Raw genomic sequence first — 57,671 nt, 5'->3', positions numbered from 1 at the left:
GCAGACATTGTAGAAACCAACACTTTTTCAGGAACCACAATCGGTATGGCCGATTATTTCCTGGAAGATTTGGTTTACGAATTAAACTACGAATCGGCAAAATTGGCAAGAGAAGTAGCTGATGAATTTACAGCCAAAAATCCAGACAAACCACGTTTTGTAGCCGGTTCAATCGGACCGACAAACAGAACCGCAAGTATGTCGCCAGATGTAAATGATCCAGGTTACAGAGCTGTAACGTTCGATGATTTAAGAATCGCCTACAAACAACAAGTCGAAGCTTTAATGGATGGTGGCTGCGATTTACTTTTGGTAGAAACCATATTCGATACATTAAACGCAAAAGCAGCACTTTTCGCCATCGAAGAAGTAAAAGACGACCGTAATATCGATATTCCGATTATGGTTTCAGGAACGATTACAGATGCGTCTGGAAGAACACTTTCCGGGCAGACTGTTGAAGCTTTCTTGATTTCAGTATCACATATTCCGTTATTGAGTGTAGGATTCAATTGCGCTTTGGGAGCCGATTTGTTGAAACCATATTTAAAAACATTAGCACAACATACACAATTTAACGTTTCAGCACACCCGAACGCAGGATTGCCAAACGCATTCGGACAATACGATGAAACGCCAGAACAGACTCAGGCTCTGATTAAAGAATATTTAGACGATAATTTAATCAACATAATTGGCGGTTGTTGTGGTACAACTCCGGATCATATTCGATTGATTGCTGAAGTAGCGAAGGATTATAAACCACGTGTGGCGCCGATATTTGCGTAAAAAAAATGAAAGGAACTAACATTAATACAAATTTGGTAGGACCAATTCTTCTTATTGTTATAATATTTTTGTTGTTTTTTCTTGCAAGTAAAGATGCCAATGAATATAATGAGTATAAGAAAACATTTAAAGGCGAAACTATTGGGTTTGTAACTAGAATCGACGATAGAAGAAAAAAGAGAGATTACTTAAAATATTATTTCTATTCAGGCAAAAAAATTTTATCAGAGATTTCTACAAGGGAACATAATGGTTACGACTTAATTAATAAGTTTTATAAAGTTAAATACAACATAAATAATCCTGAAGAAAACTATATAATCTTAGAAGAAAAATTAGAACCTGATTCAATTTCATTAGTTAAAGCAGGATTTACTAAAACTAAATATTACATATATGATGCAGGCGTAAGTTGCAAATATATAGAGAAGTCAAAATGGAAATAATTTCGGAAACATAAATCATCTTATGAAACCGAGTCTGCGTGAGGGATAGAAGCGGTTAGCCCACAGCCTGACGAAGGAAGTGCGAGGACTAATAGCGGATAGCCCGGCCCTTGGGACACGCCCACAAAAGATTATAAAATATTAGTATCAGATTGCTTCTTTCCTCGCAAAGACAAGCAGGACGTTGAAATAATAGTTCCAGAGGAACGAAATATATTGTAGCAACGGAATTTATTTCGTTGAAAATTAAAAAGAAATGGCAGAAAAAAGAAGAGACCTTGTATTAGCAGGATTAGAACCGTTGATTATTACGCCCGAAAGTGTTTTTGTAAACGTTGGGGAACGTACGAATGTAACCGGTTCGCGAAAATTCCTTCGCTTAATCAAGGAAGAGAAATATGACGAGGCGCTTGATATTGCAAGACAACAAGTAGAAGGTGGGGCACAGATCATCGATATTAATATGGATGAAGGAATGCTTGATGGTGTTCAGGCAATGACTAAATTTTTGAATTTAATTGCATCTGAACCCGATATTTCGAGAGTGCCGATTATGATCGACAGTTCGAAATGGGAAATCATTGAAGCGGGTCTGAAAGTAGTACAAGGAAAAAGCGTTGTCAACTCGATTTCGTTGAAAGAAGGTGAAGAAGCTTTTATTCATCACGCCAAATTAATCAAACGTTACGGAGCTGCGGCAATTATTATGGCTTTTGACGAAGTAGGTCAGGCCGATAATTTTGACCGAAGAGTTGAAATTTGCCAGCGTTCGTATGATATTTTGGTTAATAAAGTTGGTTTTCCGCCTCAGGATATTATTTTCGATTTGAATATTTTTCCCGTTGCCACCGGAATGGAAGAACATCGTTTAAATGCTTTGGACTTTTTTAGAGGTACAAAATGGGTTCGGGATAATTTACCGCACGCACACATAAGCGGTGGTGTGAGTAATGTTTCGTTTTCTTTTAGAGGAAATGATACCGTTCGTGAAGCGATGCACTCGGTATTTTTATATCACGCGATCAAGAACGGAATGACAATGGGAATCGTGAATCCGGAAATGTTGTCGATTTACGATGATATCCCGAAAGATTTATTGGAACACGTTGAAGACGTAATCCTGAACAGACGCGACGATGCTACGGAAAGACTTTTGGATTTTGCAGAGAATGTAAAAGGCGAAGTAAAAAGTGATGAAAAAGCGATTCAGGAATGGCGTTTAGGAACGGTTCAGGAAAGAATTACGCATTCATTGGTAAAAGGAGTAGATGCTTTTATTGAAGAAGATGTTGAAGAAGCTCGTTTGGCTGCAACAAAACCTATTGAAGTTATCGAAATCAATTTGATGACGGGAATGAATGTGGTTGGAGATTTATTTGGAAGCGGAAAAATGTTCCTGCCTCAGGTGGTTAAATCGGCACGTGTTATGAAAAAAGCCGTGGCGTATTTATTGCCTTATATCGAAGCCAGCAAACAAGCCGGAGACAAACAAGGAAACGGAAAAATTTTGATGGCAACCGTAAAAGGTGACGTTCACGATATTGGTAAAAACATCGTTTCTGTGGTTTTGGCTTGTAACAATTACGAGATTGTAGATCTTGGTGTTATGGTGCCTCCGGAAAAAATTATAGCGGCCGCGATTGAACATAATGTTGATATTATTGGCTTAAGCGGACTGATTACGCCTTCGCTTGACGAAATGGTGTATCTGGCGAAAGAATTAGACAAACAAGGAATCAAAATCCCGATTATGATTGGTGGAGCCACAACTTCGCGCGCGCATACGGCCGTGAAAATCGCTCCACAATATAGAGAAACTGTAATTCACGTAAACGATGCTTCACGCGCTGTTACTGTTGCAGGAAACCTTTTAGATCATAACCGTAAAATATATGCAAGCGACATTCGTGCTGAATATGATGCGTTTAGAGAAACATTTTTAAATCGTTCGAGAGATAAAAACTTCCTGACGATTGAGCAGGCGCGTAAAAACAAATTACAATTGGATTGGGATGAGTATACTCCAACAAAACCAAAAGTAATTGGCAAACAAATAGTTGAAGTAGAATTAGATGTTTTGGTTCCGTATATTGACTGGACACCGTTTTTTAGAACTTGGGAATTGTTCGGGAAATATCCGGCAATTTTAACGGATGAGGTTGTTGGTAAAGAAGCAACTTCTGTTTTTGCAGATGCTCAGGCAATGTTAAAAGTAATTTTGGCAGAAAAAAAATTATCTGCAAAAGGAATTTACGGAATTTTCCCAGCGAATCAAATTGACGACGACGATATTGAATTGCGTGATGAAAACGGAAAAGTTTTGGAGAAATTCTTAACGCTTCGTCAGCAGTCACAAAAAACGAAAGGTGCTCCAAATATTGCTTTGTCTGATTTTATTCTACCAAAAGACAGCGGGATTACAGATTATATGGGCGCTTTTTGTGTAACAACCGGTTTTGGTGTTGACGAATGGGCAGCTGAATTTGAAAAAGATCTTGACGATTATAATTCGATTATGGTTAAAGCATTAGCCGATCGTTTTGCTGAGGCTTTCGCCGAATATCTGCACGAGAAAGTACGTCAGGAATTCTGGGGTTATGATCCTGAAGAATCACTTTCGACAGAAGATTTAATTGAAGAAAATTACAAAGGAATTCGTCCTGCTCCAGGATATCCGGCTTGTCCGGATCACTTAGAGAAACCAACAATCTGGAAGCTCTTAAATGTGGCAGAAGAAATTGGAGTAACCTTAACGGAAAGTATGGCGATGTGGCCAGCATCATCCGTTTCCGGATATTACTTCGGAAATCCGAAAAGTAAATATTTCGGACTCGGAAAAATAAAAGAAGATCAGGTGGTAGATTACGCCAAAAGACGTAATGTCTCCACTGAATATGCAAGCAAATGGTTAAACCCTAATATAGCAGATTAAAACATAGTCATAAAGTCAAAAGTCATAAAGTCTCAAAGGGCATGACTTTCGACTTTCGACATTCAAACTTTAAGACTTAAAATGAAAGTAACAGAACATATAGAAAACGCCAAAGGAAATACATTATTCTCATTTGAAATTATTCCGCCTCAGAAGGGGAAAAGCATCCAGGAATTGTACGATAATATCGATCCGTTGATGGAGTTTAAACCTCCGTTTATTGATGTCACAACTTCTCGCGAAGAGTATATTTATATCGATAAAGGCAACGGTCTTTTGGATAAAAAACTGACTCGTATGCGTCCGGGAACGCTTGGAATTTGCGCTTCTATAAAACATAAATATAATGTAGATACGGTTCCGCACGTACTTTGCGGTGGATTTACAAAGGAAGAAACAGAATATCTTTTGGTAGATTGTAACTATCTTGGAATCGACAATGTGATGGCTTTGCGTGGTGATGCCATGAAAGACGAACAATATTTCATGCCAAAAGCCGGAGGAAATGATTATGCTGTTGATTTGGTGAAACAAATTAGTTTATTAAATCAGGGTAAATACCTGCATGAAGTTATGGATGCTGATAACAGAGCTGATTTTTGTATTGGTGTTGCAGGTTATCCGGAGAAACATTTAGAGTCTCCATCGTTACAATCAGATCTAAAAAGACTGAAAGAAAAAGTAGATGCCGGAGCTGATTATGTGGTTACACAAATGTTTTTCGACAATGCAAAATATTTTAATTTTGTAGAAAAAGCGAGAGAAATGGGAATCACAATTCCTATTATTCCGGGAATAAAACCAATTGCTGTTCAAAGACATTTACAGGTTTTGCCACAAATTTTCCGTATCGATTTACCCGAAGATTTAATTCATGCTGTAGATTCCTGCAAGAATAATGCAGAAATCAGACAAGTGGGAATTGAATGGGCAATTCAACAATCTTTAGAGTTAAAAGCTGCAGGTGTTCCGGTTTTGCATTATTATTCTATGGGAAAATCAGAGAATATCCGTCAGATAGCGAGTCATCTTTTTTAGAGTTAAAGTTCAAAGTTTGTCATTTCGACGGAGGAGAAATCACACTCGGGATTCGACAAAGAATGACGATTTTCTGTGTGGAGTTTCTAGTGTGATTTCTCCTCCGTCGAAATGACAAAAAAGCTTGGAATTTGGAATTTTAAATATTGGAATTTAAAACATTATGAAAAAAGAAGAATTACAAGCAATAGCATCTCAATTAAAAAATCCCACGGGAGAAAAGGGAATTGAAATGGCAAATATGATGCACGAAACAAACATCAATATGACACGCCATTCTGTTCAAAATCTAAATATTGCTGACGGAAATAAAATTTTAGAAATCGGTCACGGAAATGCCGGACATTTAGAATATGTTTTGCAGCAAGCTTCAGATTTACAGTATTATGGACTTGAATTGTCTGAACTAATGTTTAAGGAAGCACAGCAAATTAATCAAAAATTTGTTACTCAAAAACAGGCTCACTTTTCCTTATATGATGGAAATATAATTCCATTTCAGGATGTTTCTTTCGATAAAATATTCACAGTAAATACCATTTATTTTTGGGAGGATCCTGAAAAAATGCTTTCAGAAATATATAGAATTTTATTACAAAAAGGAATTTTTTGCGTTACATTTGCCGAAGAAAGTTTCATGAAACAGCTACCGTTTACTCAATATGAATTTGAACTCTACGATACCAAAAAAGCAGAGAAATTAGTTGAGAAAACACTTTTTAAGATAGTAAATAAAGAAACTTTAATAGAAAAAGTAAAAACCAAAACCGGAGAATTAGTCGACAGAGCTTTTACTACTTTAGTTCTTGTAAAGTAACAAAAAGTAACAACAAAAATTTTAGAACTCTTTTTTTGATTAATTTAATTGATTTTTATCTGAAGTTGTAATTGTAAGTCTAAATCCTATATAATCTATTTAATTATGGAAGTTAAAAAAATCAATTTTTTAAAAAATTACAGCAGCATACTTTTACTGCTTGGTGGTATTATAGTAGGAAGCATTTTTGGATTAGTATTTGGAGAAAAAGTTTTGGTAATAAAACCAATTGGCGATATATTTCTGAACTTACTTTTTACGGCCATAATTCCGCTTATCTTTTTTACAATCGGTTCTTCAATTGCCAATCTGGAAAGAACAGAAAAATTAGGAAAACTTTTTGTTGTAATGGTATTGGTTTTTCTAACAACAATTCTTATTTCGGCAATTGTAATGATTTTTGCCGTTTATCTTTTTCCCATTCATCAGGATATAGCGATTACGAAAGTTCCGTTTGAAAACATTAAATCAGGATCGGTTGGAGATCAAATTGCTAAGCTGGTTACAGTAAATGATTTCTTCGAATTATTATCACGAAAAAGTATGCTGGCACTTATAATATTTTCTTTTTTAATCGGATTTGCTACACTTCAATCTGGAGAAAAAGGAAATGCTTTTAAGAGTTTTCTGGATTCCGGAAACGAAGTCATGAAACAACTTTTAAACCTCATAATGAAATTAGCACCGATTGGTTTAGGAGCTTATTTTGCTTATCAGGTTGGTGTTTTCGGACCGCAATTGTTTGGAGTTTACGCGAAACCTATGGCAGTTTATTATGCTGCCTGTATCTTCTATTTCTTTGTGTTTTTCAGTTTATACGCACTAGTTGCTGGCGGAAAAAGAGCTTTTAAAGTTTTTTGGAGCAATAATATTACGCCGTCTTTAACAGCAGTCGGAACCTGCAGCAGTATTGCCACAATTCCGGCAAATTTAGCTGCGGCTGAAAAAATGGGCATTCCAAAACACGTTCGCAATCTGGTTATTCCACTTGGTGGACCTTTGCATAAAGACGGTTCCAGTATGTCATCCATCTTAAAAATCACTTTTCTTTTTGCTATGTTCGGAAAAGATTTTACTCACCCATCAACGATACTTTTAGCATTGGGAATTACCGTAATTGTTTCAATTGTAGAAGGCGGAATTCCAAATGGAGGTTATATTGGAGAAATTTTAGCCATTACCGTTTATGGTTTACCAATGGAACAAGCTTTGCCGGTAGCCATGATTTTAGGAACTTTAGTCGACCCAATTGCAACTCTGTTAAATGCAAATGGCGATGTAATCTCTTCGATGATGGTTGCCCGGTTTTCTGAAAAAACGAAATGGTAGCATAAATTTTCTTCATATAATTAAAATAAATCTGCTCTATCAGCAGAATCTGCGTGAAACCCAATTAAATATATTATGAATTCAATACTTCAACAAGATTTAAACGATTTCGAAAATATCTTAGAAAAAGCAAAACAACAGGGAATTGGTTTTTTGAATAATTTAGAAAACATTCCAACTTCAAATAAAAATACAATTGATCCCAATCGTGATTTAAACGAATTAGGTCTAGGTTCATTAGAAGCTTTAAAAGAATTTAATGAGCGATTGGCTCCACTATTAGTTTCATCTCCGGGCCCAAGATATTGGGGATTTGTTACCGGAGGTTCAACTCCTGCATCAATTGTGGGTGATTGGCTGGCTTCTGTTTACGATCAAAATGCCCAGGCTATAAAGGCGCAAGGAGGAGTTTCGGCATTAATAGAATTTGAGACAATCCATTTATTATTGCAATTATTAGAGTTACCAACTTCATTTTTAGGCGGATTCGTAACGGGCGCAACCATGTCCAATTTTACGTGTTTAGGCGTTGCCAGACAATGGTTCGGAAACCAATTAGGGAAAGATTTCGCGAAAAACGGAATTTCAGAAAAGATCAATATATTGACGGCAACTCCACATTCTTCATCAATTAAGACATTGGCAATGTTGGGAATTGGAAGTCAGAATTATACAACAATTAAAACTATCGAAGGCAATCGTGAAGCTATTGATATTGCCGATTTAGAGCAAAATATTCAAACCTTAAACGGGAAACCTTTTATTTTAATTTCAAGTGCAGGAACGGTTAATACGGCAGATTTTGATGATTTTACTGCAATCTCAAAACTAAAAGAAAAATACAAATTCTGGTGGCATATTGATGCGGCTTTTGGTGGCTTTGCAGCTGTTTCAGATAAATTTAAACATCTTACAGAAGGCTGGGAAGGAGCGGACAGTATCACGATAGATTGTCATAAATGGCTGAATGTGCCTTATGAAAGTGCTTTTTATTTGATTAAAAAAGAGCATACAAATTTACAGGTAGAAACTTTTCAAAACTCAAATGCGCCGTATTTAGGAAATCCGTTAGAAAATTTCAATTACTTAAATGTACTGCCTGAAAATTCAAGACGTTTGAGAGCTTTGCCGGTTTGGTTTTCTTTATTGGCGTATGGTAAAAAAGGTTTTCAGGATATTATAGAAACGAGTGTTTCATTGGCGCAGCTTTTTGGAAACGAACTTCTAAAAGACGGTAATTTTGAACTTCTGGCTCCAATTCGCTTAAATAATGTCTGTTTCACTTTAAAAGGCGATCATAATCAGGAGAAAGTTTCTCAATTTTTGACCGCTTTAAATGATACGGGAAAAGTTTTTATGACACCAACGGTTTATCAAAATCGTAAAGGAATCAGAGCTTCATTTGTAAACTGGCGAACAAATGAAAATGATATTAAAACAGTAATCGACGAGATGAAGGTCATTTTATCACAATTAAATTAATTCGTCACCTTATCAATAAGAGATTAAAGTATATTATTTACATTTGATTCTAACCAAGATAATTAACAGATGAATTCTCCGGTTATTATAGAACTTACTGCGGGTGCTACATTTTTGCTGGGCTTTCTACTTATTGTGCAGCCCCGAAAAGTAAATGTAATTGCAAATCGATATCTCGGTTTATTTGTATTGACGATTGGCGTTGCCATGATTGAAATTCCGCTGTATTATCAGGATTTTCATCTACGACATCCAAATTTATTTGAACTAATTGGCCTGATACGATTTTTAACAGCTCCATTGTTGTATATCAGTATTTTATATTTTACCTCATTTGAGAAAGGTTTTAAAAGAAACATTTTATGGCATTTTTTGCCTTTTTTAATTTTCTGTGCCTTTAGAGTTCCATTTTTTATAACAGGTCAAAATCTTGAGTTTAGTGCTGAAACACGACCAATTTTATTTTTTATTCTTCGCACTGCTTTACCTTTTCAAACATTCATTTATTGGATATTATCATGGATGATATTGCGTAATCATATAAAAAACATCCGCAGATTTTCGTCAGTCACAGAAAAAATTGATCTTTATTGGTTACGGTCTTTTTTAGTAATCATATTGTTTCTTTTGTTGGCCTGGCTTAATCTGGTGTTTTTTAATTTAAAATATTTAATTCCCTACACACCAATATTATACCTCATAAGTGTTTTTTTTCTTGCTTACTTTTCGTTGCAGCAAAAAGAAATTTTTGATTTTGCAAAAGAAGATTTAGAAGACTTGTCAAGCATTAAAGAACAAAAAAACGAAAGTCCAAAAAGAGTGGCGGAAGCCCGCTTAATGGAGCTGGATACTCAATTAAAATTGATTATGAATGCTGAAAAGTTGTATTTGGATAATGAATTGAATCTGCCAAAATTAGCAAAGAAACTGAATGCAAGCTGCAACGAGACCTCTTTTGTTATTAACCAGTTACATGGTGATAATTTCTATAATTTTATAAATAAATACCGCGTAGAAGAGGCGAAAAAAATGCTATTGTCTGAGAAATACAATCAATTAAATATCTTGGGTATTGCGTATGAATCAGGATTTAATTCTAAAACGACTTTCAATACAACTTTCAAAAAACATACAGGTCTTTCTCCCCGGGATTTTGTAAAATCAAATACAATTATTACCTGAAAATAATTCGAAAATACGTTCGGGTACATACGTCAGAACATTCAGTTTCTTAATAATATTCAAATTTGCTGAATATTAATTTAAAAAAGAAACAAAATGTCAGAACAACCAATTTCGCCAATTTCAAATTCAATTGTAAAAAAGATCAGTGCTTGTTTATTATTTGGACTCGAATTTTCAGCCTTATTTTTATTGTTAGGTAACGGAGGGAATATTCCCTGGCTGCCTCCTGTTTTCGTTTTTCCTGTAATTGGAATTGCTTTACTGGCTTCAGTATTATTTCCTTTTATATGGCATTCGCTGGAGCGAAAACAAAAAATCAATTCAATAAAAATTTATGGATTTTTGTATGGCGCAATACGGTATTGCATCGCATTTAATATCATGGCTTTTGGCTGGAAAAAGTTTTATGGACTTCAATTTATTGTACCTTCAGAAATCGCACAAATGCCAATGAATCAACAGACAGGTGAGTGGCTTACATGGTTTTACTTTGGTTACTCGCATACTTTCGGGATTATAATTGCAACGATCCAGATTATCGGAGGTTTCATGTTATTGTTTCGCCAAACAGTACTTGCAGGAGCGATAATTTTGTTTTCTCTACTTTTAAATCTGACTTTAATTAATGTATTTTACGATATGAATGCCGGCGCTCTCATGCAGTCAGTTTTACTCACGATCGGAGTCTTGTTTTTATTATTGTTAGATTATAAAAAATTAGTCGACTTCTTTTTTAAAACCAAGTCGGATTTGCCTTCATTGAATATCAATAATAAATTGCTAAAAAATGTACTTCGATTTTCTGCACTAGTTTTATCATTATTGTTTACCATATATTTAAGGGCAATAATGAAGTAAAAAATTAAAGCTCATTTGACGAATCAAATGAGCTTTAAATATTTGTAACCTAAGCTTATTTAGTAATTTCTCTAAAAACAGCTTCAAGATTTTTATTTTTCTGATTCAGTTGTAGTGTTTTTAATCCGTTTGCAGTAGCAAAATCAAAAATGGCCGGGCGCATGTCTTTTTCAGTAACAAAAGTTAGTTCCCAAGTCATGTCGTGGGTGTTTTTGTATGAAGCAATGTTTTCCAGTTTTGCCAAAAGTTGTTCTTCAACCTGATAATCGAATTCAACCTCAATCACTTGTTCAGAACCTGCAGCTACTAAATTGTCTAATTTTTTGTCAGCCACAATTTCTCCTTTGTCAATAATAATGACACGATCGCAAATCGCTTCAACTTCCTGCATAATATGCGTTGAAAGAAAAACCGTTTTATCTTTCCCAACATTCTTAATTACATTTCGAATTTCCATTAACTGATTCGGATCCAGACCAGTAGTTGGTTCGTCTAAAATTAAAACATCAGGATTGTGCAATAAAGCGTTGGCAAGTCCCACACGCTGGCGGTATCCTTTAGACAATTGACTTATTTTTTTATGGCTTTCCGGTGTCAGTCCTGTCAGTTGAATGACTTCTTCAATTCTTGATTTGGCAACTTGATAAACATCGGCATTAAAAGCCAAATACTCACGAACATACAAATCCAAATATAACGGATTGTGTTCTGGTAAATAACCTATGGAACGTTGAACTGCTTTTGCGTTTGTCATGACATCGTGACCATTTACAAGGGCTGAGCCATCATCTGCCAATAAATAAGTAGTCAAAATTTTCATTAAGGTAGATTTTCCGGCTCCGTTAGGTCCTATAAATCCTACGATTTCTCCTTTCTGAATAGAGAACGAAATTGAGTTCAAAGCTTTTTGAGATCCGTAACTTTTTGATATGTTGTTTACTTCTATCGACATGACTATTTATTTGCTACAAAAGTAAACAGAAATACTCTTGATTGCTACATTTTTGCCTTCTAAAGAAATCATAAAAAAATATTAACGGTCAAGTCACACGGCATCGTTATTGTTAAAGGGATATTAAATTTAAATTATTTACAATGAAAAAAATGTTAGTTATTCTTGCATTAGCTATGGTTAGCTTTGCGAGTGCACAAAAAGGAACAATCTTAGTTGGTGGAAGTATTGGTTATTCTTCAGAAACTAGAACTCTTGGTAATAATGAAGTTAAAAACAATGAATTTGACTTTTCTCCTAAAGTAGGATATCAATTTCACGATAACTGGACTGTTGGAGGTGAGGCTTCTTTTGGTTCTTCTAAAACAAAACAAGGAACAAACGAAGACAGATTTAATACGACTAAATTAGGTGCATTTTTACGTTACACTATTCCATTGAACCCTACTTTTTCATTCTTTGCTGAATTAGGAGCTGGTTTTCAAAGTGAAAAAGACAGAACGTATGCAGGACCAATTACTACAACTGCTAAAGGTGATGGTATGTATGTTGGAATAACACCGGCACTTTTCATCGATATGAAAAAAGGTTTTGGTTTAAACTTTAATATTGGTGGTTTAAATTACGGTACAATAAACTATGACAACAACGGACCAGAATACAAAAACTTCGATTTTAATTTTGGTAAAACATTTAACATTGGGGTTTCTAAAAACTTCTAATCTTAAATTCTATATTCAATTTCAGAAAAGCATCCGCCGCGGCGGATGCTTTTTTGTTTTTTGCCTGAAGTATTTTGAAAATAAAAAGTTATTGTTTAGCCCCGATAGAAGCGGTATCCTTTTTCTGGCTTCTTTAGCCAGGAAAAGATATAGCGGATAGCGGGACTGAAGGTATTTTGAAAACGAAACATTCTGCTTCAAAAAAAAACAATGCCAGCAAAAGTAAAACCGAAATGAAATCATAACTAATTTCAGGTTCACTTTGCTGGCAATAAAAAACAAAAATATATTTAAATAAAAACTATTAAGTAACAGGATTTTCAACCGCAGCTCTCATTTCCTGAGCAGCAGCTACCATCTCGATTAAAGCTTTTTTAGTTTCATCCCAATGGCGGGTTTTTAAACCACAATCCGGATTTACCCATAATTGATCTACCGGAATAACTGCCGAAGCTTTTTCTAATAAACCAACCATTTCAGCACTCGAAGGCACGCGTGGCGAATGAATATCATAAACGCCTGGTCCAATTTCGTTTGGATATTTAAAGTTGGCAAAAGCATCTAGAAGTTCCATTTGCGAGCGCGAACATTCAATTGTAATAACATCGGCATCCATGTCAGCAATATTCTGAATGATATCGTTGAACTCGCTATAACACATGTGCGTGTGAATTTGTGTATCGTCATTTACGTCACTTGCAGAAATACGAAACGCTTTTACAGCCCAGTCTAAATAATTTGCCCATTCTTCTTTTCTCAAAGGCAGACCTTCGCGAATCGCTGGCTCATCAATTTGAATAATTTTAATTCCTGCTTTTTCGAGATCTACAACTTCATCGCGAATTGCCAGAGCAATTTGCGTACAAGTTTCAGAACGTGGCTGATCGTTACGTACAAACGACCATTGTAGAATAGTTACAGGACCGGTAAGCATTCCTTTTACCCATTTTGGAGTCAAAGACTGCGCAAATTTCGACCATTTTACCGTCATTGGGTTAGGTCTGGAAACATCGCCGTAAATAACCGGAGGTTTCACGCAACGGCTTCCGTAGCTTTGAACCCAACCGTTTTTGGTGAAGGTAAATCCTGATAATTGCTCACCAAAATATTCGACCATATCATTACGTTCAAATTCTCCGTGAACCAAAACATCGATTCCGGTTTCTTCCTGAAAACGAATTGTAGCCTCGGTTTCTTTTTCGATTAAATCGTTGTATTGTTCAGTGGTTAATTCTCCTTTTTTGAACTTTGCTCTCAAGCTTCTCACTTCGGCAGTTTGAGGAAAAGATCCAATGGTTGTGGTTGGAAATAAAGGAAGATTTAACGCTTCAATCTGACTTTTTCTTCTGGTTGCAAATGCGCTTTTACGCTTATCATCAGAAGCGGTGATTGCGGCAACACGCGCTTTAACTTCATTATTATGAATTAATGTTGAGGTTTTTCGATTGTTATTTGCAATAGTATTTTTGTCAAAAGCAACAGAGTTTTTCTCGATTGTTTCGTTCGAAGCTAATTGTTTTAATACAACAATTTCGTTGATTTTTTGTTTAGCAAAAGCCAGCCATTGTTTGATTTCCGGAGTAAGTGTTTCATCATTTGTTTCTAAATCTAAATCGCACGGACTGTGAATTAAAGAACAAGACGGCGCAACCAAAACTCTGTTTTCTCCTAAAGCATCAGTTGCTTTTTTGATTAATTCTAAAGATTTTTTATAATCATTTTTCCAGATATTTCTTCCGTCAACAACTCCCAGAGAAAGATTTGCAGTTTGATTTAATTGTGCCGATTCTAAAATATCATCTAATTGAGACGGACAACGTACCAAATCTAAATGGAAAGTATCAACCGGTAAAGCCAAAGCCGTTTCTAGATTTTCTCCAAAACAATCAAAATAATTCGCTAAAATGATTTTAATTTTTGGATACCGAATGTTGATTTCGTTATATACTTCTGTGAAAGTATTTCTTTCTTTATCCGTTAAATTTAAAGCTAAAAACGGTTCGTCTAACTGAATGTATTCTACCTTTTCGTCTAAAAGTTTTTCGAAAATTTCAAAATAAACCGGGAGTAATTTATCAATAAGATCAATTCGGTGAAAACCTTCTTCCTTTTCTTTTCCTAAAAGTAAATACGAAATAGGGCCAATTAAAACCGGTTTTGTGGCAATTCCTAAAGCATTGGCTTCTTTAAATTCAGAAATTATTTTTTCAGAAAACAATTCAAATTTTTGGTTTTTCGTAAATTCAGGAACAATATAATGGTAATTGGTGTCAAACCATTTTGTCATTTCCATCGCAACAACATCCTGACCGTCTTTTTGTGCGCCTCTTGCCATCGCAAAATACAAATCGATCGAAGAATTTGTTTTGGCAAATTCGTGATAACGTGCCGGAATTGCCCCTAAAGTCAAAGTCAAATCAAGAACCTGATCGTAAAAAGAAAAATCATTAGACGGAATCAAATCTACTCCGGCTTCTGCTTGTAATTTCCAGTTTTTACGGCGAATATCTTTGCCGGTTTGAATAAGTTCATCAACGGAAAGTTGACCTGCCCAGTACAGTTCGCTGGCTTTTTTTAATTCTCTGTTGCTGCCAATTCTTGGATAACCTAAATTATTTGTTTTCATTTCTGTTTCAGTATTTTTTACTGAACAAATTTATTGTATTAGATTTTATAACTTATATTTGAGGTTTATTTCAGTAAAATGTATTTTAAAATATAGATTTAAAAGATTTAATTACTGTGAATATCTTTTTAATGAACCTTTAGCCGTAAAAAATACTATGGAAAATTTGGATAAAACTGATTTATTGATCCTGAAACACCTTCAGGAAAATTCAAATATCAATACAAAAGACCTTGCAAGCAAATTATTCCTAACCGTTACGCCCGTTTATGAACGTATAAAAAGACTGGAACGTGACGGCTACATCACAAAATATGTTGCGTTATTAGACAAGAAAAAAATGAATCGAGGTATGACGGTTTTTTGTAATGTTAGGCTAAAAGAACATGCAAAAAATGTCGGAAGTAATTTCGTGAAAGATATTGTAGCGCTTCCTGAAATCATAGAATGTTATAATATTGCCGGCGATTATGATTTTATGCTTAAAATTCTGGTTCAGGATATGTCTAGTTATCAGGATTTTGTAATGAATAAATTATCGACAATTGAAAACATCGGGAATACGAACAGTATTTTTGTAATGGGGGAAATTAAACATAGCACAGCTTTGGAATTTTAATCATTATAAAATCATAAAATAAAATGTATTTTTGACATTTAGATGATCAATCTAAAATCTAAAATCACAAATCTAAAATTAAAAATGAACTGGGAACAACTTTTATCTTTAAAACGCCAAGGCGATACAAGCAAAAGATTACGTGTAGAACAAGATGATACGAGATTAGGTTTTGAGGTAGATTATGACCGAATCATATTTTCGGCAGCTTTTAGGTCTTTGCAGGATAAAACACAGGTTATTCCGCTTTCTAAAACAGATTTTGTACATACACGACTTACGCATAGTTTAGAAGTTTCGGTTGTTGGACGTTCTTTAGGGCGTTTGGTTGGGAAGAAAATCATCGAAAAATATCCGCATTTAAAACAAGTTCACGGTTACCACATGAACGATTTTGGTGCAATTGTGGCAGCAGCTTCTTTGGCGCATGATATTGGAAATCCTCCTTTTGGACATTCTGGTGAAAAGGCTATTGGAGAATATTTTTCTATCGGAAACGGATTAAAATATAAAGATCAGTTGAAGGCCAAACAATGGCAGGATTTAATTGATTTTGAAGGAAACGCCAACGGATTTTCGGTTTTAACGGCAAGTCGTCCTGGAATTGAAGGCGGACTCCGAATTTCATATGCTACTTTAGGCGCTTTTATGAAATATCCAAAAGAAAGTCTTCCTAAAAAACCAACAAACAATATTGCCGATAAAAAATACGGATTCTTTCAAACGGATAAGGCATTTTTTGAAGAAGTAGCAAAAGATATGGGAATGATCGCCAATAAAGAAGGCGACGATATTGGTTTTGAAAGGCATCCTTTGGCCTATTTGGTTGAAGCTGCAGATGACATTTGCTACACGATTATTGACTTCGAAGACGGAATAAACCTCGGATTAGTTTCTGAAGATTATGCTCTTGAATATCTAATTAAACTGGTAAAAGATAATATTGGCGTTGCAAAATATAAATTATTAGAAACTAAAGAAGACCGAATCAGTTATTTGCGTGCTTTGGCAATTGGAGCTTTAATTAATGATGCAGTTGATGTTTTTGTTGAAAACGAAGAAGCCATTTTAGCTGGAAATTTCCCTTTTGCTTTAACAGATAAAAGCAAATACAAAGCTCAAATGAATGATATTATTCAATTAAGTATTGAAAAAATTTATCAGAGCCGCGAGGTAATCGAGAAAGAAATTGTAGGGTATCAGATTATTCAAACTTTGCTGGATAAATTTATAACTGCTTTCAATAATAAATACGAAGGAAAAGCGTCGAATTATGATCATTTAATTTTGAAAATGCTGCCGGAAAAACACCATTTAGACAAAGCTAATTTATACGAACGTTTGCTGCATATTTGTCATTATGTTTCACTTTTAACAGACGGAAATGCGTTAGAATTATTTGAAATGATTCAGGGTCGCAAAAAGAATTAATTGCTGGTTATGCTAAAAAAAACACGCCGTAAAATATATGTTTTACGGCGTATTTTTTTATGTAAAGAGAAGAAAGATTTTTAACTATTGAAAAGCATATACAAGACCTACACCTAAAACCTGCCTAAGTTGCGCTCTTGGGCCGTCGTTAACCTGAGATGTTGTTCCGGTAATTGGATCAACAACATCTTTTTTAGTTTTAATGTCATCATCATATACTAAATGAATACCAATATTTGCTTTTACATAAGCATTTACAACCAGATCCAGACGCGTATCATAATCAACATCTACGTTTCCAAATCGGTTTAAATAATCTGTATATAAACTTAACCTGTTTTCGTAGAAAATATTTTTATAGATTTCACTTTTCATATATGCGGTTAGTAAAATACCGAATTCCGCTTTTACTTTTTGTCCTTCCTGAACTAAAATTTGATTTGCAGGATCATTAGGATCAGTAACATATACCGCTTTTTTAACACCAAAAGCTCCCTGATTCGCCAAATATTGATCTAAAACCAAAGTTGTTTTTAACGTAACTGGAGAGAAATAGAAAGTTCTGTTTTTCTGCTTATTCGAGTTCTCAGCTCCAGCTCCTAAAAAGATATATGCCGGTGCAAATGGTTTAGAGATCGCAATATCTTTATTTGGATAATTATAACCGTTTGTGAATTGTGTATTAAAGTTAAACTTAGCCGAATAATACCAATTTGAGGTCGTATCTTTTCTGAATCCGTAAGTAGAGTTCAGCGCAATCGCATCATCTGTCTTTCTAAGTTCAGTACCGTCTTGTTTATTTAAACCATATTTTATAATAAGTTCATTTGCCCATTTATGATTTCCTTTTATATAAGTTCTTCCAAATTCTCCTTTAAACAAACCTGAAATAGAACTTGTTCCCCCGGCGCTCCAGTTCACAAAAGCAATTTCTGAAATGTCAAAGCCAAGTTGGTTTTTCTTACTCCAGTTTGAAGGCGGTGGAGGTAATTGCCCGGGATCTAAAGTAGTCCGGATAATACTTTGAGCCGATGTCGAAATTGAAAAAATAAAGAGGAAAAATAAGAAAGGGAATCGAAATAATTTCATTAGGTTAACTTTTGATTTTTTTTTGACTGCGCAAAATAATTATTTTCAATGGTTAGAAAAAAGATTTACTAAACTTTTAACGTCAATTTTACACAATTGTTGTAATTCTAAGACAGTTCCGTGCTCAATAAACACGTCTGGAACACCTAGAATTATTACCTTATTAGTGAAATTATTAGCAGCTGCAAATTCTAAAATTGAACTTCCAAAACCGCCATTTACAACACCATCTTCGATGGTGATAATGGTTTTAAAAGTTGTAAAAATATAGTGTAATAAATTGTTATCTAGTGGTTTAATAAATGGAAAATCATAATGAGCAATTGTTTTTGGACTACCGCATTCATTGATGGCAGAAATTACATTATTACCAATTGCTCCCGTTGATAAAACGGCAGTTTGAGTACCGCTTTTTAAGCAAATTCCCTCTCCAATTTTAATATTTTCGTATTGTCCGAAATTTGCTACTTCCCAACTCGGAAAAACACCTCGGCCCCTCGGATATCGAATAGCAATAGGATGATTTAAGCCCAATTGAGCTGTATATAAAATGTTTTGCAAAGCAATTTCATTAATTGGCGCATAAATAATCATGTTCGGAATCAATCTTAAATACGCAATATCAAAAACGCCATGATGTGTAGCGCCATCCTCGCCCACCAAACCTGCTCTGTCTAAACAAAAAATAACCGGTAGATTTTGCAGCGCAACATCATGAATAACCTGATCGTAAGCGCGCTGTAAAAAAGTCGAATAAATGTTGCAATACACAACCATTCCCTGAGTTGTCATTCCGGCAGCAAGCGTTACGGCGTGTTGTTCTGCAATACCAACATCAAAGGCACGTTCCGGAATTTCATCCATCATAAATTTTAAAGAACTTCCTGACGGCATTGCCGGAGTGATTCCGATAATTTTTTCGTTTTTTCTGGCCAAATCTAAAATGGTTAAACCAAAAACATCCTGATATTTTGGAGGTAGATTTTCTTCAGATTTTAAATGAATTTCGCCTGTTGAAGCATCAAATTTTCCGGGCGCATGATATTTTACCTGATTGTCTTCTGCTTGCTGTAAACCTTTTCCTTTTGTAGTTACAATATGAAGAAATTTAGGTCCTTTTATCTTTTTTAATCGATTTAATTCTTTAATTAACGTTGGAAGATCATGACCGTCTATTGGTCCTGAATAATCGAAATTCAAAGATTTAATGATATTATTCTGTTTGGGATTTTTTCCGTTTTTAACTGCGGTTAAATATTTTTTTAAAGCCCCAACACTCGGATCAATTCCGATAGCGTTATCATTTAAAATCACCAAAATATTTGCATCCGTAACTCCTGCATGATTTAAACCTTCAAAAGCCATTCCTGATGCGATAGAAGCGTCGCCAATAACTGCAATATGTTGTTTATTAAAATCACCTTTTAGTTTAGATGCAATAGCCATTCCGAGAGCGGCAGAAATAGAAGTAGAAGAATGACCAACACCAAAAGTATCATAAATACTCTCGCTTCTTTTAGGAAAACCAGAAAGACCACCAATTTGTCGGTTCGTATGGAAATTTTCTCTTCTTTCGGTCAGGATTTTATGCCCGTAAGCCTGATGTCCAACATCCCAAACCAATAAATCTTCTGGTGTGTTAAAAACATAATGCAAAGCAATCGTCAACTCAATTACGCCCAAACTTGCACCCAAATGTCCTTCTTTCACAGAAACAACATCAATGATAAACTGACGTAATTCTTGTGCAATTTGAGGCAGTTGCCCTTCAGAAAGTAAGCGTAAATCGGCAGGATTTAATATGCTGGAAAGTAAATTGCTTTTCATTGTAAGGTAAAAAGCAAATTTACGGTTTTAAATTTAATTTTATTACTGAGATATTATTGCAATACAATTGGAAGAGAATATTGCATCTTAATTTTTTTTCCGTTTGATTGTCCTGGCTCCCACTTAGGGCATGATTTTAAAACTCTAATAATTTCATCTTCTAACTGTTTGTCAATAGCAGGCTCAGATTGCAAGTAAGACATTGAGCCGTTTTTTTCTACGGCAAACGAAATTATAATTTTAAGATTTGAAGCATAAATGTCTTCAGGTTTTTTAAACTCTTTTCCAAAAAAATTATAGAATTGTTCAATACCACCCGGAAATTCTGCATTTGTCTGCATTACTGCACCCGTTACAAATGTCGAATTATCTTCTTCTCCTTGGCTTGAAGATTTTACTTTATCATTAATAGGTTTACTACAATTTTTAGATACTGGTTTCACAAATTTAACCTGATCAACTTTTGGCGGTGGAGGTGGAACATTTGAATCTCGAATTAGAGACTTGCCCTTAGTAAAATTTTCAACTGATGCTGTATCTTTTACAATTTCAACTTTGTCAATTTTTTTCTTATTTCCTTCTTTATCTGCACAACTAAACAGAGTTGTTCCCATTGCAACAAACAAAGCAAGCAAAAACATTTTACTGTAACGCGTTTGGGAATATAAAACGCGATTTGGAATTTGAATTGTAATCGTATCTAATTGCGATTTCTTAAATCTTCCGCAAATCTTATTATTTTCGTTTTGAGTGAAAAAATGCTTAATTTCATCTGAAAACATTAAAGTAAAATCAACAACCGTTTTAGAACAGCTCAAACAGAAACGACCATTTTTATCTGGAGTCATTTTGTTCCAGTCTTCATGGCATGGTTCAGGAATTGTAATTTTATGTTTTCTATCCATTATTTAATTGTAATTGGTAAAACGTAAGAGGAACGAACAATACGATCTTTTAACTTTCCAGGAATCCAGTTCGGACTTGTTTTTAAAACTCTAATAGCTTCTTCCCCTATTTCTTTCGGCGAATTTTTAACTATGTTGAAATTACTCAAACTGCCGTCTTTTTCGATAACAAATATAATAAAACACCTTCCTCTAAATTCTTCTCGTGCCTTTGGAACAATATAATTTTTGCTAAAAAAAGCGTAGAATTTTTTCATCCCGTTTTCCGGAACAGGTAAAACATCCAAATCAGTTGAATTATATATAATATTATACTTAAATGTTCCTTCTTGCATAGAATTTGGAGGAATTACTGCTCCCATTGTAGTCCCTAGGCTAAGATTTTTTCTTTTTTAGATTCGATCTGATGACCATAACATGAGGAATGAATCTCGTTTTCATCTTGATTCTGAGTTGTATTGTTAACAATCTCGATTTTATCAATTCTATTTTTGTTCCCGTCTTTATCTGCACAACTAAACAATGTCGTTCCCATGGCAATAAACAAAGCAAGCAAAAACATTTTATGATACTGTGTTTGTGTATATAAAACCTGACTTGGAATCTGAATAATTAAACTTTCTAATTGTTCATTTTTAAACCTTCCGCAGACTTTTTTGTTTTGATTTTGAATAAAAAAATGCTGAACTTCTTCAGGTAACATTGAAGTGAAATCAACAACCGTTTTAGAACAGCTTAAACAAAATCTTCCATTTTCGTTTGGCGTCATTTTATCCCAGTCTTCATGGCACGGTTCAGGAATTGTAATTTTATGTTTCATACTTAATTACTTAAATAGAATTTGCAAAGTGTAAGTGGAGCGAACAATTCGATTTTTTCGTTTACCTGGAATCCACTTTGGCGTTTTTTCTAAAATTCCGATAATATCTTTTTTACTTGCTGAAGTTGTATTTTTAAGTATATTAAAATTGCTAAGACTTCCGTCGCCTTCAATTACAAATAAAACGGATATTTCTCCTTGTTTTGCAGTGGTAAGATTTTTTGAAAAATTAGAATTGAATTTTTTCATTCCATTTTTTGGAACAGATGCTACGTCTAAATCATTTGAATTATAAATAATTCCGTAATGTCCAGATTGAGGTTCCTCTTGTCCAGATTGAGAATGTTCTTCGACCTTTAGTGTGTCTATAGGCATCAACATAATTCCAGTAGTAGCGTGTTGTTCTGGTTTTACATCTTCTACAACTTCAACTTTATCTATTTTTTGTTTATTGCCATCCATGTCCTGACAGCTAAATAATGTCGTACCCATAGCTATAAAAAGTGCCAATAAAAACATTTTTCGATAATGGATTTGACTGTATAATATTTGAGACGGAATCTGAATATTTATTTCACTTAACTGTTCACTTTTAAGCCTTCCACAGACATCTTTATGTGAAATAAAATACTCCTGAATTTCCTCCGGAAGCATTGATGTAAAATCAACAACTGTTTTAGAACAGCTCAAACAAAAACGACCATTATCTTTAGGCGTCATTTTATCCCATTTTTCATGGCAGGGTTCAGGAATTGTTATTTTGTATTTTCTTTCCATATTTGAATATCAGGATTTAAATGTAATAAAAAATTCATACGAAAAGATTATTTTTGCAATTATGATAAATCCTTTCACCGACGAATACTTCATGAAAAAAGCTTTGCAGGAAGCAGAAATAGCTTTTAGCAAAGGCGAAATTCCGGTTGGAGCAATAATTGTTGTGGCTGATAGAGTAATTGCCAGTAGTCATAATTTGACCGAACTGCTAAATGATGTTACCGCTCATGCCGAAATGCAATCCATTACCGCAGCTGCAAACTTTTTAGGCGGAAAATATCTTAAAGATTGTACCTTATATGTTACACTAGAGCCTTGCCAAATGTGCGCAGGCGCTTTGTATTGGAGTCAGATTTCGAAAATTGTTTTTGGCGCCCGCGACGAACAACGCGGATTTATGGTTATGGGAACAAAACTGCATCCTAAAACCACTGTCGTTTCTGGAATTATGGCCAATGAAGCCGCCGATTTAATGAAACGCTTTTTTATTGAAAGACGTAAATAGTGTTAGTTTTTTGCTTCACTAAAAATAATTCTGTTTACTGAATTTTCCTGCCAAAACATTTCAAAAAATAATATACATTTACTGTAATATATTTGTCATTTCATAGGTTATGGTTTTAGACCGTTAAATGTCATGTTCTTTAATTTATAGTTTGTATTTGTAACCATTAACCCGATATCAAAGTGAAAGTAAGAGGATTAGTTTACGTATTTTTTGTGTTTTTTATTTTTCAGGCCTGTGGCAGAAAATCAGATTTTAATTCTGATTTTTCATTATTCAAAGAGTATATAACTAGTTTTACAGGCGGAATTGTCTCAGCACAGTCGGACATTCGTGTAGTTTTAGCTTTTGATAAAAAAGAGTGGAAAGTTAATGAAGTTCTGGACGATGATTTATTCGATATTTCACCAAGTGTCCACGGAAAGGTGGTTGCGCTTTCAAGTAATACAATCGCATTTATTCCGGAAAAAAAACTGAAACCAGGAACTGAATATCAGGTTACGCTGCATTTAGACAAGCTAATCACACTTCCTAAAAAAACAGAAGACGATAAAAAAGATCTTTCTGAATTTAATTTTACCGTTAAAACCATCAAACAGGATTTTACTGTAAACACACTTGATATTCAATCGCGAAGCAAAGAATATCAATACCTTAATTGTGTCTTAAAAACAGCAGATGATATTGATTTAGAAACCGCTACGAAATTGGTTTCGGCTTCTCAAAACGGAAATCAAGTCAACATCAAATTTGAGAAAACATCAAATTCAGGAAAAGAATTTAAATTTATAATTGATAATATTAAGCGTTTCGATGCCGCAAGTAATCTGGAAATTGCTTACGATGGGAATGATTTTGATATCGACCAGAAAGGAAAAATGGATTTTCCGATTACAGCTGTAAACGATTTCAAAATTGTAAAAGTTGAGGTTCCCGACGAAAACAATCAATCCGTTTTAATTAATTTTTCTGAACCCTTAGAAAAGGGTCAGGATTTTAAAGGTTTAGTTGCCATACAAAACACCAATAATCTAAAATTTTCGACTCAGGGAAATATCCTGAAAGTCTATTTCAGCAATCAAAAACCGGTTGCAGAAGTTGTACATGAAGTAGAAGTAGTTGCCGTTGTTGATTCTACGAGTACAGTAGTCGATTCTGCAAGCGTAGCAGTAGATACTGCTGCCGTTGCTGAGCCTATTGTAGAAGAGGTTGTAGTGGAGCCTGAACCGGAACAAGCACTAGTTTCAGGCGAATTATTATTGGAAGTTTTTCAGGGAATTGAAAGTCAGTATGGTAACGAAATGAAGAATAATTATTCTGAAAAAATATCATTTGACCAAATAAAACCAAATGTTCGCTTTATAAAAAACGGAACAATTTTACCAAGTTCAAGTAATTTAAAACTGAATTTTGAAGCTGTAAATTTAAGTTCTGTCGATGTAAAAGTGTATAAAATTTATAAAAATAACATTTTACAGTTTCTTCAAAATAATCAATTAAACGGAACTCAAAATCTAAAACGCGTTTCGCAGCCCGTCGCGAAAACAACATTGAATTTAAAAGAAAGCACCTTAATAAACCCAAGTAAATGGAACACTTTTGCTTTGGATTTATCTAAAATAATATCGCCCGAGCCAGGAGCAATTTACAGAGTCGAGTTCTCATATAAAAAAGCCTATTCATTATACAAATGCGAATCTTCTGAAACCGAAACTGAAACCGAAGAGGAAGAAGTAGATGAAAACGATGTAAACTACAGCGGAAACTCTTATGATGACTATTATTACGATGATTACGAATGGAGAGAAAGTCAGGATCCGTGTACAGGTTCTTATTATTACAATGCTAAAATCGGAACCAATATTCTGGCTTCAGATTTAGGTGTAATTGCCAAAAGAGGCGAAAATAAATCGTATTTCTTTGCTGTAAATAATATTCTTACAACAGAACCGGTTTCTAACGCAAGAGTAGATTTATACAGTTTCCAACAACAAAAACTCACAACAGGAACAACGAGCAGCGAAGGAATTGCGACTTTTCAATTAGATAAGTTCGCCTATTTTGCTATTGTAACCTTAGGAGATCAATCGACTTATGTAAAACTTGATGACGGAAATTCACTATCGGTAAGTAATTTTGATGTGTCGGGAGAAACACTTCAAAAAGGATTAAAAGGATTTATTTATGGAGAACGTGGCGTTTGGCGTCCCGGAGATAATTTGTATTTGTCTTTTATTTTGAATGATGCAGCAAATAAGTTACCACAGTCACATCCGATAAAATTCAGATTAACAGATCCAAACGGAAAAGTTACCTATCAAACTGTTCAAAAAACTAATGACTTAAATCATTATGCTTTTATAGTTCCTACAGATCCAGATGCGCCAACCGGAAGTTGGGAAGCAATGGTAAGCGTGGGCGGCGCAAAATATTATAAGAGTATAAAAATCGAAACGATAAAACCAAATCGTTTAAAGATCAAGAATAGTTTTAAAAACCCAATATTATCTTCGTCACATGCTAATACATCAAATCTGGAAGTGGCCTGGCTTCATGGCGCAATTGCCAAGAATTTGAATGTAGAAATGCAGGCGAAATTTTCGCAGCAAAGTACCACTTTTAAAAACTATGATAAATATGTTTTTGATGATTTAGTGCGCCAGTTTAGTACCGAAGAAATTAATATTTTCTCCGGAAAACTTGATGCCAATGGAAGAGCTTCAGTAAATATTGATCCGAAATTACAAGGTCAGGCTCCGGGAATGTTAAAAGCCTCTTTTGTAACCAAAGTATATGAAGAAGGCGGAGATTTTAGTATGGATGTTATTTCGACAACCTATTCTCCGTACAATACTTATGTGGGAGTAAAGTCACCGGAACCAACAAAATACGGAATGCTCGAAACAAGAACAGCTAATAGATTTGATATTGTTACGGTTGATGAAAATGGAAGACCAAAATCAGTTAAAAATCTTGAAGTAAAAGTGTATAAAGTAGAATGGCGTTGGTGGTGGGATGCATCAAGCGATAATTTATCAAATTATAATTCATCAGATGCAACGACTTCTTATAAAACATTTAAAGTTAACACAGATTCAAGCGGAAAAGGAAGTTTTCAGTTTGCTTTAACAGATGAAGAATGGGGACGTTACATGATTCGTGTTTCTGATGAAGTTGGCGGACATGCAACGGCATTAACGGTAAATATTGACTGGCCAATCTGGTCCGGAAAAACCAGAAACACAGATGCTTCTACAGCCAATATGCTTGTTTTTTCTACCGATAAAAAGAATTACGCAGTTGGAGAAAAAGCCCAAATATCTTTCCCTTCGAGTGAAGGCGGACGTGCTTTGGTTTCTGTAGAAAACGGATCAAAAGTAGTACAAACACTTTGGGTTGAAACAAAAAAAGGAGAAACGAAAGTTGAAGTTCCGATTACAGCAGCGATGGCTCCAAATGTGTATTTTAATATTACGCTCTTGCAACCACATGCATCAACCAAAAACGATTCGCCAATAAGAATGTACGGAATTGTTCCGATTGAAGTTGTGGATAAAAATACCATTCTTGCACCTAAAATTGCAATGCCGGATGTTTTAAAACCAGAACAAACGTTTCCTCTAAAAGTGAGTGAACAATCAGGAAAAGAAATGACCTATACCATTGCGATTGTCGATGAAGGTTTGTTGGATTTAACACGTTTCAAAACACCAAATGCATGGGACAGTTTTTATGTGCGTGAAGCTTTGGGCGTAAAAACCTGGGATGTTTATGATGATGTAATTGGCGCGTATGGTGGAAAAGTCAATCAGATTTTTAGTATTGGTGGAGACCAGGATTTAGGCGGTGGAAAAACCAAAAAAGCCAATCGTTTTAAACCGGTTGTTGTTTTTCTTGGACCATTTAAATTAGAAAAAGGACAAACCAAAACGCATCAGATCAAATTACCAAAATACATAGGTTCAGTACGAACAATGGTCGTGGCTGGAGATGCAGCAACAAGTGCCTACGGAAGTGTAGAAAAAGCAACTCCCGTTCGTAGTCCGTTGATGGTATTAGCTTCGTTGCCAAGAAAAATTTCTCCATCAGAAAAAGTAACGATTCCTGTTACGGTTTTTGCAATGGAAAAAAACATCAAAAATGTAACCGTTCAAATTAAAACCAGCAACGGATTAAAAGTAATTGGAAGTGCGGCGCAAAAAGTAAACTTTACGCAGCCAGATGAAAAAATAGTTAATTTTAATCTGGCAGTTGGTAGTCTAACCGGCATAGCCAAAGTACAAATTATCGCTACATCCGGAAATGAGAAATCTACTTATGATGTTGAGATTGATATGACTAATCCGAATCCGGTAACAAATACTTTTACTGATGTTATTCTGGAGCCGAACAGTTCTAAAACTATCAGCTGGAAAACCTTTGGAGTTTCAGGAAGCAATAAGGCAAAACTGGAAGTTTCGTCAATGCCAACCATTAATCTAAACGGAAGATTACAGTTTCTGATTCAATATCCGCATGGTTGTGTGGAGCAAACAACATCTGCTGTATTTCCTCAGTTATTTTTAAATGATGTTGCCGATATTGATAACGTACGCTTGCAGCTTATTCAAAAAAATGTGATGGCGGGAATCACCAAATTGGGAAGTTTTCAATTGCCAAATGGTGGACTTTCGTACTGGCAGGGAAATTCAATTGCAGATGATTGGGGAAGTTCTTATGCCGGACATTTTATGATCGCAGCAGAGAAAAAAGGATATGTTTTGCCAATTAATTTTAAATCGAAATGGCTGTCGTACCAACAAAAAGAAGCAAAACAATGGCGTTTTGAGCCTCGTTACGGAAATGATTTAGCACAGGCTTACCGATTATATACATTAGCTTTAGCAGGTTCTGCTGATTTGTCTTCGATGAACAGATTGCGTGAAACAAAAGGAATTTCTAACGAAAGTAATTTAAGATTGGCTGCCGCTTACGTTTTGGCCGGACAAAAATCTGCAGGCTTAAATTTGTTTTTACATAGTAAAATTGAGGATGAAACAAGCAATTATAATTACTATTATTATGGTTCAAGTTCCAGAAACAGAGCAATGGCTTTAGAGACAATGTTATTATTGGGTCAAAAACAAAAAGCATTTGCAATGGCTATAAAATTAGCTAAAAATATGGCTAGCGATCAATGGATGAGCACACAAACAACAGCTTATTGTTTATATGCAATGTCTAAATTTGCCGCAAACAATGGCGCTAAAGGAATTGATATTCAATTCAGCAAAGATGGAAAATCTCAAACTGTAAAAACATCAAAAACAGTTGCTGACAGAAGTTTAGTAGTTAAAACAGGATCGAACAGCATTACATTAAAAAATAATAGAAAAAACACAGTTTATGTTCGTGTATTAAATACAGGAATTTTACCAATTGGTCAGGAAAATGTAGTTCAAAATGATGCTTCCGCTTCAATAATTTTCAAAAACCGTAAAGGCGCAATGATCGATGTTTCGAGAATTACACAAGGAACTGAGTTTGTAGCTGAAGTTACCGTTAGAAATCAAAGAAATGAACGTGTAGAAAATGTAGCATTGTCACAAATTCTTCCGTCTGGATTCGAAATTGTAAATACGCGTTTCACGGATTATGGAGACGCAACAAACAACATTGCAGATTATATCGATATCCGCGATGACAGAACTAATTTCTATTTCGGATTAAAAGCCAGCGAAACCAAAGTATTTAGAATTTTGCTGAATGCATCTTATCTAGGAACTTATTATTTGCCTGGATTACAATGCGAAGCGATGTATGATAATACATTTTTAGCCAGAACAAAAGGGTTTTGGGTTGAGGTGGTGAAGTAAAAGTACGTAGTATCCTAACAGGTTTCCAAAACCTGTTAGGTATTCCAAATTAATTCATAATATATAAATAGTATTAAATTTTAAAAAAAACACCTAACAGTTTTTCAAAACCTGTTAGGATAATAAAAATTGACAGATTGTAATGAAGAAGGATTTTTTTGAAGAGGGACAATATTACCATATTTATAATAGAGGAAATAACAAAGAGAATATTTTTATAGAAGAGAAAAATTACAACTATTTTCTTAAAAAGGTGAAGCAATATATTTTGCCAATAGCTGATATTTATGCTTATTGCCTACTTAAAAACCATTTTCATATTGTTTTAAGGATTAAGAATAAAAACGAAATGCCGGAAAAATTTAAAGGAAAAATTCATTTGCCATTTTCCAATTTATTTAATTCTTACTCCAAAAGTATTAATAAAGCTTATAGCCGAACAGGAAGTTTGTTTCAGGAGCATTTGCAGAGAAACAGAATAGAAAATGAAGAATATTTAAAGCAGTTAATTTTATATGTTCATTTGAATCCTGTTAAACATAATTTTGTTAGGCAATTTGAATCATATCTGCATTCGTCTTATCGATCTTATATTTCAAATAAGCCAACAAGTATAGATAGGAGTTTTATACTTAATTTATTTGAAGATGTAGAAAATTTCAAGTTTTGTCATGATGAAAGAAGAGTAATTTACGAAGGAGTAATAAATGATGTTAATATGATGGACGAATAGTTTTCCATTCCTAACAGTTTTCCAAAATCTGTTAGGTATTTAATATTAGACTAGAATATAAAAAATAATCTAAATCATACCTAACAGGTTTCAAAACCTGTTAGGATATCAAACAAATAAATAAATTTGAATATAAAGTTTAGTAATAAATTAAAAGCGTTCTCTAAACGCATTATAAACTGGATTAAACAGAATAAAATAAAATCAGCAATTGCATTTTTGCTTTTGCTGATTTATTATTTCTCGTTGCCACGAACTTTATTTCAGGAACCCTATTCTACCGTTATTGAAAGTAAAGAAGGTGAATTATTAGGAGCAAAAATTGCCCGCGACGGACAATGGCGTTTTCCTGCTCAAGACAGTGTTCCCGATAAATTCAAAAAGTGCATTGTTTATTTTGAAGACGAATACTTTTATAAACACCCCGGATTTAACCCAGTTGCAATGGTCAATGCTATTAAGCAAAACCGAAAAGCTGGAAAAGTAGTTCGTGGCGGAAGCACCTTAACACAGCAAGTTATTCGATTATCCCGAAAAGGAAAGGGAAGAACTTATTTTGAAAAATTCATTGAAATTATTCTCGCCACACGATTAGAATTAGGATATTCTAAAGATGAGATTTTAGATTTATACGCCGCTCATGCACCTTTTGGCGGAAATGTTGTTGGACTTGAAATGGCTGCATGGCGTTATTTCGGTTTAAAATCAAGCCAGTTATCATGGGCAGAAAGTGCTACTTTGGCAGTTTTACCAAATGCTCCCAGTTTAATTTATCCCGGAAAAAATCAGATTAAATTATTAGAAAAACGGAACAGACTTTTGTTGAAATTAAATCAGGAAGGAATAATTGATCAGCAAACGTATGAACTTTCGATCGACGAACCATTGCCGCAAAAACCGTATAATTTACCTCAAATTGCGCCTCATTTGTTGCAACGCGTAGCTCAAAATCAGGAAGGAACGAGAGTAAAAACTACCGTTGATTTTGCTTTACAAAACAGGGTCAATCAAATTGCGAAATATTATTACAATCAATACAAGCAAAATGAAGTTAACAATCTGGCTATTTTGGTTATTGATGTTTCTAACAGGAATGTAATGAGTTATGTTGGGAATTCGCCAACCGATAAAGATCATCAAAAAGATGTTGATATTATTGACGCACCGCGAAGCACCGGAAGCATCTTAAAACCTTTACTATATGCCGCAATGCTTGATGATGGGGAACTTTTGCCGAATACTTTAGTTGCAGATGTTCCAACACAAATTGCAGGCTATACACCACAGAATTTTAATTTAACTTTTGATGGAGCCGTACCCGCGCATCGGGCTTTGTCGCGATCATTGAATATTCCCGCAGTTTTGATGTTGCAGGATTTTGGCGTGAACAAATTTTATGAAGAATTGCAAAAGTTTGAATTAAGAGACGTTTCTAAATCACCGGATCATTACGGATTGTCGCTTATTTTGGGTGGAGCCGAAAGTAATTTGTGGGATTTATGCCGAACGTATGCCAATTTATCTTCGACAGTAAATTATTTTGGTAAAAGCAACGGAAAATACAGAACAAAAGAATTCACAGAACTGAATTATGAAAATGATTTTAAACCTGATTTTGGAGACGAAAGTGACCAGAAGAATATTTTAGGTGCAGGTTCTATTTGGTTAACCTATAACGCCATGGAAGAAGTAAACAGGCCGGAAGGCGATGAAGCGTGGAAATTTTATGACAGTTCACTAAAAATTGCCTGGAAAACGGGAACCAGTTTTGGTAATCGTGATGCTTGGGCTATAGGTACAAATTCCAGATATGTAGTTGGAATCTGGGTCGGAAATGCCACCGGAGAAGGAAGACCAACCTTGACAGGCGTAACCAGTGCTGCACCAATTTTGTTTGATGTTTTTAATTTATTGCCAAGACAAAGATGGTTTCAAACACCTTATAAGGATTTGGATGAGGTCGAAGTTTGCAAATTAAGCGGATATTTAGCAAAAGAAGGTTGTCCTAAAATAAAACAATGGGTAACAAAAAAAGGAAAAACAACCGCAATTTGTCCGTATCATAAAACGGTACATTTAGATCAAACAGAGCAATTTCAGGTCAATAGCAGTTGCGAAAATGTAGAAAATATGATTGTGAAAAACTGGTTTGTTCTGCCTCCCGTTATGGCTTGGTATTATAAAGGCAAACACATAGAATATTTGCCATTGCCTCCATTTAGAGAAAATTGCGCAGGTACACAAACACCGGCTATGGATTTTATCTATCCGAAAGCAAACAGCACAATCTATCTGACTAAAAATTTTAATAGTGAGATTCAACCCGTTATTTTTAAAGTTGCTTATTCACAAAGAGAAAAAAAACTGTTTTGGTATGTTGATAATGTGTATAAAGGAGAAACAAAAGTCTTTCATGAAAAGCCAATTGTAATGAGTGCCGGCTTTCATTATATTACTGTAGTTGATGAATTTGGAAATGAAATAAGAAGGAAAGTAGAAATTATTAGAGAATAAATTTCTTATGAAAACGATTGCCTAGCCCAGATAGAAGTGGAAATCCTTTTGTTCGCCGCGGCGGACCAAAAGATTGGAACGGATAGCTGGAAATTGCTTCTAAAAAAAAATCCAAAATCGAAAATAGAAATGAGATTGCTTCGTTTCTCGCAATGACCCATAAAAAAACCGCCAATCTTTCGAGAGGCGGTTTTTGTTTTATTCTGAAATAACATTTCCTTTTTTATCATAGAAATGGTATTCTAAGTACGTGTAAGCGTCACGAGGTATGATTTTCACCCATTTCTTATGTTCAAAAAACCATTTTGAACGTAATGATGGAAAACCTTTACTGAGGTATGCAGCCACAAACGGATGTACATTAAGCACAACACTTTTGTGGATTTTTAAAATTCTTTCTAAATCAGAGTTGATTCTGTCAATGATTAAAATTGGCGCTTCAATTTCGCCATGTTCATTGTTTGGATCTTCTTCTCTAGTTTTAATATTAACTTCTGGTCTTACACGTTGTCTGGTAATTTGAACCAAGCCAAATTTACTAGGCGGTAAGATTTTATGTTTTGCTTTATCGTCGCTCATTTCTTCTCGCAAGAAGTCGAACAAGACCTTCCTGTTTTCAGGATTAGACATATCGATAAAATCAACTACGATTATTCCGCCCATATCACGCAAACGAAGTTGTCTGGCAATTTCAGCGGCAGCAATCATATTTACTTCCATGGCGGTATCTTCCTGATTAGTCGCCTTATTCGAACGATTTCCACTATTTACGTCTATAACGTGAAGAGCTTCAGTGTGTTCAATAATAAGATATGCGCCTTTGCTCATAGAAACCGTTCTTCCAAATGAAGTTTTGATTTGTCTCTCTATATTGTATTTCTCGAAAATTGGAGTGTCATTTGATTGATAAAACTTAACAATCGATTGTTTTGAAGGTGCAATTTCTTGCAGATATTCCTTCGTTTGGTGGAACAACTCTTCATCATCTATTTGAATACCACTAAAGGTATCATTAAAAACATCTCTAAGTATCGAGGAAGCTCTGTTAAGTTCTCCTAATACTTTTGATGGATGATGAGCAGTTGGTAATTTTTTACACATTGCAGTCCATCTGCCAAGCAGGTTCTGCAAATCTTTTTCTAATTCGGCTACGTTTTTGCCTTCGGCTACTGTGCGAACAATAACACCAAATCCTTTAGGTTTGATCGATAGAACAAGTTTTTTTAGACGATCCTTTTCCTTTTTGTCTTCTATTTTTTGAGAAATAGAAACGCGGTCAGAAAACGGAACGAGAACAATAAATCTTCCTGCCAATGAAAGCTCAGCGCTTATCCTTGGACCTTTGGTAGATATAGGTTCTTTTACAACTTGAACTAAAACAGATTGATTGGCACTTAAAATATCAGTAATGATGCCATCTTTGTCAATCTCTTTTTCAAACTGAAAGGTTTTTAGGGAGAAATCTTTTATTTTACCTGCGCTTACAAGTTTTATGAATTTCAGTTGAGAAGCTAAGTTAGGTCCTAAATCGTGATAATGTAAAAAGGCATCTTTTTCGAAGCCCACATTTACAAAAGCAGCATTAAGTCCGGCAACTGGTTTTCTGATTTTGGCAATAAAAATATCACCAACCTGAAAGTTGCTTTTCTCTTCTTCCTTGTGTAATTCAATTAGTTTTCCATCTTTTAATAAGGCAAAATCTACGGCTTCAGAACTAGATCTAATGATTAATTCTTTATTCACACTGTAAATTTTTATCTGTTTTTTCAGAAAATAGAATTATAGAGGAAAGACTATAGATTCAAAAAAAATCTAAAATCTAAAATCCAAAATCTAAAATCTTATCTACAGATGGATTAAACAATATTTTTTAACAGGTATTGAACCCGGGGAAAAGAAGATTAATAGAGGGTAGAACAAAGAGAATAGACTTTAAGTCTATATTCTATTTTTTTTACTCTTTCATCTTTTTTCAATTTCAATGAACTTTTAAAAAGAAAAAAGTAGTTTAAAACTACTTTTTCTTTTTGTGACGGTTAGCTCTCGCTCTTTTCTTTCTTTTGTGAGTAGCTACCTTATGTCTCTTTCTTTTTTTACCACTTGGCATATCGTGTCGATTTTATAATTAATTAATAGTATTATTTTGCTTCGTTATTCGTTTTAACTCCTTCTACAAATACTTTTGCAGGTTTAAAAGCAGGAATGTTGTGTGCAGGAATTTTGATTGTGGTGTTTTTAGAAATGTTTCTTCCTGTTTTTTCAGCTCTGGTTTTTACGATGAAACTTCCAAAACCTCTTAGGTAAACATTGTCTCCAGTTTCCAATGAAGTTTTAACTTCTTCCATAAAAGTTTCAACTGTTGCTTGAACATCTCCTTTTTCAAGACCTAATTTCTCTGAAATTTTCGCTACGATATCTGCTTTCGTCATTTTCTTTCCTATTTTATTTTTTATAAATGATGTACTATTTTTTTGAGTTTGCAAATATAGGAATTAAAAAAATAATTAATCAAGCTAATTCGTTAAATTTTAATTACATAAACATTTACTTTTGTTTTCTAAGAAATTTTCTATGGATTTTCATAACATATTGGTAAATTGTTATTTACAAAACAAGCGTGATTTGCCGTGGCGAAATACAGTCAATCCGTACCTTATTTGGCTATCAGAAATTATGTTGCAGCAAACAAGAGTTGCACAGGGAATGCCTTATTTTTTTGCTTTTACAAAGGAATTTCCTACTGTATTCGATTTGGCAAATGCCTCAGAAGAACAAGTTTTAAAACTTTGGCAGGGTTTAGGGTATTATTCGCGCGCCAGAAATTTGCATAAAACGGCTCAATATGTCGCAAATGAGCTTAATGGAGTTTTTCCTCCTAATTATAAAGAATTACTTCAATTAAAAGGTGTTGGTGAATATACAGCTGCCGCAATTGCTTCTTTTTCTTATAATGAAGCGGTTCCTGTGGTGGATGGAAATGTATTTCGGGTGCTTTCACGTTATTTCGGAATCGAATCAGATATTACATTGCCGGCTACCAAAAAAGAATTTACAGCACTGGCTTATGAATTAATGCCAAAAGATAATCCCGCCATCTTTAATCAGGCGATAATGGAATTTGGCGCTTTGCAATGCGTTCCTAAAAGCCCTAATTGTTCTATTTGTGTTTTTAACGATAGTTGCGTGGCACTTCAAAAAAAGAAAGTAGATGTTTTGCCTGTTAAATCTAAAAAACTAAAGGTAACCAATCGATTTTTTAATTATTTAATTTTAGAAGATGCTTTGGGGAATACTTTAATTCAAAAAAGAACAGCAAAAGGCATTTGGCATAATTTATACGAATTTCCTCTTCTGGAAACAGATAGAATAGTCGATTTTGATTTTGTTTCAAATGCAGTTCAAAATGATATTTTTCCGTCCTATTCTATATTAAGTATAGAAGAATGCAGCGAAGCAACTGTAATTCATAAGCTTTCGCATCAACATCTTCACATACAATTCTGGAGGGTTAAAATTAAAGAAATAATTGAAAATGGTTTGATTACCAGTAATTTAAAAACTTTTCCTTTTCCAATTGCAATTTATAATTTTATTGAAAAGCAAGAATTAAATTGCTAAAAAAATGTATCTTTGGGATAAATACGACAAAAACAAATCATGAACGGAACTTTAAATAAGGTAATGTTAATTGGCCATTTAGGAGATGATGTGAAGATGCATTATTTTGATGGGGGAAACTGCATCGGGCGATTTCAATTAGCTACAAACGAGGTTTATATTAATAAAACGACCAACGAAAAAATAACATCAACAGAATGGCATAATTTAGTTGTGCGTAATAAAGCCGCTGAAATTTGCGAAAAATATCTCTCTAAAGGGGATAAAATTTATGTTGAAGGTCGTATAAAATCGCGTCAATGGCAAGCCGAAGACGGAATTACAAAATATACTACAGAAATTCAGGTTACGGAGTTTACTTTCTTGACTACCAAAAAAGAAACCGCGCATCATAAGCAAAATCACGAAGCAGAATCCGCAAAAAACACTAACTTTGACGCGAGTAATGAAGGCTTACCTATAAATGATTTGCCTTTTTGATTGTTTAATTAATCCTTTTTGATTTGGACCCGGAGCCCAGTTTATTTTTCTCTTCTAATTTAGACACCAATTTAATTGTTGGTTTTGTCGGAATATTTATTTTACTTTTCTTATCGGCAATCGTTTCAGGTGCCGAAGTTGCTCTTTTTTCTTTATCCCAAAAAGATATCGACGACACATTACAAGAAAATAATTCAAAAGGAAAAATCATTTCCAATCTCTTAGATAAACCCAAAAAACTTTTAGCCACATTATTAGTAGCTAACAATTTTTTAAATATCGGCGTTGTTATTTTGTTCTCTTTTATAGGTCGAAATATTTTTGCGGCTGTAAGTTCTCCGGCATTCAAATTTATTTTAGAAGTTACCTTGGTAACGTTTCTTATTTTGTTATTTGGAGAAGTATTGCCTAAAGTTTACGCCAGTCGAAACAATACAAAATTTGCCAAATGGGTTGCGTATCCCATTGCGTTTTTAGATAATTTACTATCGCCAATAAGTTTGCCTATGCGTAGCGTTACGTTATATTTGCATAATAAATTAGGCAAGCAAAAAAATAATTTCTCAATAAATCAACTTTCGCAAGCGTTGGAACTTACAGATTCTGAAGGGACATCGAGCGAAGAACAAAAAATATTAGAAGGAATTGTTTCATTCGGAAATACAGATACAAAGCAGGTTATGAGTCCGAGGATCGATATTTTTGCATTAGAAATATCAGAATCATTTGCCGGAATTTATCCTAAAATAATCGACAAAGGATTTTCAAGAATTCCGGTTTATCGTGATAATATAGATCAGATCGAAGGCGTTTTGTTTGTTAAAGATTTATTGCCACATATTGATAAAAAAGAATTCGATTGGACATCTTTGATCAGAGAACCATTTTTTGTGCCGGAGAATAAAAAATTAGACAATTTATTGAAGGATTTTCAGAGTCTTAAAAGCCATTTAGCGATAGTTGTAGATGAATATGGCGGAACATCAGGTTTGGTTTCTTTAGAAGACGTTATTGAAGAAATTGTGGGAGATATTAGTGATGAGTTTGATGATGAAAATTTAAACTACTCCCAAATAGATGAAAAAAACTTTCTTTTTGAAGGAAAAATTAATTTGAAAGATTTCTACAGAATTGTAGATGTAAATGAAGATGTATTTGAATCTCATAAAGGTGAAGCCGAAACATTAGCCGGTTTTATTTTGGAGGTTTTGGGGAATTTCCCTAAAAAAGATCAAAAAATAGCGTTTGAAAATTGTGTGTTTACAATTGAAACAGTCGATAAAAAGCGTATAAAACAAATAAAAGTAACATTAGAATAAAATGCTTAAAAAACTAATTTTAGTAGCGACAATTTTATTAACCCTAACTATTGTAAGTTGTAAAGATGATGTCTTGCCTAAACCGTCAGGTTTTTTACGTTTAGATTATCCGGAAGCCACCTACGCTCAGTTTGAAAACAATTGTCCTTTTACTTTTGAAATGAATGAAGCGGCAACTATTAAAGCTGAAAAAAATTGTGGTTTTGCTATTACCTATCCAAAAATGAAAGCCACTATTTACCTGACTTATAAACCTGTAAATAATGACATTGAAAAGTTACTTAAAGATGCTCAAAAATTAACCTATGAGCATGTTATTAAAGCAGATGATATATTAGAACAGCCCTATTTAAACCCGCAAAAAAAGGTTTACGGAATGTTTTATCAAGTTGATGGAAACGCCGCAACAAACTCGCAATTTTACGTAACAGACAGTACAAAACATTTTATAACTGGTTCAGTTTATTTTTATGCTAAACCTAATTTTGATTCGATTATGCCGGCTGCGAGTTACATTAAAAATGATATGCAACGACTTATGGAAACGTTGAAGTGGAAATAGTTAAAATATAAAAACATAAAAAAAGCGTTCATTTAATTATGAACGCTTTTTTTATGCTAAATCATTTCGATTACGATTTCATATTCGAAACCTTATATGTTTTTCCGTCACCGGTTTCCTGAACAACTTTAGTCAGTTTTTCAGGATTTTGAACCGTTTTATCAAATACCACAGTAGCTGTTTTTTTGTCAAAATCAACAGTAGCTTTTTCTACTCCTTCAAGATCTGTTAATTCCTGTTCGATTGTTTTGCACAGCCAACAGCGCAAGTCATTCCTTCGATTGTAAAACTTGCAGTTTGTACATTTTCAGCAGCAATTCGTTTGTGTTGTTTCGGAATACTGGCTTCAGCAGTTGTTGGAGTTAAAGTTTCGACTGTATTTTTTTTGCAGCTTACGAATACTAAACTTGCTATTGTTAAAGAAGCTATGGTTTTTGTAAATTTCATTATACCTGTGTTTTAAGATTGTTTATTATGTTGTTTGCAAAATTAATAAAAAACGAAAGGTTAGTTCGTAAAATTATTACAAATTTGCACTTAAAATATTCTCTATGGATGCAAAGCAATTGAAGTGGTTTTATTTGTTTCTACTTTCACTAATTTGGGGAAGTTCTTTTATTTTAATTAAAAGAGGATTAGTTGGCTTAACAGCAATTCAGGTTGGTTCGCTCCGAATTATTTTTGCAGCCTTGTTTTTGCTGATTGTAGGGTTTTCAAGTTTGAAGAAAATCTCAAAACGTCAATGGAAATTTATTGCTTTAACTTCTGTTTTCGGAACTTTTATTCCTGCTTTCTTTTTTGCTATTGCCGAAACTGAGGTCGATAGTTCAATTGTTGCTATTTTAAATTCACTTACGCCATTAAATACTTTAGTTTTAGGAATTCTCTTCTTTGGAATCCAATTTCAGAAAAGACAGGTTTTAGGCGTTTTCATCGGATTGATTGGTTGTTTGTTACTGGTTTTTAGCGGCGCATCAAATCATCCGGGACAAAATTACTATTATGTTGTTTTAGTAGTAATTGCAACACTTTGTTATGCTATAAATGTAAATTTAATCAAGAAATATTTATCCGATTTAAATTCGTTAAGCATTACAACAGGGAATTTTGCAGTTTTGCTTATTCCGGCATTAATTATTTTAAGCACAACAGATTTTCTGCAAAGAATAAATTTAGAAGCAACGCAGCATTCACTTTTGTTTGTAATGATTTTAGGTGTTTTAGGAACCGGAATCGCGAATGTTTTATTTTTTAAATTGATACAAATGTCTTCGCCTGTTTTTGCCACATCTGTAACCTATTTAATTCCGATAGTCGCTTTTTTCTGGGGATTACTAGATAACGAAATGCTAACGCAAGTTCAGTTCTTTGGAGCGTTTGTTATTTTGATTGGAGTTTATTTATCGGCGAAAAAGTAATCGTAAATCGATTTTTAGAACATAAAGTGTGTCACCCTGAGCGAAGTCGAAGGGCGCAAAGGGCTTCGACTTCGCTCAGCCAGACAAAGTTAAGCTCGTAAAGTGTGTCATTTCGACGGAGGAGAAATCACATACTGTATTTGCGTATTGTTGCTCTCTGGATGTGATTTGCTTCGCCTGTTCGCTATCGCTCGGGTCTCCTCCGTCGAAATGACACAGATTAAGCCTGAAAAACAATGCGTAAATAAAAAGCTTTGCCAAAGTTGTAAAACTTTGACAAAGCCTGGAAAAACCTTAGCATCTCAGCAACTTAGAACCTCAGAACCTTTCTAAAGAAAATCCTTCTCAGAAACTCCTTCATTAATTTTAATGTCAGACATTTTAATATCTAATTCAAAACCTGCATTTTGTATCAGATTAAAAGGAACTTTTACACCTTTTACTTCTCTGTAATCATTAAAATAAGTAGTTTGAGTAGTCGATTGTCCGCTTTGTTCTTTTATTTTAGTTTCGGCAACTTTTAAACCTGATTTCACATCATAAAAATAAATCGTTTTGCCATCTTTTATAGAATAAGCATCGTTACCATTTATCGATTCTATTCCTTCAACTTTTAAATCAGTTCTTTTGCTTAATTGTAATTCTTCAAAAGGAGCTGCATTCGCTTTCATTTCAGCTAAATCGTTCCCTTCTAAGTTTTTACGTTGGCCTTGTTGTTCGATATAAGCGCCTTTGTCGTTTACGACTTGTTTCATCAAAGCCATACTTCCCATAGAAAGTGAAACCATCATTTTTCCTTTTGAATCTAATTTTGAAACAAAAGTTAATGGAGTAGGAGCTTGTGGAATTGTTGTTGATCCGTTCATTGCCAGCGTTTTCACAGTCAAAACTGCTTTTTCGCCGCCAATTGCTTTCAGGTAGTTTTCAAAAACACTTTTTGCTGTAATTCCTGCCGGAGTTTCTTTTTTAGAAACAGGTTTGTCAACAGGATTTCCGTATTTATCAAAATAGAAAATCGGAATTTGTAGTTTTTCTAAACCATCAATTACTTCAGAACCTTTTCCTGCAATTATGATTCTCATATTATCTAACAAGAAATATTTGTTAGCTACGCGATAAATATCATCAACTGAAACATTATTTATAGTTTGAATGTATTTTTCATAAAAATCCGCTGGAAGTTTTTCTGTTTCGATGTTTAAGGCATAACGTGCTACAGCCTGTGGTTTTTCAACCTGCATTACAAATCTTCCAATATAACCTGCTTTTACGTTTTTCAGTACATCTTCAGAAACTTTCTCCGTTCTGATTCGTTTAATTTCTTTTACAAATTCTGTTACAGCACTATCTGTCACAGCGTTTCTTACGGCAGACGAAGCTTTAAATTTTGTTACATATTTTCCGCTTCCAATGTTAGAACTTGCGCCATACGTCCAGGCGTGTTGTTCGCGTAAATTCATATTCAGGTAACTGTTAAAATCGCCTCCCAATATTTGATTTGCAATTACAGCCGGAAAAAAATCAGGATCGCTCATTTTTAAATTTACCGTATTTACCAAAGAAATCTCAGATTGAACTGCGTTTGGAACATCAACAAAATCAATTTGAAGTTTAGAAACATTCTCCGGATTAGGATATGTATTATTTGGAGCAGATTGTTTTTTCCAACCTCCAAAAAGTTTCTCTACGGCAGCTTTTGTTTCTTTAAATTTAATATCGCCAATAATAACCAAGTAAGCATTTTCAGGAACAAAATAAGCAGCATAATTTGCCTTAACGTCTTCCAGTGTTACATTTTTTACCGTTTCTTCAGAAATATATTCGCCTGAAGGATGGTTCTTTCCAAAAGTCAAAACATCAACTACACGATTGGCAATGGCGGGAACGCTTTTTTCATCGGCTTTAAGCCCTTCAATTAATTTTGCTTTTTCCTTTTCAAATTCTACTTCAGTAAAATTAGGCTGTAAAGAACCTTCCGCTAAAAGTTCTAAAACTCGCCCTGAATATTTTGAAAGTGCACTTGCATAAGCGCCTTGCGATGTAAAGTTTATACTTGCCCCGTAAAAGTCAATTTCTTCATTGAAAGCTTCTTTGGTGGTTTTTTTAGTGCCGTTTCCAATTAAGGCACTTGTTAATTCATCAACGCCTTTTTTGTTTCCTTCCGTAAAAGGAGCGTTGTCTAACGTAAGGTTAAAACTAACTCTTGGTAATTTATGATTTTCAACTACCAAAACTTTCATGCCATTTGCCAAAACAAAAGTTTGTGGCTTTTTGATATTGACAACGGGTGAATTTCCTGGTTTTGGTTGTGGACGATCTTGTGCTTGCATAATTCCGGTAAGGAATAAAAGGATTAAAACTGAGTGTATTTTTTTCATGATTCTATATTCTTAGTTTTGAGCTTTCTTTGAAGGAATATAATCTAAAATTAAACGCTGGTTAGGGTTTAAGTACTTTTTGGCAACTTCTCTAATCTCTTCTCTTGTAATAGAATGATAAAGGTCGATTTCAGTATTAATAAGATTTACGTCTCCATAAAGTAAATAATAAGAAGCTAAATTTTCAGCAATTCCTTCAACACTTGCATTCGCGTTGACGAAATTATTGTCGAATTTATTTTGTAATTTTTCGTAATCTTTTTCAGAAATCAAGTCCGTTTGGATTTTTACAATTTCCTCGTCCATTTCTTTTAAGATATCATTCGTTGTGTATTGTCCCATTGGTAAGCCGTACAAAATGTACATTCCGTAATCTTCCTGACTAAAACCTACAGCGCCTATTTGAAGTGCCATTTTTTTGTCATCAACTATTTTTTTGTACAATTTCGAGCTTTTTCCATCACTTAAATAAGAAGAAATTAAATCTAAAACTCTTGCATCTCTGGTTTTCATTGAAGGAGTTCTATACGAAGCCACAATCATCGGAATCTGAATATTCGGATCTTCGTAAGTCGCTTTAATCGTTTGTGTAATTGGTTCTTCTGTAAAAGTTTGTTTTTTTACGACTTCACCTTTCGGAATTGATCCAAAATATTTCTGAATCCATTCTTTGGTTTTGGTTTTTTCAAAATCACCTGCAACAACTAAAACAGCATTATTGGGTGTGTAGAATTTTTTATTAAAAGCCTGAAATTCTTCAAGAGTTGCAGCGTCGAGATCTTTCATTGAACCAATTGTAGTCCAGCGATACGGATGATTTTTGAACATGTTTTTCTTCACTTCCGGAAGAATATTTCCGTAAGGCTGATTGTCGTAACGCGTTCTTTTTTCTTCTTTTACAACTTCATTTTGGGTTTCAACTCCAATTTTGTTGATAATCGGATGCATCAATCGTTCAGATTCCATCCATAGCCCCAATTCAAGGCTGTTTGATGGAAAAACTTCATAGTAATACGTTCTGTCATCAGAAGTATTAGCATTATTTACTCCGCCGTTGGCTGTAACGATTTTCATCCATTCGCCACGTTTTATATTTTGAGTTCCTTCAAATAATAAATGTTCAAAAAAATGTGCAAAACCTGTCCTGTCGGGGCGTTCGTCTTTTGAGCCTACATGATACATTACAGATGTGATGACAACAGGAGCAGAAGGGTCATTATGCAAAATAACATGCATTCCGTTGTCTAAATTGTATTCTTCAAAAGCTACTTTTTGAGCATGAGCTACTCCGCCAAGCATTAATGCAGCACTTAACATCATTATTGAGTTTTTCATAAAGATTAATAATTTTTGTTACCTATATAAGTAATAGGTAGCCAAGAGTTGATTATAGTTACATCAAAAATACCTTTTTTTAATTATGATTTAAAGATTCATATTTGTTTTGATAATACTTTAACAGTGTTTTACAGCTAAATCGTTTTAAGAAAGAGGCAAAATACCCTGAAAAACAGACTTTAAGAACAAGAAAATATTTTTAGAATAAGAGATTGCACAGTAAATTTTTAATTGTATATTTGCAACCTTAAAAATCAATAAATCAATTTGGTATGTATGCAATCGTAGAGATAGCAGGGCAACAATTTAAAGTAAGCAAAGACTTAAAGGTTTATGTTCACCGTTTGGCTAATGAAGAAGGTTCAAAAATTTCTTTTGACAAAGTTCTTTTATTAGACGATAACGGTAGCGTAACTTTAGGCGCCCCAGCTATAGAAGGTGCTTCAGTAGAAGCTAAAGTGTTACAACACTTAAAAGGAGATAAAGTTATCGTTTTCAAAAAGAAAAGAAGAAAAGGATACAAAAAGAGAAATGGTCATAGACAATATCTTACTCAAATTGTAATTGAAGGTATTACTGCAGCAGGCGGAACTAAAAAAGCAGCAGCTAAAAAAGCAGTTGTAGCAGAAGATGCTCCAGCTACTGAAGTAGAAGCAGCTCCAAAAGCAAAAAAAGCAGCAGCTCCAAAAGCAAAAAAAGAAGCTACTAAAGAATAATAACAATATTTAAACTCATACGTCATGGCTCACAAGAAAGGTGTCGGTAGTTCGAAGAATGGTAGAGAATCAGAATCAAAACGTTTAGGCGTTAAGATTTTTGGAGGACAAGCTGCTATTGCTGGAAACATTATCGTTAGACAAAGAGGTTCAAAACACAATCCAGGTGAAAATGTTTACATCAGTAAAGATCACACACTACACGCAAGAGTAGCGGGAGTTGTTAAGTTCCAAAAGAAAAGAGATAACAAATCTTATGTATCTATTCTTCCATTCGAAGCATAATCATTAGATTACTTATTACAAAACCCGTTCTGAAAAGAACGGGTTTTTTGTTTTAAATATTTCTTTCTTTAAATTCATTCGTGTTTTTTGTCATCCCGAGGAACGAGGGATCTACGCAAGAAACTAACACAAAGTTTATCTGCGATGTCGAGCTACTTGCGGAGATCCCTCGTTCCTCGGGATGACAAGATTGTGTGAGAATTTGATAATAAAAAACCTTTGTCAAAGCTTTAAACTTTGACAAAGGTTTATATCAAAAATTGAAATTTGAAATTTCAAAAATTTGCAATTTTTAAAGTTTATTCAGTATCCTTCGTTTCTTCTAAATCCTCAGTTTTGCGTCCCACTTTTATTTTAGGATTATCCTGAGTTCCCGTTACAGTCATTGGAATTCCGAATATGCCCAGTGGAGGTAAGCCTAAACGCATTTTTAAGTTCAATTTTCCGTCTAAACTTGTCGTACCTTCAATTCTTGGTCTGAAGCCTGCAAACTTAAATTTAAACCGTTCTATCGTCATAATATTATTTTTGATACTGGTTTTAATATCAACTTTAGAGACATCCGGATTTTTTATCGCTTCAGAACTTGTTTGTTTGCTTACGGCACTAAACATTTTCAATCCTCTCACTTTTACATTTTTTACAGAAAGCGTTCCGCCGCCCACTAATGACGGATAAACAGGTTCCATATTGCTGTTTAAACGACCTTTTAGTTGATAATCAAGCGATACGATTCCCTGAGCTTTTTCTGCAGCACTTGCCATTTTTCTGAAAATATCAACTTCATTATAAGCTCTTTTGATATCAAAATCTGAAGCTTTAATGTTGTAATCGAAATTTGCTTTTTGTGGTGTTACGGCTTGATAATTGGCATTCATGGCAACATTACATCCGATTAAATTAAAACCGGTATTTTGCATAGTCAATTTGCCTTTGTTCATTTTTAAATTTCCTGATGCATTTTGAAGTATCATTTTATCGAAATTTACTTTTTGTGCACTGGTCATTAATTGCAAATCTAAATTTGCCGGAATAATAATAACTCCAGTTTGTTTTGTTTCTGCCGGAGCATCTTTAGTCTCAGTTTTATTTTGTGTTACAGAGGTATTAGGTTCTGTTTTCGACATAAATTCATCAACATTGATATATCGTGCCGAAACTGAAAAAGAACCTCTTAGAATTCCTGTTTTAGTTGTTGCATAATTAAAAACGTTTTTCAAATATCCATTCATCTTAAAATCGGATTCTCCATACGCCGCCAAAAAGTTATTGAACGACATTTTATCCTGATTGATTTTAAAAATCCCTTCTTTGATGATAAATTTCTTCGGAAGATATTCTGACGCAACGCCTATATTTCTAAGTTCAAGTGTTCCTTTATTGTTTAGTTTGCTGTAATTTCCTTTTTCAGCATCGCTTTGTTTTCCTTTTAAAGCTAAATCAGCTTTTATAAAACCATCTAAATCAAGACCTTTTTGAGAGAAAACTTTATAAATTTTATTCACGTCAAGTTCTCCTTTTGCTTTAACGTCATAATTTAAATCATCAAAATTACTTAAGTCAGCTTCTACAAAAACAGGCTTTCCTTCAAAAGTAAATTGAGCCGGTTTTAGATTAATTTTTAAATCTTCAAAGGTTCCTTTTTGATCTTCAATATGAGATTTAATATTGATATTGGTTATGGCATTCGGATAATATTTGGTTTTTATATATCCGTTTTTCAAATCAATGCTTCCTTTTGTAACGGGAAAAAGTCTGTTTTTATGATCAAATTTCCCTTTTGCTTTTAAATCGCCAACTAAAGTTCCTTTTAATTGCAAACCTGGAATTCCCAAAGCAGCATTTAGTTTTTGCAGATCAAGTTTCGCCTTAAAATCAGCATTAATATTGGGTACATTCAGGCCTTCGATATAAAAGTTCGATTTCAAATAATCTTTATCAATATTTAAGGATACATTTTTACCATCTACGGTTAAAAGGTCCGAATTTAAAGACGGCATTTTGGTATCAATTTCTAAATTCAGGTTCGAAACCGGAATGGCGCTTTTATTATAATTGACAAAACCATCTTCTACTTTTACATGTAAATTAAGATCCGGCGCTATTTTTTGCGATGCAATATAATCTCCTTTTAAGGTTAAAAGCAGATTCGTATTTCCTTTTAATTCCGTTTTAGAAAGCCATGTGATGTATTTTGGTGGAAATGCGGTAAAAACATCATACAAATCGCTATTGTCTGATTTTATAACCAAATCCATTTTATAACCATCTTTCAGGATATTAAAATTCCCTTTAAAGTCGACTACAAGCTGGTTTATTTTTAAGTTATTTTGTTCAAAAAAGAAGGATAACGAGTTGAAATTTGCTTTGGTAATCAAATCGGCATCAACCTTTTTATTCATTAAATAAGGTTCATCTTCATAAATGATATTGAGTTTTTCAATTTTTGCTTTAGAGTATAAATCAAAAACGGATTTGTTTAAATCTCCTTTTCCTAAATAATTAAAGCCCAAAGCATCAAAATGAACTTTTGTAGATTGATCGTCGTAAATAATTTTACTGTTGATAATCTCAATTCGTTCCAGTTTTAATGCAGCTTCAGTGCTGTCTTTAGGTTTTTCGACTTCTGATTTCGATTTGTAAATGTTGTAATTTGCCTCACCATTTTTATTCACTTTTACATTAATAAAAGAATCAGACAAATAAATCTGGTCTATTTTTACTGATTTGCTAAAAATCAAACTCGCCACATTTATCCCAAAAGAAACTTCTTTTGCTGTAATGAATTTTTCGCTTTTATAGGGCGCTGAACCGTTAAGGCTTAAATCGTTTAAGGTTAAAGTTAAAGATGGAAAATGTCGAAAAAACGAAACCGAAACATCAGAATAGTTAAGCTCGGCGCTTAGTTTTTCATTTGCCGTTTTTTTGATCTGATCTTTAATCTGATCTTCAAAAACAATAGGCGTTAAAAACAGTAATCCCAGAATAACAGCAAAAGTTATCCCCAGGTATTTTCCTGTTTTTAGTAAGGCCGATTTAAATTTAATATTTGGCATTTTAAATTGTATTGTAAATATGTTGAATTAGAATTAAATAAAAACGGATAATTTATCCGTGAACGGTTTCATTTTTTCCGTAATTGGTAATTATAGAACCTTCATATTCAATCCATTCTTTCCAACGTTTGTCAATGTCTATGTTGTCTTGGTATTTTCTTGCGAAACCTAAAAAAGTAGTATAATGCCCGGCTTCAGAAATCATTAAATCACGGTAGAATTTAGCCAGTTCTTCATCTTTTATATTCTCTGAAAGGACTTTAAAACGTTCGCAGCTTCTGGCTTCGATCATGGCCGAAAACAGTAAACGATCACAAAGTGCGTCTTTTCGGCTTCCATCTTTTTTCATGAATTTAAAAAGTTCATTCACATAATGATCTTTTCTTTCACGACCCAAAGTCAACCCTCTTTTTTTGATAAGGTCATGAACCATTTGCAAGTGTTCTAATTCTTCACGTGCAATTACAAGCATTTCAGTTACTAATTCTTCTAATTCAGAGTTATAAGTAACTAAGCTTATGGCGTTTGATGCTGCTTTTTGCTCGCACCAGGCGTGATCAGTCAAAATTTCTTCAATATTTGACTCGACTATATTTACCCAACGCGGGTCTGTGGCTAATTTTAATCCTAGCATAATTCCTACAAATTTATATAATGCAAAATTAGTGTTTTTTGTTGCCAATTATCAGTAAACATCGTGCAAATACGCTTAAAAAAGCATTATTTTGTAGCTTCAAACAATTACGATGACTCAAATAAAAAAACTATTAATTATTGGTTTTGTCTGGCCGGAACCAAATTCGTCTGCGGCTGGAGGCAGAATGATGCAATTGATTTCTATTTTCAAAGAAAACGGATTTGAAATTACATTTGCAAGCCCGGCTTTAGACAGTGATTTTATGGTTGATTTAGCTGAATTTGGAGTGGATAAAAAATCTATCGAATTGAATAATTCCAGTTTCGATGATTTTATAATTAATTTAAATCCGGATGTTATTTTGTTTGATCGTTTCATGATCGAAGAGCAATTTGGATGGCGCGTTTCTGAAAACTGTCCTGGAGCTATCCGATTACTAGATACCGAAGATTTACATTGTTTAAGAACGGCAAGACAAAAAGCTTTCAAAGAAAACAGAACGTTTCAATTGACTGATTTACTTTCAGAAGAAGTGGCGAAACGAGAAATTGCGAGTATTTTAAGATGCGATTTGTCTTTTATTATTTCTGAATTTGAGATGAATCTTCTCAAAGAAATTTTCAAAATAGATTTGAGTCTACTACATTATCTTCCATTTTTGGTTGATGAAATGACTGAGAAAGATTTGCAAAAATTGCCATCATTTGAAGAACGCAAAAATTTTGTTTTTATCGGAAATTTTCTTCATGAACCCAATTGGAATACGGTTCAGCATCTAAAAGATACCATTTGGCCTTTGATTAAAAAACAATTTCCCGAAGCTGTTTTAGAAGTCTATGGTGCCTATCCTTCGCAAAAAGTATTACAATTGCACCAGCCTAAAAATGGTTTTTTTATTATGGGAAGAGCCGTAGAAGCGAATGAAATAGTAAAAAATGCACGAGTTGTTTTGGCGCCAATTCGTTTTGGAGCGGGTTTAAAAGGAAAACTTTTAGAAGCCATGCAATGCGGAACGCCAAGTGTAACCACAACAATTGGTGCTGAAGCTATGTTTGCTAATTTGCCATGGAATGGTTTTATTACCGATGATATGGAGGAATTTACAAGACACGCCATTGCTTTATATCAGGATGAAAATCTCTGGAAACAATCTCAACAAAACGGAATTGCAATAGTCAATGAATGCTATCAAATTAGCAAATATTCAACAGCGTTAATTGAGGAAATTACTTCATTACTAAATGATTCTGAAAGTCATCGCCTTCATAATTTTATGGGAAGTTTGCTGCAGCATCATACTCTAAAAAGTACCAAATACATGGCAAAATGGATAGAAGCTAAGAATAAAAATTAAAGTAAAAAAATCCCCGATTACATTATAATCGGGGATTTTTTGCATACTACAAACTGTAACTGAATACTATTTGAATAAACCTTCAACAGCCTGAATTGTTGTTGCGTGATAACCAGATTTTGCTTTATCAAAAATTTGTTTTGCCCAAGCTTTACCTTCTGGGGTTTTTGCCATTTCTTTATAAAGCATCATTACAGATCCGGTTCTGCTAATTCCAATTAAAAACTGCTCGATTGCAGGATTTGCAGCCTTGTATTGATGACGAATTGCCTGAACAAACCATTGACGTTTGATAATAAAATTTCCGCCTTTTGTAAAGTTAAATTCAGTATCGATTGCTTCTAGTTCTTTTACTGTAATATCAGCCGGAAGATGATCAATAAAATGCTGTTTTTCTGCAGTTGTCGTGATTTTTTTGCTTAAACCTGCAACACCTGTTTCTCTCCAGCTTTTTTGAATTTTATCTATCGCATCAAAATCAGCAGAACTTACAGCAGTAATATTTGAGGGGATTCCTGGCTTGTAAATCCAATCTTCTAATTTTATTTTATCAGCAAGTGCTTTGTCCTCTTTTATAAGATTTTCGTTGATATATTTTACAAAATCTTCAGTTGTTATCGATTGGAAAGCGTGTGCATCAAAGTAGTTTTTAATGAAAACATCAAATTTTTCGCGTCCAACGGCGTTTTCAATTACTCTTAAAAATGCATAACCTTTTACGTATGGAATTAAACTTATTCCGTCATCAGGATTTCTTCCTGTTAAACTAACTTTAAGTCTTGTGTCGGGATTTGTGTCTCCGTATTCAGCTACATTATCAACTAATTCTTTGCGAGTGATAACATTCTGCATTTCGAATTCTTTCTCTCCAAATATTGCTTCGCCAATGCGGTGTTCTACATAAGTGGTAAAACCTTCGTTTAACCAAATATCATCCCAAGTTGCGTTGGTAACTAAATTTCCGCTCCAACTGTGGCCTAATTCGTGCGCCAATAAACTGGTTAAAGAACGATCTCCTGCAATAACTCCGGGAGTTAAGAAGGTTAAATTTGGATTTTCCATTCCGCCGTAAGGAAAACTCGGAGGTAAAACAAGAACATCGTAACGTCCCCAACGATAAGGTCCGTATAATTTTTCGGCAGCAACCACCATTTTTCCAAGTTCAGCAAATTCCCAAGCCGATTTTTTTAACATCGATGGTTCTGCATAAACTCCGGTTCTGTTATCAATAGATTGAAATTCGATATCTCCAACAGCAATTGCCATTAAATAAGACGGAATTGCTTTGTCTTGTTTGAAAGTATAAACTCCGGTATCATTTTTCTTCTGTGGATTTACAGCGCTCATCACCGCTAATAAATCTTTAGGAACTGTAACTTTTGCATTATAAGTAAAGCGAACTCCCGGTGAATCCTGACAAGGAATCCAGGTTCTTGACCAAATGCTTTCGCCTTGAGAAAAAAGGAACGGTTTCTTTTTATCTGCTGTCTGTTGTGGTGTTAACCATTGTAATGCAACAGCATCTTTGGTTGTTTTATAGTAAATATTTACTTTAGTTGTATTTGGCTCAATTGTAATATGAAGTGGTTTTCCGTGAAATTCAACTTCATTTCCAAGTTCAAATTTGGTTTCTTTTTCATCATCACCCAGAGTTACTTTTGTAATTTCAAGTGTGTTTTCGTCAAAGATAATTTCATTGCCTTTGCTGATATTATCAATTTGCCAGGAAGCTTTTCCTGAAATTGTTTGCGTATCAAAATCAACTTTGATATCTAGATCTAAGTGTTTTACGACAGCAAGTTCTGGTTTAGAAAATGTATGTTCGTCTTTAACAACTGCTTTTTTTTCAACGCTGTCTTTTTTCTGACAGGCTACAATTGCTAGAAACAAAACGAATAAATAAACTTTTTTCATTTTTATTAAGTATTGGATTTAAGAATCTAAATTAAATAAAAAATCCCGTTCTGATTGCTCAAAACGGGATTTAAATATAAACCTTCGACTAGCTCAGGCTGACAAAATTATGCCAACATTGTAACAGGGCTTTCGATGAATTGTTTTAATGTTTGTAAAAATTGAGCTCCGGTTGCACCGTCAATTGTTCTGTGGTCACAAGCTAATGATAACATCATTGTGTTTCCAACTACAATCTGACCGTTTTTAACTACTGGTTTCTCAACAATTGCACCTACAGAAAGGATAGCAGAGTTTGGTTGGTTGATAATTGAATTAAATTCAGTAATACCAAACATTCCAAGGTTAGATACTGTAAAAGTACTTCCTTCCATTTCTTGTGGCCCCAATTTTTTGTTTTTAGCTCTTCCTGCTAAATCTCTTACTGATGCACCAATTTGAGATAAACTCATAGCATCTGTAAATTTCAATACAGGAACTACCAATCCGTCTTCAACCGCTACAGCAACACCAATATTTACATGGTGGTTGATGATGATAGCATCTTCTTTCCACTGAGAGTTAATTTTTGGATGTTTTTTCAATGCTAAAGCACAAGCTTTAATTACCATATCGTTGAAAGAAACTTTTGTTTCAGGAACAGTATTGATTGTCGCTCTTGCCTGCATCGCTTCATCCATACTTACTTCGATCACTAAGTTGTAGTGAGGAGCAGTGAATAAAGATTCTGCCAAACGTTTTGCGATAATTTTACGCATTTGAGAGTTTTTGATCTCTTCTGTGAAAACTTCTCCTGCAGGAACAAATACTTTTGGTGCAGCTGGTGCAGCAGAACCTTCTTGTGGTTTGGCAGCAGCTGTTGTATTTGCAGCAGGTTGTGCTTGCGCAGATGGAGTAAAGTTCTCGATATCGCTTTTTACGATACGTCCGTTTTCTCCGGAACCTTTAACCTGAGTCAATTGAATTCCTTTATCAGAAGCGATTTTTTTAGCTAATGGTGAAGCCAAAATTCTTCCATCCGAAGTATTATTTACTGTTTCAGTTGCTTTTTCAGCAGCAGGAGCAGCTTTTTCTTCGGTTGCTGGAGCAGTTGCAGTTCCTCCGGCAGTATAATTGTCGGCAATTCCAGAAATGTCAGTTCCAGTAGGCCCAATGATAGCTAATAAACTATCAACAGGAGCTGTATTTCCTTCCTGAATTCCAATGTATAATAATGTTCCGGCATTGAAAGACTCAAACTCCATTGTCGCTTTGTCTGTTTCAATTTCAGCTAAGATGTCACCTTCAGCAACAGCATCACCTTCTTTTTTCAACCAGCTTGCTACAGTTCCTTCTGTCATTGTATCACTCAAACGTGGCATAGTTACAACTACAACACCTTTTGGTAATTCAGTTGCAGCTTTTGCAGGAGCAGCAGTTTCAGTTTTAGCTTCAGCAGCAGGAGCTTCTTTTGTTTCAGTATCTTTTGCTTCAGCTTTTGGCGCTTCAGCAGCAGGAGCATCTCCACCAGCTAATAATGCTGAAATATCTTCTCCTTCGTTACCAATAATTGCTAATAATGAATCAACCGGAGCAGTTTCTCCAGCCTGAATTCCAATATGCAAAAGAGTTCCTTCGTTGAAAGACTCAAATTCCATTGTTGCTTTATCTGTTTCAATTTCAGCAAGGATATCTCCTTCGCTAATTTTGTCGCCTACTTTTTTTAACCAAGTCGCTACCGTTCCTTCCGTCATAGTATCGCTCAAACGAGGCATTGTTACTTTTATCGCCATAATATATTATAGTTTATGAGGTGTGAATGGATAGTCTTCTTGTGCGTATACTACGTCGTATAATTGTTGTAAGTCTGGATATGGAGATTCTTCAGCGAATTTCACACATTCTTCAACCAAGTCTTTAACTCTTTGGTCAATTGCTTCAATTTCTTCTTCTGTAGCATATTTTTGATCCATAATTACATCTAAAACCTGAGTAATCGGGTCAATTTTTTTGTATTCTTCAACCTCTTCTTTAGAACGGTATAATTGTGCATCAGACATTGAGTGTCCTCTGTAACGGTACGTTTTCATTTCAAGGAAAGTTGGTCCGTCTCCACGACGCGCTCTGTCAATTGCTTCAGTCATAGCTTCAGCAACTTTTACAGGATTCATTCCGTCAACAGGTCCGCAAGGCATTTCATATCCTAAACCAAGTTTCCAGATATCAGTATGGTTTGCAGTTCTTTCAACAGAAGTTCCCATTGCATAACCGTTGTTTTCAACAATAAATACAACTGGAAGTTTCCATAGCATTGCCATGTTAAAAGCTTCGTGTAATGAACCTTGTCTGGCAGCTCCATCACCAAAGTAAGTCATGGTTACACCGCCTGTTTCAAAATATTTATCTGCAAAAGCTAAACCAGCTCCAACAGGAATTTGTCCACCTACGATTCCGTGACCTCCGTAAAAACGATGTTCTTTAGAGAAAATGTGCATAGAACCTCCCATACCTTTAGAAGTTCCGGTAGCTTTTCCTAAAAGTTCAGCCATTACGCGTCTAGGATCAACTCCCATACCAATTGGCTGCACGTGATTTCTGTAAGCAGTAATCATTTTATCTTTAGTCAAGTCCATAGCATGCAAAGCGCCCGCTAATACGGCTTCCTGACCATTATATAAGTGTAGAAAACCTCTAACTTTTTGTTGAATGTATAATGCTGCAAGTTTGTCTTCAAACTTTCTCCAAAGTAGCATGTCTTCGTACCACTTTAAATATACTTCTTTTGTAACTTCTTTCATCTGAATTCTTTCTTTTGCTAAAGTTGTTTGTGTTATCAATTGTTGCCTATAACGCAAAATAGTTTCCTCCCACAAATTTGCGCCCGAAAGGTCGGGATGCAAAAATAAGACATTCCGTTTAAGAACTAAAATTTAAAAGAGACTTTTTGGCTTTTTTTTACAAGAACTTTTTATCGAACATAAAAGGAAGCAGATTTTTTAGGGATGCTGATTTATAAACTTCACCAATTTCGCCCATGAAATAGATTTCTATAGGGGTATCCTGTTTGATTTCATATTCTGCAATTGATTGTCTGCAAGAACCACATGGCGGAATCGGTGCTTTGGTTTGGTTATTGTCTGAAGCAGCAGTAATTGCCATTTTTAAGATTTTAGCTTCAGGATAAACGCTTCCTGCATGAAAAATCGCAACACGTTCTGCGCACAATCCTGACGGATACGCTGCATTTTCCTGATTTGATCCTAAAATTATTTTTCCGTTATCCAAAAGTAACGCTGCTCCAACTCTAAATTGCGAATATGGTGCGTAGGCTTTTTTACGAATTTCAATAGCTTGCTCCATTAAGGACTGAACGTCGTTTGGTACTTCTTGTAATGATTCGTATACCAAAAATGATGATGTAACGCTTATCTCTTTCATTGTTATTATGGGAAAAAAAATCCAAACTTCTAAAAAATCAGAAGTTTGGATTGTTATTATGTTTTTATATTTTTTTGTTTAGTAAACTTCGTATTTGTCGCCAAAGTTAAAGGTTAAAGAAAAACGAAGTGTATTTTCTAATGGATTTTTAACTTTTGATGATGAGAATAGGTAAGAAACGTCAACTTTTACTACATTATATTTGAATCCTGCACCCAGAGAGAAAAATTGTCTCGCACCTTTCATTGGGCTTTCATGAAAATATCCTGCTCTAAACGCAAACGAATCCTGATACATATATTCTCCACCTACACTATAGGTAACTTCTTTTAGCTCTTCGCTAAAACCGTCTGGAGCGTCTCCAAAAGATTTAAATATCCCTGATACCCAACCAATATCTTTATATTCCTGATAGGCTTTACTATCTGCTGCAAGCTGAGTAGTATCTCCTGGATCTAAATAATCTCCATCTCCGTTAGCATCTACAGGAGTTCCTGGTCCCGGAGGAGTTGGAACTAAAAGCTTGCTAAATTCTACACTAACCGAAACTTTATTGTAGTCGTCTAAAATAAAATCAAAGCCTCCACCTAATCTAAGGTTTGCAGGTAAAAAGTTTGAACTAATATCATCGTTATCGTAGCTAATTTTTGGTCCTAAGTTTTGCATGTTAAACCCAGCTCTCCATCTACCGTTAAATTCGCTGTAAGCAATTTCATCAGATTGATAAAAACCGGCAACGTCTACGGCAAAAGATTTTGCAGCTGATGCATCAACATCACTTGAAGGGATTTTTAAATTAGAACTTATAAATCTTGCACCAACAGCCATTGAGAATTTATCACTCAATTTTAATGAGTACGATCCGTCTATGGCAAGTTCGTTTGGATTTACTTCTCTTGTAGCTTCGCTTGGATCTCCGGTTTCTCTTAATTCAATTCCTCCAAAACCAAAATAACGTAAGCTTGTTGCAAACGCACTTCGTTCATTGATTTTATTGTAGTAAGTAACCTGACCAAGAGAAATGTCGTTCGCTAAATCCGTTAAATAAGGAGTATAGCTTATTGAAAGTCCCTGAGCTTCTACTGCAAATGCATATTTTGCAGGATTCCATTGTTGCGAATAGGCATCTGTAGATGTTGCTACCCCTTGGTCTGCTAAACCAGCGGCTCTTGCATCTGCTGCAACGAGTAAAAATGGTACTCCGGTAGTAATTGGGCGATCAATGTCTTGGGCTTTTGCGTATGTAATGACTAATAAACAAATTAAAAGTAGTGATATTTTTTTCATTTATAGATTTAGGGTTTTTTATGGTAAAAATATATATATTATTATAATATGACAAGTTTTTCGTACTTTTCTGCTTTTTTATTTGTTAAATTAGATCTAACAGTAAGTTTGTAAATGTAAACCCCTTTACCTATGCGGTCTCCAAAATCATCTTTACCGTCCCAGGTAATTTCTCTCGATAAAAAACCTTCTGTTGTAATAACCTGATTTTTTGTCCAGACTACTTTTCCGGTTATAGTCATAACCTGAACTTGTACATCTAAAGGTTCATAAGGTCTATTATGTGAAAACCAAAATTGTGTATATGTCGAAAATGGATTCGGATAATTAAGAACATGTGAGAGAGTTAACGACTCGTCTCCAACAACTATAAATTGTATTTCGCTTGTTACTGGATTGTTGTAAACATCCCAAGCGGTAAAACTTATCGTGTGCAATCCTGCGGCTAAATTTCTTAACGGAAAACGCACATTTCCATTGGTATAATCGTCTAGTTTAGTCTGATAGTAATCATTTAAAATGTACGGATTACTTACATCTCCATCCAAAATAGCAACAATGTCATGACCAATTCCGCTAGCCGTATTTATTCCGTTTTCATCCTCTAAAAACGCCAATAAAAAAGGCGAACTATTTGTAATTCCGCTCGAAACAAAAGTTTCATCGTTCATATATAACTTCGCTTTTGGATTTATATTGTCCACAGGTGCATTTTCATTTATTCCTCCTATTTTTATAACCGTGTTGTACCCTGATTGGTTTTCTAAATTTCCATTTTTCTTCGAATAAAAACTAATTCTTCCATTGTCAACCGGAATTCTAATATCTCTCGGAACGACAAAACTAAACTCAAATTGGCCATTGGTTACCGATGCATTCCCTCTAAAAATGGTTTCTCCAAGAGTTTTAAATGATATTGCAGGACTATATCCATCATTGTTTAAGGTTGATCTTGTAATTAATTTGTCAAAAATAGCAGTGGATAATTCACCATTATAATTACTCAAAACAGTATTGTTTTCATCTGTAATTTCTCCGGTAATTTTAATTTTTGCTAAAGATTTAAAATCTGGAAGTGCTTGAGAAATAACAACATCATTCACTTTTGTTAAATTTATTCTGGGTTTCGGAATTGCCAGCATTAAGGCAGGATCTCCAATATAAAAAACAACATTGCTGGAATAACTTGGCTTTTCATTTTTAGAAATACGCAGCGCTTCAGCTATAGTCGTATATTGATTTGAATTATACGAAAGGAGGTTTTTATTCAGACTATCGTTGAAATTTTGAGCATTATATTGTCCTATAGACCGAATTGTGGTAAGCAGTGATATTGCTCCTCCTTTAGGATTCCAAAACGTATATTCTCCTGCTGTTGGCCTTGTTGGGTCGTCAAATCTGGAAAATTCGCAGGTAATAGTAATAAATAAAGGATATTTATACTGGTTGTTTAGATTTTGTCCATCTGACTTTTCCCAAATTCTTTCTGCGGACAAACCATCTTCGCCACCGTGTCCTAAATAATTAAAAACCAAAGCACCTTTTTCGAAAGCATTAAAAAAATCAGTTCTTGCTTTTGGATATCTTGCACCACCGGCAGAAGCTTCCTGTGTGTACGAGTCTAAAAAGATTTTATCAATA

Annotated in this window: 46 protein-coding genes (2 of these 46 only partly in view); 24 read left to right on the top strand and 22 right to left on the bottom strand. The window is 34.4% G+C overall.

From position 1 onward, the window contains the following. From EV143_RS08240 to EV143_RS08200, 9 genes are all read left to right on the top strand, one after another. On the top strand, positions 1 to 789 hold the 3' portion of the coding sequence (locus EV143_RS08240) for a homocysteine S-methyltransferase family protein (protein WP_133507482.1). Its footprint begins 216 nt before the window's first position; only the last 789 of its 1,005 coding nucleotides appear in the window; the start codon falls outside the window, past its left edge; its stop codon occupies positions 787 to 789. A gap of 5 nt (positions 790 to 794) precedes the next feature. Next, the gene (locus EV143_RS08235; RefSeq protein WP_133507481.1) at positions 795 to 1,235 is read left to right on the top strand and encodes a hypothetical protein; all 441 of its coding nucleotides are present in this window, start codon (positions 795 to 797) and stop codon (positions 1,233 to 1,235) included. 256 nt (positions 1,236 to 1,491) lie between these two features. Beyond that, positions 1,492 to 4,167 carry a methionine synthase gene (gene metH, locus EV143_RS08230; RefSeq protein WP_133507480.1) on the top strand — a complete coding sequence of 892 codons (2,676 nt, stop codon included), beginning with the start codon at positions 1,492 to 1,494 and terminating at the stop codon, positions 4,165 to 4,167. Positions 4,168 to 4,248: 81 nt separating this feature from the next. After that, entirely contained in the window at positions 4,249 to 5,205 is a 957-nt protein-coding gene (gene metF / locus EV143_RS08225; protein ID WP_133507479.1) for a methylenetetrahydrofolate reductase [NAD(P)H], read from the top strand. A gap of 163 nt (positions 5,206 to 5,368) precedes the next feature. Continuing rightward, the gene (locus EV143_RS08220; RefSeq protein WP_133507478.1) at positions 5,369 to 6,022 is read left to right on the top strand and encodes a class I SAM-dependent methyltransferase; all 654 of its coding nucleotides are present in this window, start codon (positions 5,369 to 5,371) and stop codon (positions 6,020 to 6,022) included. 105 nt (positions 6,023 to 6,127) lie between these two features. Beyond that, positions 6,128 to 7,351, top strand: a complete 1,224-nt coding sequence (locus tag EV143_RS08215; protein WP_133507477.1) for a dicarboxylate/amino acid:cation symporter — start codon at positions 6,128 to 6,130, stop codon at positions 7,349 to 7,351. 75 nt (positions 7,352 to 7,426) lie between these two features. After that, positions 7,427 to 8,833: a pyridoxal phosphate-dependent decarboxylase family protein gene (locus tag EV143_RS08210; RefSeq protein ID WP_133507476.1), complete on the top strand. Its 1,407-nt coding sequence runs from the start codon at positions 7,427 to 7,429 to the stop codon at positions 8,831 to 8,833. 69 nt (positions 8,834 to 8,902) lie between these two features. Next, the gene (locus tag EV143_RS08205) at positions 8,903 to 10,015 is read left to right on the top strand and encodes a helix-turn-helix domain-containing protein (protein WP_133507475.1); all 1,113 of its coding nucleotides are present in this window, start codon (positions 8,903 to 8,905) and stop codon (positions 10,013 to 10,015) included. 96 nt (positions 10,016 to 10,111) lie between these two features. Next, positions 10,112 to 10,876, top strand: coding sequence for a hypothetical protein (locus EV143_RS08200; RefSeq protein ID WP_133507474.1), 765 nt, complete (start codon positions 10,112 to 10,114; stop codon positions 10,874 to 10,876). A gap of 55 nt (positions 10,877 to 10,931) precedes the next feature. Here the strand turns inward: EV143_RS08200 and gldA are convergent, their stop codons facing one another. Continuing rightward, positions 10,932 to 11,828, bottom strand: a complete 897-nt coding sequence (gldA, locus tag EV143_RS08195; RefSeq protein WP_133507473.1) for a gliding motility-associated ABC transporter ATP-binding subunit GldA — start codon at positions 11,826 to 11,828, stop codon at positions 10,932 to 10,934. A 143-nt stretch (positions 11,829 to 11,971) separates the two neighbouring features. On the opposite strand from gldA, the gene EV143_RS08190 reads away from it, so the two are divergent. Continuing rightward, complete coding sequence (locus EV143_RS08190) at positions 11,972 to 12,550, top strand: outer membrane beta-barrel protein (protein WP_133507472.1); 579 nt, start codon at positions 11,972 to 11,974, stop codon at positions 12,548 to 12,550. A gap of 304 nt (positions 12,551 to 12,854) precedes the next feature. On the opposite strand, the gene metE is transcribed toward EV143_RS08190, so the two are convergent. After that, positions 12,855 to 15,176: a 5-methyltetrahydropteroyltriglutamate--homocysteine S-methyltransferase gene (metE, locus tag EV143_RS08185; protein ID WP_133507471.1), complete on the bottom strand. Its 2,322-nt coding sequence runs from the start codon at positions 15,174 to 15,176 to the stop codon at positions 12,855 to 12,857. Positions 15,177 to 15,333: 157 nt separating this feature from the next. On the opposite strand from metE, the gene EV143_RS08180 reads away from it, so the two are divergent. Together EV143_RS08180 and EV143_RS08175 are read left to right on the top strand one after the other, a co-directional pair. Further along, entirely contained in the window at positions 15,334 to 15,795 is a 462-nt protein-coding gene (locus EV143_RS08180) for an Lrp/AsnC family transcriptional regulator (protein ID WP_133507470.1), read from the top strand. A gap of 84 nt (positions 15,796 to 15,879) precedes the next feature. Beyond that, positions 15,880 to 17,226 (top strand): deoxyguanosinetriphosphate triphosphohydrolase, encoded by a 1,347-nt coding sequence (locus tag EV143_RS08175; RefSeq protein WP_133507469.1) that lies wholly within the window; start codon positions 15,880 to 15,882, stop codon positions 17,224 to 17,226. Between the two features lie 84 nt (positions 17,227 to 17,310). Here EV143_RS08175 and EV143_RS08170 read toward each other — a convergent pair whose 3' ends face one another. Genes EV143_RS08170 through EV143_RS21765 form a run of 6 tightly spaced genes read right to left on the bottom strand, consistent with a single transcriptional unit; the run spans position 17,311 to position 22,644 of the window. Beyond that, positions 17,311 to 18,315: a DUF3078 domain-containing protein gene (locus EV143_RS08170; protein ID WP_133507468.1), complete on the bottom strand. Its 1,005-nt coding sequence runs from the start codon at positions 18,313 to 18,315 to the stop codon at positions 17,311 to 17,313. Positions 18,316 to 18,360: 45 nt separating this feature from the next. Next, positions 18,361 to 20,142: a 1-deoxy-D-xylulose-5-phosphate synthase gene (locus EV143_RS08165; RefSeq protein WP_133507467.1), complete on the bottom strand. Its 1,782-nt coding sequence runs from the start codon at positions 20,140 to 20,142 to the stop codon at positions 18,361 to 18,363. A 53-nt stretch (positions 20,143 to 20,195) separates the two neighbouring features. Beyond that, positions 20,196 to 21,047, bottom strand: a complete 852-nt coding sequence (locus EV143_RS08160; protein ID WP_133507466.1) for a hypothetical protein — start codon at positions 21,045 to 21,047, stop codon at positions 20,196 to 20,198. Next, positions 21,047 to 21,409, bottom strand: coding sequence for an energy transducer TonB (locus tag EV143_RS08155; protein WP_133507465.1), 363 nt, complete (start codon positions 21,407 to 21,409; stop codon positions 21,047 to 21,049). Before EV143_RS08155 ends, EV143_RS08160 begins: the two co-directional genes overlap by 1 nt. Positions 21,410 to 21,417: 8 nt before the next feature. Beyond that, positions 21,418 to 21,867, bottom strand: a complete 450-nt coding sequence (locus EV143_RS08150) for a hypothetical protein (RefSeq protein ID WP_133507464.1) — start codon at positions 21,865 to 21,867, stop codon at positions 21,418 to 21,420. 6 nt (positions 21,868 to 21,873) lie between these two features. Beyond that, positions 21,874 to 22,644, bottom strand: coding sequence for a hypothetical protein (locus tag EV143_RS21765; RefSeq protein WP_243739820.1), 771 nt, complete (start codon positions 22,642 to 22,644; stop codon positions 21,874 to 21,876). A 61-nt stretch (positions 22,645 to 22,705) separates the two neighbouring features. Here EV143_RS21765 and EV143_RS08140 point away from each other — a divergent pair, with 61 nt between their 5' ends. From EV143_RS08140 to pbpC, 4 genes are all read left to right on the top strand, one after another. Beyond that, positions 22,706 to 23,149 (top strand): nucleoside deaminase, encoded by a 444-nt coding sequence (locus EV143_RS08140; protein ID WP_133507463.1) that lies wholly within the window; start codon positions 22,706 to 22,708, stop codon positions 23,147 to 23,149. A gap of 182 nt (positions 23,150 to 23,331) precedes the next feature. Further along, a complete protein-coding gene (locus EV143_RS08135; protein ID WP_133507462.1) occupies positions 23,332 to 29,004 on the top strand; it encodes an alpha-2-macroglobulin family protein in 5,673 nt (1,890 codons plus the stop codon). Positions 29,005 to 29,146: 142 nt separating this feature from the next. Further along, positions 29,147 to 29,737, top strand: coding sequence for a transposase (locus tag EV143_RS08130; protein ID WP_133507461.1), 591 nt, complete (start codon positions 29,147 to 29,149; stop codon positions 29,735 to 29,737). A gap of 120 nt (positions 29,738 to 29,857) precedes the next feature. Beyond that, positions 29,858 to 32,251, top strand: a complete 2,394-nt coding sequence (pbpC, locus tag EV143_RS08125; RefSeq protein WP_410503701.1) for a penicillin-binding protein 1C — start codon at positions 29,858 to 29,860, stop codon at positions 32,249 to 32,251. Between the two features lie 198 nt (positions 32,252 to 32,449). Here the strand turns inward: pbpC and EV143_RS08120 are convergent, their stop codons facing one another. Continuing rightward, entirely contained in the window at positions 32,450 to 33,994 is a 1,545-nt protein-coding gene (locus EV143_RS08120; protein WP_059114962.1) for an Rne/Rng family ribonuclease, read from the bottom strand. A 395-nt stretch (positions 33,995 to 34,389) separates the two neighbouring features. Next, positions 34,390 to 34,704, bottom strand: a complete 315-nt coding sequence (locus tag EV143_RS08115) for an HU family DNA-binding protein (RefSeq protein WP_262710974.1) — start codon at positions 34,702 to 34,704, stop codon at positions 34,390 to 34,392. A gap of 118 nt (positions 34,705 to 34,822) precedes the next feature. On the opposite strand from EV143_RS08115, the gene mutY reads away from it, so the two are divergent. Genes mutY through gldD form a run of 4 tightly spaced genes read left to right on the top strand, consistent with a single transcriptional unit; the run spans position 34,823 to position 38,230 of the window. Continuing rightward, the gene (mutY, locus tag EV143_RS08110) at positions 34,823 to 35,869 is read left to right on the top strand and encodes an A/G-specific adenine glycosylase (RefSeq protein WP_133507460.1); all 1,047 of its coding nucleotides are present in this window, start codon (positions 34,823 to 34,825) and stop codon (positions 35,867 to 35,869) included. Between the two features lie 39 nt (positions 35,870 to 35,908). Next, the gene (locus EV143_RS08105) at positions 35,909 to 36,349 is read left to right on the top strand and encodes a single-stranded DNA-binding protein (RefSeq protein ID WP_133507459.1); all 441 of its coding nucleotides are present in this window, start codon (positions 35,909 to 35,911) and stop codon (positions 36,347 to 36,349) included. A gap of 23 nt (positions 36,350 to 36,372) precedes the next feature. Beyond that, positions 36,373 to 37,668, top strand: a complete 1,296-nt coding sequence (locus tag EV143_RS08100) for a gliding motility-associated protein GldE (protein WP_133507458.1) — start codon at positions 36,373 to 36,375, stop codon at positions 37,666 to 37,668. Between the two features lies 1 nt (position 37,669). Then, the gene (gene gldD, locus EV143_RS08095) at positions 37,670 to 38,230 is read left to right on the top strand and encodes a gliding motility lipoprotein GldD (RefSeq protein ID WP_133507457.1); all 561 of its coding nucleotides are present in this window, start codon (positions 37,670 to 37,672) and stop codon (positions 38,228 to 38,230) included. 70 nt (positions 38,231 to 38,300) lie between these two features. Here the strand turns inward: gldD and EV143_RS21955 are convergent, their stop codons facing one another. After that, positions 38,301 to 38,498 carry a heavy-metal-associated domain-containing protein gene (locus EV143_RS21955; protein ID WP_317128065.1) on the bottom strand — a complete coding sequence of 66 codons (198 nt, stop codon included), beginning with the start codon at positions 38,496 to 38,498 and terminating at the stop codon, positions 38,301 to 38,303. After that, complete coding sequence (locus EV143_RS21950) at positions 38,459 to 38,677, bottom strand: hypothetical protein (RefSeq protein ID WP_317128064.1); 219 nt, start codon at positions 38,675 to 38,677, stop codon at positions 38,459 to 38,461. The genes EV143_RS21955 and EV143_RS21950 overlap by 40 nt, the downstream gene beginning before the upstream one ends. 104 nt (positions 38,678 to 38,781) lie before the next feature. Between EV143_RS21950 and EV143_RS08085 the strand changes: the two genes are divergently transcribed. Next, the gene (locus EV143_RS08085; RefSeq protein ID WP_133507456.1) at positions 38,782 to 39,648 is read left to right on the top strand and encodes a DMT family transporter; all 867 of its coding nucleotides are present in this window, start codon (positions 38,782 to 38,784) and stop codon (positions 39,646 to 39,648) included. Positions 39,649 to 39,977: 329 nt separating this feature from the next. Here EV143_RS08085 and EV143_RS08080 read toward each other — a convergent pair whose 3' ends face one another. Together EV143_RS08080 and EV143_RS08075 are read right to left on the bottom strand one after the other, a co-directional pair. Further along, positions 39,978 to 42,026: an insulinase family protein gene (locus tag EV143_RS08080; protein ID WP_243739818.1), complete on the bottom strand. Its 2,049-nt coding sequence runs from the start codon at positions 42,024 to 42,026 to the stop codon at positions 39,978 to 39,980. A gap of 12 nt (positions 42,027 to 42,038) precedes the next feature. After that, positions 42,039 to 43,361: a M16 family metallopeptidase gene (locus tag EV143_RS08075; protein WP_133507455.1), complete on the bottom strand. Its 1,323-nt coding sequence runs from the start codon at positions 43,359 to 43,361 to the stop codon at positions 42,039 to 42,041. A gap of 275 nt (positions 43,362 to 43,636) precedes the next feature. On the opposite strand from EV143_RS08075, the gene rplU reads away from it, so the two are divergent. Next, the gene (gene rplU / locus EV143_RS08070; protein WP_133507454.1) at positions 43,637 to 44,080 is read left to right on the top strand and encodes a 50S ribosomal protein L21; all 444 of its coding nucleotides are present in this window, start codon (positions 43,637 to 43,639) and stop codon (positions 44,078 to 44,080) included. Positions 44,081 to 44,104: 24 nt separating this feature from the next. Further along, on the top strand, positions 44,105 to 44,365 hold the full coding sequence (rpmA, locus tag EV143_RS08065) for a 50S ribosomal protein L27 (protein ID WP_035685981.1): 261 nt from the start codon (positions 44,105 to 44,107) through the stop codon (positions 44,363 to 44,365). Between the two features lie 299 nt (positions 44,366 to 44,664). Here the strand turns inward: rpmA and EV143_RS08060 are convergent, their stop codons facing one another. Next, positions 44,665 to 47,421, bottom strand: coding sequence for an AsmA-like C-terminal region-containing protein (locus EV143_RS08060; RefSeq protein WP_133507453.1), 2,757 nt, complete (start codon positions 47,419 to 47,421; stop codon positions 44,665 to 44,667). A gap of 52 nt (positions 47,422 to 47,473) precedes the next feature. After that, complete coding sequence (gene miaE / locus EV143_RS08055) at positions 47,474 to 48,055, bottom strand: tRNA-(ms[2]io[6]A)-hydroxylase (protein WP_133507452.1); 582 nt, start codon at positions 48,053 to 48,055, stop codon at positions 47,474 to 47,476. Positions 48,056 to 48,167: 112 nt separating this feature from the next. Between miaE and EV143_RS08050 the strand changes: the two genes are divergently transcribed. Continuing rightward, on the top strand, positions 48,168 to 49,412 hold the full coding sequence (locus EV143_RS08050; protein ID WP_133507451.1) for a glycosyltransferase family 4 protein: 1,245 nt from the start codon (positions 48,168 to 48,170) through the stop codon (positions 49,410 to 49,412). 66 nt (positions 49,413 to 49,478) lie between these two features. Here the strand turns inward: EV143_RS08050 and EV143_RS08045 are convergent, their stop codons facing one another. The 6 genes from EV143_RS08045 to porU form a co-directional block, all read right to left on the bottom strand. Next, positions 49,479 to 51,326 (bottom strand): hydrolase/aminopeptidase, encoded by a 1,848-nt coding sequence (locus EV143_RS08045; RefSeq protein WP_133507450.1) that lies wholly within the window; start codon positions 51,324 to 51,326, stop codon positions 49,479 to 49,481. A 107-nt stretch (positions 51,327 to 51,433) separates the two neighbouring features. Then, the gene (locus EV143_RS08040; RefSeq protein WP_133507449.1) at positions 51,434 to 53,098 is read right to left on the bottom strand and encodes a pyruvate dehydrogenase complex dihydrolipoamide acetyltransferase; all 1,665 of its coding nucleotides are present in this window, start codon (positions 53,096 to 53,098) and stop codon (positions 51,434 to 51,436) included. A gap of 6 nt (positions 53,099 to 53,104) precedes the next feature. After that, a complete protein-coding gene (gene pdhA / locus EV143_RS08035) occupies positions 53,105 to 54,103 on the bottom strand; it encodes a pyruvate dehydrogenase (acetyl-transferring) E1 component subunit alpha (protein ID WP_133507448.1) in 999 nt (332 codons plus the stop codon). 157 nt (positions 54,104 to 54,260) lie between these two features. After that, positions 54,261 to 54,743: a cytidine deaminase gene (gene cdd / locus EV143_RS08030; protein ID WP_133507447.1), complete on the bottom strand. Its 483-nt coding sequence runs from the start codon at positions 54,741 to 54,743 to the stop codon at positions 54,261 to 54,263. Positions 54,744 to 54,821: 78 nt separating this feature from the next. After that, entirely contained in the window at positions 54,822 to 56,030 is a 1,209-nt protein-coding gene (gene porV / locus EV143_RS08025) for a type IX secretion system outer membrane channel protein PorV (RefSeq protein ID WP_133507446.1), read from the bottom strand. A 41-nt stretch (positions 56,031 to 56,071) separates the two neighbouring features. Next, positions 56,072 to 57,671: the final stretch of a type IX secretion system sortase PorU gene (gene porU / locus EV143_RS08020; RefSeq protein WP_133507445.1), read on the bottom strand. It continues 2,237 nt past the right edge of the window; 1,600 of the gene's 3,837 nt are visible here — the last part of the coding sequence; the start codon falls outside the window, past its right edge; the stop codon is at positions 56,072 to 56,074.

It is taken from the genome of Flavobacterium chryseum, from assembly GCF_004362015.1.
GTDB lineage: Bacteria > Bacteroidota > Bacteroidia > Flavobacteriales > Flavobacteriaceae > Flavobacterium.
The sequence above is the reverse complement of the archived record's forward strand: the minus strand, read 5'-3'. Positions and strand labels throughout refer to the sequence as shown.

What these genes read in the sequence shown, in the direction of transcription:
- EV143_RS08235 (WP_133507481.1), top strand. Translation starts at nt 795, where the DNA reads ATGAAAGGAACTAACATTAATACAAATTTGGTAGGACCAATTCTTCTT.
- metH (WP_133507480.1), top strand. Translation starts at nt 1,492, where the DNA reads ATGGCAGAAAAAAGAAGAGACCTTGTATTAGCAGGATTAGAACCGTTG.
- metF (WP_133507479.1), top strand. Translation starts at nt 4,249, where the DNA reads ATGAAAGTAACAGAACATATAGAAAACGCCAAAGGAAATACATTATTC.
- EV143_RS08220 (WP_133507478.1), top strand. Translation starts at nt 5,369, where the DNA reads ATGAAAAAAGAAGAATTACAAGCAATAGCATCTCAATTAAAAAATCCC.
- EV143_RS08215 (WP_133507477.1), top strand. Translation starts at nt 6,128, where the DNA reads ATGGAAGTTAAAAAAATCAATTTTTTAAAAAATTACAGCAGCATACTT.
- EV143_RS08210 (WP_133507476.1), top strand. Translation starts at nt 7,427, where the DNA reads ATGAATTCAATACTTCAACAAGATTTAAACGATTTCGAAAATATCTTA.
- EV143_RS08205 (WP_133507475.1), top strand. Translation starts at nt 8,903, where the DNA reads ATGAATTCTCCGGTTATTATAGAACTTACTGCGGGTGCTACATTTTTG.
- EV143_RS08200 (WP_133507474.1), top strand. Translation starts at nt 10,112, where the DNA reads ATGTCAGAACAACCAATTTCGCCAATTTCAAATTCAATTGTAAAAAAG.
- gldA (WP_133507473.1), bottom strand. Translation starts at nt 11,828, where the DNA reads ATGTCGATAGAAGTAAACAACATATCAAAAAGTTACGGATCTCAAAAA.
- EV143_RS08190 (WP_133507472.1), top strand. Translation starts at nt 11,972, where the DNA reads ATGAAAAAAATGTTAGTTATTCTTGCATTAGCTATGGTTAGCTTTGCG.
- metE (WP_133507471.1), bottom strand. Translation starts at nt 15,176, where the DNA reads ATGAAAACAAATAATTTAGGTTATCCAAGAATTGGCAGCAACAGAGAA.
- EV143_RS08180 (WP_133507470.1), top strand. Translation starts at nt 15,334, where the DNA reads ATGGAAAATTTGGATAAAACTGATTTATTGATCCTGAAACACCTTCAG.
- EV143_RS08175 (WP_133507469.1), top strand. Translation starts at nt 15,880, where the DNA reads ATGAACTGGGAACAACTTTTATCTTTAAAACGCCAAGGCGATACAAGC.
- EV143_RS08170 (WP_133507468.1), bottom strand. Translation starts at nt 18,315, where the DNA reads ATGAAATTATTTCGATTCCCTTTCTTATTTTTCCTCTTTATTTTTTCA.
- EV143_RS08165 (WP_133507467.1), bottom strand. Translation starts at nt 20,142, where the DNA reads ATGAAAAGCAATTTACTTTCCAGCATATTAAATCCTGCCGATTTACGC.
- EV143_RS08160 (WP_133507466.1), bottom strand. Translation starts at nt 21,047, where the DNA reads ATGGATAGAAAACATAAAATTACAATTCCTGAACCATGCCATGAAGAC.
- EV143_RS08155 (WP_133507465.1), bottom strand. Translation starts at nt 21,409, where the DNA reads ATGGGAGCAGTAATTCCTCCAAATTCTATGCAAGAAGGAACATTTAAG.
- EV143_RS08150 (WP_133507464.1), bottom strand. Translation starts at nt 21,867, where the DNA reads ATGAAACATAAAATTACAATTCCTGAACCGTGCCATGAAGACTGGGAT.
- EV143_RS21765 (WP_243739820.1), bottom strand. Translation starts at nt 22,644, where the DNA reads ATGGAAAGAAAATACAAAATAACAATTCCTGAACCCTGCCATGAAAAA.
- EV143_RS08140 (WP_133507463.1), top strand. Translation starts at nt 22,706, where the DNA reads ATGATAAATCCTTTCACCGACGAATACTTCATGAAAAAAGCTTTGCAG.
- EV143_RS08130 (WP_133507461.1), top strand. Translation starts at nt 29,147, where the DNA reads ATGAAGAAGGATTTTTTTGAAGAGGGACAATATTACCATATTTATAAT.
- mutY (WP_133507460.1), top strand. Translation starts at nt 34,823, where the DNA reads ATGGATTTTCATAACATATTGGTAAATTGTTATTTACAAAACAAGCGT.
- EV143_RS08105 (WP_133507459.1), top strand. Translation starts at nt 35,909, where the DNA reads ATGAACGGAACTTTAAATAAGGTAATGTTAATTGGCCATTTAGGAGAT.
- gldD (WP_133507457.1), top strand. Translation starts at nt 37,670, where the DNA reads ATGCTTAAAAAACTAATTTTAGTAGCGACAATTTTATTAACCCTAACT.
- EV143_RS21950 (WP_317128064.1), bottom strand. Translation starts at nt 38,677, where the DNA reads ATGAAATTTACAAAAACCATAGCTTCTTTAACAATAGCAAGTTTAGTA.
- EV143_RS08085 (WP_133507456.1), top strand. Translation starts at nt 38,782, where the DNA reads ATGGATGCAAAGCAATTGAAGTGGTTTTATTTGTTTCTACTTTCACTA.
- EV143_RS08080 (WP_243739818.1), bottom strand. Translation starts at nt 42,026, where the DNA reads ATGAAAAAAATACACTCAGTTTTAATCCTTTTATTCCTTACCGGAATT.
- EV143_RS08075 (WP_133507455.1), bottom strand. Translation starts at nt 43,361, where the DNA reads ATGAAAAACTCAATAATGATGTTAAGTGCTGCATTAATGCTTGGCGGA.
- rplU (WP_133507454.1), top strand. Translation starts at nt 43,637, where the DNA reads ATGTATGCAATCGTAGAGATAGCAGGGCAACAATTTAAAGTAAGCAAA.
- rpmA (WP_035685981.1), top strand. Translation starts at nt 44,105, where the DNA reads ATGGCTCACAAGAAAGGTGTCGGTAGTTCGAAGAATGGTAGAGAATCA.
- EV143_RS08060 (WP_133507453.1), bottom strand. Translation starts at nt 47,421, where the DNA reads ATGCCAAATATTAAATTTAAATCGGCCTTACTAAAAACAGGAAAATAC.
- miaE (WP_133507452.1), bottom strand. Translation starts at nt 48,055, where the DNA reads ATGCTAGGATTAAAATTAGCCACAGACCCGCGTTGGGTAAATATAGTC.
- EV143_RS08050 (WP_133507451.1), top strand. Translation starts at nt 48,168, where the DNA reads ATGACTCAAATAAAAAAACTATTAATTATTGGTTTTGTCTGGCCGGAA.
- EV143_RS08045 (WP_133507450.1), bottom strand. Translation starts at nt 51,326, where the DNA reads ATGAAAAAAGTTTATTTATTCGTTTTGTTTCTAGCAATTGTAGCCTGT.
- EV143_RS08040 (WP_133507449.1), bottom strand. Translation starts at nt 53,098, where the DNA reads ATGGCGATAAAAGTAACAATGCCTCGTTTGAGCGATACTATGACGGAA.
- pdhA (WP_133507448.1), bottom strand. Translation starts at nt 54,103, where the DNA reads ATGAAAGAAGTTACAAAAGAAGTATATTTAAAGTGGTACGAAGACATG.
- cdd (WP_133507447.1), bottom strand. Translation starts at nt 54,743, where the DNA reads ATGAAAGAGATAAGCGTTACATCATCATTTTTGGTATACGAATCATTA.
- porV (WP_133507446.1), bottom strand. Translation starts at nt 56,030, where the DNA reads ATGAAAAAAATATCACTACTTTTAATTTGTTTATTAGTCATTACATAC.